General features: G+C 67.5%; 53 protein-coding genes (2 of these 53 only partly in view). 23 read left to right on the plus strand and 30 right to left on the minus strand.

From position 1 onward, the window contains the following. The 4 genes in view from BIZ42_RS00965 to BIZ42_RS19485 are tightly spaced (at most 39 nt apart) and all read left to right on the plus strand, a layout consistent with a single transcriptional unit that may run on beyond the window. A protein-coding gene (locus tag BIZ42_RS00965; protein WP_083279750.1) for a hypothetical protein crosses the window boundary here: on the plus strand, positions 1–135 show its 3' portion. The gene continues 690 nt to the left of window position 1, outside the view; the window shows 135 of its 825 coding nt (coding positions 691–825); its start codon lies off the left edge, out of view; it ends in the stop codon at positions 133–135. A 39-nt stretch (positions 136–174) separates the two neighbouring features. Next, complete coding sequence (locus tag BIZ42_RS00970) at positions 175–1,617, plus strand: DUF1254 domain-containing protein (RefSeq protein ID WP_070425268.1); 1,443 nt, start codon at positions 175–177, stop codon at positions 1,615–1,617. Between the two features lie 26 nt (positions 1,618–1,643). Beyond that, complete coding sequence (locus BIZ42_RS00975) at positions 1,644–2,237, plus strand: YSC84-related protein (RefSeq protein WP_070425269.1); 594 nt, start codon at positions 1,644–1,646, stop codon at positions 2,235–2,237. Between the two features lie 22 nt (positions 2,238–2,259). Continuing rightward, a complete protein-coding gene (locus BIZ42_RS19485; protein ID WP_019184670.1) occupies positions 2,260–2,436 on the plus strand; it encodes a hypothetical protein in 177 nt (58 codons plus the stop codon). A gap of 23 nt (positions 2,437–2,459) precedes the next feature. On the opposite strand, the gene BIZ42_RS00980 is transcribed toward BIZ42_RS19485, so the two are convergent. From BIZ42_RS00980 to BIZ42_RS01030, 11 genes are all read right to left on the minus strand, one after another. Continuing rightward, the gene (locus tag BIZ42_RS00980; protein ID WP_070425270.1) at positions 2,460–4,757 is read right to left on the minus strand and encodes a patatin-like phospholipase family protein; all 2,298 of its coding nucleotides are present in this window, start codon (positions 4,755–4,757) and stop codon (positions 2,460–2,462) included. Next, positions 4,748–5,965 (minus strand): BamA/TamA family outer membrane protein, encoded by a 1,218-nt coding sequence (locus tag BIZ42_RS00985; protein ID WP_070425271.1) that lies wholly within the window; start codon positions 5,963–5,965, stop codon positions 4,748–4,750. Before BIZ42_RS00985 ends, BIZ42_RS00980 begins: the two co-directional genes overlap by 10 nt. A 127-nt stretch (positions 5,966–6,092) precedes the next feature. Beyond that, positions 6,093–6,641: a DUF4136 domain-containing protein gene (locus BIZ42_RS00990; RefSeq protein WP_019184673.1), complete on the minus strand. Its 549-nt coding sequence runs from the start codon at positions 6,639–6,641 to the stop codon at positions 6,093–6,095. A gap of 81 nt (positions 6,642–6,722) precedes the next feature. Next, positions 6,723–7,253, minus strand: a complete 531-nt coding sequence (locus tag BIZ42_RS19840) for a hypothetical protein (protein WP_070425272.1) — start codon at positions 7,251–7,253, stop codon at positions 6,723–6,725. A gap of 1 nt (position 7,254) precedes the next feature. After that, complete coding sequence (locus tag BIZ42_RS01000; RefSeq protein ID WP_070425273.1) at positions 7,255–8,073, minus strand: DUF2092 domain-containing protein; 819 nt, start codon at positions 8,071–8,073, stop codon at positions 7,255–7,257. Positions 8,074–8,125: 52 nt separating this feature from the next. Next, positions 8,126–9,112: a transporter gene (locus tag BIZ42_RS01005; protein ID WP_070425274.1), complete on the minus strand. Its 987-nt coding sequence runs from the start codon at positions 9,110–9,112 to the stop codon at positions 8,126–8,128. Positions 9,113–9,155: 43 nt separating this feature from the next. Beyond that, positions 9,156–9,533, minus strand: a complete 378-nt coding sequence (locus tag BIZ42_RS01010; RefSeq protein ID WP_019184678.1) for a DUF1622 domain-containing protein — start codon at positions 9,531–9,533, stop codon at positions 9,156–9,158. Between the two features lie 42 nt (positions 9,534–9,575). Further along, a complete protein-coding gene (locus BIZ42_RS01015; RefSeq protein ID WP_070425275.1) occupies positions 9,576–10,502 on the minus strand; it encodes a formylglycine-generating enzyme family protein in 927 nt (308 codons plus the stop codon). Further along, positions 10,502–12,100, minus strand: a complete 1,599-nt coding sequence (locus BIZ42_RS01020; protein ID WP_070425276.1) for an arylsulfatase — start codon at positions 12,098–12,100, stop codon at positions 10,502–10,504. Before BIZ42_RS01020 ends, BIZ42_RS01015 begins: the two co-directional genes overlap by 1 nt. A 61-nt stretch (positions 12,101–12,161) precedes the next feature. Further along, positions 12,162–12,671, minus strand: coding sequence for a DUF202 domain-containing protein (locus BIZ42_RS01025; RefSeq protein ID WP_083279752.1), 510 nt, complete (start codon positions 12,669–12,671; stop codon positions 12,162–12,164). Between the two features lie 30 nt (positions 12,672–12,701). After that, a complete protein-coding gene (locus BIZ42_RS01030; protein WP_070425277.1) occupies positions 12,702–13,109 on the minus strand; it encodes a hypothetical protein in 408 nt (135 codons plus the stop codon). Positions 13,110–13,290: 181 nt separating this feature from the next. On the opposite strand from BIZ42_RS01030, the gene BIZ42_RS01035 reads away from it, so the two are divergent. Then, positions 13,291–14,463, plus strand: coding sequence for a hypothetical protein (locus BIZ42_RS01035; RefSeq protein WP_070425278.1), 1,173 nt, complete (start codon positions 13,291–13,293; stop codon positions 14,461–14,463). Positions 14,464–14,476: 13 nt separating this feature from the next. Here the strand turns inward: BIZ42_RS01035 and BIZ42_RS01040 are convergent, their stop codons facing one another. The 3 genes from BIZ42_RS01040 to BIZ42_RS01050 form a co-directional block, all read right to left on the minus strand. Continuing rightward, positions 14,477–14,890 carry a response regulator transcription factor gene (locus BIZ42_RS01040; RefSeq protein WP_070425279.1) on the minus strand — a complete coding sequence of 138 codons (414 nt, stop codon included), beginning with the start codon at positions 14,888–14,890 and terminating at the stop codon, positions 14,477–14,479. A gap of 116 nt (positions 14,891–15,006) precedes the next feature. Further along, positions 15,007–15,657, minus strand: a complete 651-nt coding sequence (locus BIZ42_RS01045) for a response regulator transcription factor (protein ID WP_070425280.1) — start codon at positions 15,655–15,657, stop codon at positions 15,007–15,009. Between the two features lie 216 nt (positions 15,658–15,873). Continuing rightward, positions 15,874–16,845 carry an AraC family transcriptional regulator gene (locus tag BIZ42_RS01050; protein WP_070425281.1) on the minus strand — a complete coding sequence of 324 codons (972 nt, stop codon included), beginning with the start codon at positions 16,843–16,845 and terminating at the stop codon, positions 15,874–15,876. Between the two features lie 258 nt (positions 16,846–17,103). Between BIZ42_RS01050 and BIZ42_RS01055 the strand changes: the two genes are divergently transcribed. From BIZ42_RS01055 to BIZ42_RS01065, 3 genes are all read left to right on the plus strand, one after another. Next, positions 17,104–18,762, plus strand: coding sequence for an ATP-binding protein (locus BIZ42_RS01055; RefSeq protein WP_156785662.1), 1,659 nt, complete (start codon positions 17,104–17,106; stop codon positions 18,760–18,762). Between the two features lie 102 nt (positions 18,763–18,864). After that, positions 18,865–19,743, plus strand: a complete 879-nt coding sequence (locus BIZ42_RS01060) for a phosphatase PAP2 family protein (RefSeq protein ID WP_083279753.1) — start codon at positions 18,865–18,867, stop codon at positions 19,741–19,743. A 198-nt stretch (positions 19,744–19,941) separates the two neighbouring features. Next, a complete protein-coding gene (locus BIZ42_RS01065) occupies positions 19,942–20,520 on the plus strand; it encodes a fasciclin domain-containing protein (protein ID WP_019184689.1) in 579 nt (192 codons plus the stop codon). A gap of 193 nt (positions 20,521–20,713) precedes the next feature. On the opposite strand, the gene BIZ42_RS01070 is transcribed toward BIZ42_RS01065, so the two are convergent. From BIZ42_RS01070 to BIZ42_RS01080, 3 genes are all read right to left on the minus strand, one after another. Then, positions 20,714–21,565, minus strand: a complete 852-nt coding sequence (locus tag BIZ42_RS01070) for an OmpA family protein (RefSeq protein WP_070427405.1) — start codon at positions 21,563–21,565, stop codon at positions 20,714–20,716. A gap of 77 nt (positions 21,566–21,642) precedes the next feature. After that, positions 21,643–26,226, minus strand: coding sequence for a YadA-like family protein (locus BIZ42_RS01075; RefSeq protein WP_070425283.1), 4,584 nt, complete (start codon positions 26,224–26,226; stop codon positions 21,643–21,645). Between the two features lie 212 nt (positions 26,227–26,438). Further along, positions 26,439–27,428: a helix-turn-helix domain-containing protein gene (locus tag BIZ42_RS01080; RefSeq protein ID WP_070425284.1), complete on the minus strand. Its 990-nt coding sequence runs from the start codon at positions 27,426–27,428 to the stop codon at positions 26,439–26,441. Between the two features lie 809 nt (positions 27,429–28,237). On the opposite strand from BIZ42_RS01080, the gene BIZ42_RS01085 reads away from it, so the two are divergent. From BIZ42_RS01085 to BIZ42_RS01150, 14 genes are all read left to right on the plus strand, one after another. Further along, a complete protein-coding gene (locus BIZ42_RS01085) occupies positions 28,238–28,426 on the plus strand; it encodes a Flp family type IVb pilin (protein WP_019184693.1) in 189 nt (62 codons plus the stop codon). Between the two features lie 100 nt (positions 28,427–28,526). Further along, on the plus strand, positions 28,527–29,072 hold the full coding sequence (locus tag BIZ42_RS01090) for an A24 family peptidase (protein ID WP_070425285.1): 546 nt from the start codon (positions 28,527–28,529) through the stop codon (positions 29,070–29,072). After that, positions 29,069–29,557: a pilus assembly protein TadE gene (locus BIZ42_RS01095; protein WP_070425286.1), complete on the plus strand. Its 489-nt coding sequence runs from the start codon at positions 29,069–29,071 to the stop codon at positions 29,555–29,557. Before BIZ42_RS01090 ends, BIZ42_RS01095 begins: the two co-directional genes overlap by 4 nt. Before the next feature lie 19 nt (positions 29,558–29,576). Continuing rightward, a complete protein-coding gene (gene cpaB / locus BIZ42_RS01100; protein WP_070425287.1) occupies positions 29,577–30,614 on the plus strand; it encodes a Flp pilus assembly protein CpaB in 1,038 nt (345 codons plus the stop codon). Positions 30,615–30,633: 19 nt separating this feature from the next. Beyond that, positions 30,634–32,001 carry a type II and III secretion system protein family protein gene (locus BIZ42_RS01105; RefSeq protein ID WP_070425288.1) on the plus strand — a complete coding sequence of 456 codons (1,368 nt, stop codon included), beginning with the start codon at positions 30,634–30,636 and terminating at the stop codon, positions 31,999–32,001. Positions 32,002–32,026: 25 nt separating this feature from the next. After that, entirely contained in the window at positions 32,027–33,304 is a 1,278-nt protein-coding gene (locus BIZ42_RS01110; RefSeq protein ID WP_237393544.1) for a fimbrial protein, read from the plus strand. Continuing rightward, the gene (locus tag BIZ42_RS01115) at positions 33,289–34,641 is read left to right on the plus strand and encodes a CpaF family protein (protein ID WP_070425289.1); all 1,353 of its coding nucleotides are present in this window, start codon (positions 33,289–33,291) and stop codon (positions 34,639–34,641) included. The genes BIZ42_RS01110 and BIZ42_RS01115 overlap by 16 nt, the downstream gene beginning before the upstream one ends. A gap of 2 nt (positions 34,642–34,643) precedes the next feature. Beyond that, the gene (locus BIZ42_RS01120; RefSeq protein WP_070425290.1) at positions 34,644–35,585 is read left to right on the plus strand and encodes a type II secretion system F family protein; all 942 of its coding nucleotides are present in this window, start codon (positions 34,644–34,646) and stop codon (positions 35,583–35,585) included. A gap of 30 nt (positions 35,586–35,615) precedes the next feature. Next, positions 35,616–36,566, plus strand: coding sequence for a type II secretion system F family protein (locus tag BIZ42_RS01125; RefSeq protein WP_070425291.1), 951 nt, complete (start codon positions 35,616–35,618; stop codon positions 36,564–36,566). Between the two features lie 5 nt (positions 36,567–36,571). Then, on the plus strand, positions 36,572–37,480 hold the full coding sequence (locus BIZ42_RS01130; protein WP_070425292.1) for a hypothetical protein: 909 nt from the start codon (positions 36,572–36,574) through the stop codon (positions 37,478–37,480). Continuing rightward, the gene (locus tag BIZ42_RS01135) at positions 37,477–37,935 is read left to right on the plus strand and encodes a DUF3613 domain-containing protein (RefSeq protein ID WP_019185095.1); all 459 of its coding nucleotides are present in this window, start codon (positions 37,477–37,479) and stop codon (positions 37,933–37,935) included. Before BIZ42_RS01130 ends, BIZ42_RS01135 begins: the two co-directional genes overlap by 4 nt. A gap of 4 nt (positions 37,936–37,939) precedes the next feature. Then, positions 37,940–40,111, plus strand: coding sequence for a TadG family pilus assembly protein (locus tag BIZ42_RS01140; RefSeq protein WP_070425293.1), 2,172 nt, complete (start codon positions 37,940–37,942; stop codon positions 40,109–40,111). A 92-nt stretch (positions 40,112–40,203) separates the two neighbouring features. Further along, on the plus strand, positions 40,204–40,923 hold the full coding sequence (locus BIZ42_RS01145) for a DUF2968 domain-containing protein (protein ID WP_070427407.1): 720 nt from the start codon (positions 40,204–40,206) through the stop codon (positions 40,921–40,923). Between the two features lie 120 nt (positions 40,924–41,043). Next, positions 41,044–42,423, plus strand: coding sequence for a serine hydrolase (locus BIZ42_RS01150; RefSeq protein WP_083279754.1), 1,380 nt, complete (start codon positions 41,044–41,046; stop codon positions 42,421–42,423). 17 nt (positions 42,424–42,440) lie between these two features. Here the strand turns inward: BIZ42_RS01150 and BIZ42_RS01155 are convergent, their stop codons facing one another. The 7 genes from BIZ42_RS01155 to BIZ42_RS01185 form a co-directional block, all read right to left on the minus strand. Next, positions 42,441–42,875 carry a hypothetical protein gene (locus BIZ42_RS01155; RefSeq protein ID WP_070425294.1) on the minus strand — a complete coding sequence of 145 codons (435 nt, stop codon included), beginning with the start codon at positions 42,873–42,875 and terminating at the stop codon, positions 42,441–42,443. A 127-nt stretch (positions 42,876–43,002) separates the two neighbouring features. Beyond that, a complete protein-coding gene (locus BIZ42_RS01160; protein ID WP_019185090.1) occupies positions 43,003–43,470 on the minus strand; it encodes a GNAT family N-acetyltransferase in 468 nt (155 codons plus the stop codon). A gap of 106 nt (positions 43,471–43,576) precedes the next feature. Further along, positions 43,577–46,300, minus strand: coding sequence for a TonB-dependent receptor (locus BIZ42_RS01165; protein ID WP_070425295.1), 2,724 nt, complete (start codon positions 46,298–46,300; stop codon positions 43,577–43,579). Between the two features lie 198 nt (positions 46,301–46,498). Then, positions 46,499–47,266: a SapC family protein gene (locus BIZ42_RS01170; RefSeq protein ID WP_019185088.1), complete on the minus strand. Its 768-nt coding sequence runs from the start codon at positions 47,264–47,266 to the stop codon at positions 46,499–46,501. 301 nt (positions 47,267–47,567) lie between these two features. Next, positions 47,568–48,356 (minus strand): CDP-diacylglycerol diphosphatase, encoded by a 789-nt coding sequence (locus tag BIZ42_RS01175; RefSeq protein WP_237393545.1) that lies wholly within the window; start codon positions 48,354–48,356, stop codon positions 47,568–47,570. Between the two features lie 86 nt (positions 48,357–48,442). Next, on the minus strand, positions 48,443–49,072 hold the full coding sequence (locus tag BIZ42_RS01180) for a decarboxylase (protein ID WP_070425296.1): 630 nt from the start codon (positions 49,070–49,072) through the stop codon (positions 48,443–48,445). A gap of 100 nt (positions 49,073–49,172) precedes the next feature. Then, a complete protein-coding gene (locus BIZ42_RS01185; protein WP_070425297.1) occupies positions 49,173–49,667 on the minus strand; it encodes a DUF1543 domain-containing protein in 495 nt (164 codons plus the stop codon). Positions 49,668–49,837: 170 nt separating this feature from the next. Here BIZ42_RS01185 and BIZ42_RS01190 point away from each other — a divergent pair, with 170 nt between their 5' ends. Further along, positions 49,838–50,143, plus strand: a complete 306-nt coding sequence (locus BIZ42_RS01190; RefSeq protein ID WP_019185084.1) for a hypothetical protein — start codon at positions 49,838–49,840, stop codon at positions 50,141–50,143. Positions 50,144–50,269: 126 nt separating this feature from the next. Here the strand turns inward: BIZ42_RS01190 and BIZ42_RS01195 are convergent, their stop codons facing one another. The 6 genes from BIZ42_RS01195 to BIZ42_RS01220 form a co-directional block, all read right to left on the minus strand. After that, entirely contained in the window at positions 50,270–50,863 is a 594-nt protein-coding gene (locus BIZ42_RS01195; RefSeq protein WP_070425298.1) for an SMI1/KNR4 family protein, read from the minus strand. 102 nt (positions 50,864–50,965) lie between these two features. Next, complete coding sequence (dld, locus tag BIZ42_RS01200; RefSeq protein ID WP_070425299.1) at positions 50,966–52,678, minus strand: D-lactate dehydrogenase; 1,713 nt, start codon at positions 52,676–52,678, stop codon at positions 50,966–50,968. Further along, a complete protein-coding gene (gene lldD / locus BIZ42_RS01205) occupies positions 52,675–53,835 on the minus strand; it encodes an FMN-dependent L-lactate dehydrogenase LldD (RefSeq protein ID WP_070425300.1) in 1,161 nt (386 codons plus the stop codon). Before lldD ends, dld begins: the two co-directional genes overlap by 4 nt. Before the next feature lie 3 nt (positions 53,836–53,838). Further along, positions 53,839–54,603: a transcriptional regulator LldR gene (gene lldR, locus BIZ42_RS01210; RefSeq protein WP_070427410.1), complete on the minus strand. Its 765-nt coding sequence runs from the start codon at positions 54,601–54,603 to the stop codon at positions 53,839–53,841. Between the two features lie 67 nt (positions 54,604–54,670). Then, positions 54,671–56,329 (minus strand): L-lactate permease, encoded by a 1,659-nt coding sequence (gene lldP / locus BIZ42_RS01215; protein WP_070425301.1) that lies wholly within the window; start codon positions 56,327–56,329, stop codon positions 54,671–54,673. A gap of 185 nt (positions 56,330–56,514) precedes the next feature. After that, on the minus strand, positions 56,515–56,798 hold the 3' portion of the coding sequence (locus BIZ42_RS01220) for a VOC family protein (protein ID WP_019185079.1). The gene runs 151 nt beyond the window's last position; 284 of the gene's 435 nt are visible here — the last part of the coding sequence; the start codon falls outside the window, past its right edge; the stop codon is at positions 56,515–56,517.

A 56,798-nucleotide genomic window follows, 5' to 3' on the forward strand; every position in this document is an offset into this window, starting at 1 on the left:
ACCGTGTCCAAGGTGCTGCGGCTGGGCCACACGCCGGTGAGCATCGGAGTGGGCGGCTTCTACAACGTTGACCGCCCACAGTACGCCAGCCGCTGGACCGCGCGGATGATGGTGACCCTGGTCTTCCCCGAATGATGCCGACGCGCGCCGCCTGGTGCGCGCACTGAAGAGGACATGATCATGCGACTGCTGCGCACCGCCACCGCCCTGGCGATCGCCGGGGCGATCCTCGCCCTGGTCGCCGCCTGCAGGCCCGCGCCATCGAGCCAGGCCACGACCGCACCGGGTGAGCCGCGCGCGGACGCCGCCGCCGATACGCGCGCGATCGCCCGCGATGCGTATGTGTACGGCGTCCCGATGCTGGGCGAGTACCAGACGATGCACACCTTCAGCATCGACACCGCCAACCCGCAGTACAAGGGGCCGTTCAACACCATCCTCAACATGGCCCGCGTGTTTACCCCGGCCGACACCGCCTTCGTGACGCCCAACTCGGACACGCCCTACTCGTTCGCCGGGCTGGACCTGCGCGCCGAGCCGGTGGTGATCACCGTGCCGAAGATGGAAGCGGAGCGCTACTTCGTGTTCCAGCTGATGGACCTGTACACCTACAACTTCGCCTACATCGGCAGCCGCACGACCGGCAATGAGGGCGGGCACTATCTGATCGCCGGCCCGGACTGGCAGGGCGCCGTTCCCGATGGGATCACCCAGGTGATCCGTTCGGAAACCCAGCTGGTCAGCCTGGTCGGGCGCACGCAGCTGTTCAACCCCGCCGACCTGGACAACGTCAAACGCATCCAGGCCGGGTACAAGGTGCAACCGTTGTCGGCGTACCTGGGCACACCTGCGCCGCCGGCGCCGGCAGCAGTGGACTGGCCCACGCCGTTGTCCGGCAGCGAGGCACGCACCTCGCCGGCCTTCTTCGGCCAACTGGCGTTCCTGCTGCAGTTCGCCCCGCCGCATCCCAGTGAAGTGGACCTGCGCGCGCGCTTTGCCCGGATCGGCATCGTGCCGGGGCAGCCCCTGGACGTGGCGGCGCTGCCGCCGCCGACGCTGCAGGCGTTGAAGGACGGGATGGCCGATGGGCAGCATGACATCGACGCGCGCCGCAGCGCGCTGGGCGGGAAGATGGACACGCTGTTCGGCACCCGCGAATTCCTCAAGAACGATTATGTCGCCCGCGCCACCGGCACCCAGATGGGCATCGGCGCCAACTCGCGCGACGAAGCGCTGTATCCCATCTACGAAAAGGATGCCGACGGCGCCCCGCTGGACGGCAGCCAGCACCGCTACGTGCTGCGCTTCGGCAAGGACGGCCTGCCGCCGGTGAACGCGTTCTGGTCGCTGACCATGTATGACCTGCCTGGCCAGCTGCTGGTGGCCAACCCGATCGACCGCTATCTGATCAATGCCGCGATGCTGCCGCAGCTCAAGAAAGACGCTGATGGTGGCGTCACGCTGTACCTGCAGCACGACTCGCCGGGGCCGGACAAACAGAGCAACTGGCTTCCGGCGCCCGACGGCCCGTTCATGGCCGCGATGCGCTACTACTGGCCCAAGCCTGCGCTGCTGCAGGGCCAGTGGACCTCGCCGCAGATCGAGCGGGTGCAGTGACCGCTGTTCCTTCCGGAGGTGCCGTGATGAAACTCTGCCTACCCGTGTTGGCGCTGGCCCTGGCCAGCGTTCTTGTTGTCGGCTGCAGTTCCAGCGCACCCGCGCGCAGTGATGCGCCGCCATCAACGGAAAAACGCGAGGCGCAGAACCAGGCGCGCACCGCCACCGCCGCCGTGCTGTCGCGGCTGTACGCGGCCCAGCCCGGCGCCCGCCAGGCGGTGGAACAGGCCGCCGGGTATGCGGTGTTCCGCAGCTTCGGGGTCAAGGTGCTGATCGCCGGCGGCGGTGGTGGGCATGGCGTGGCCATCGACAACCGCAGTGGACAGGAAACCTTCATGCGCATGGTCGAGATCCAGGCAGGCCTGGGATTCGGCGCCAAGACCTTCGATCTGGTCTGGGTGTTCAGGACACCCGAGGCATACCAGGACTTCATCACCCGCGGCATCGAGATCGGCGGCCAGGCCACGTTGGCCGCGAAGGTCGACAAGGCCGGTGGCGGCCTCACCGGCGCCGTGCAGGTCTCCGACAACGTGTGGGTCTACCAGATGACCGAGAGCGGCCTGGCCGCGGAACTGACGGTCAAGGGCACACGCTACTACCCCGATAAAGCCCTGAACTGAGCCGACAGGCCAAGGAGCTTCCATGCACGGCCATCCGCTGGTCTGGATCGTCAGTCTGTTCGTGCTGCCGCTGGTGGCCGCGCTCGTGCTGAGCCTGTTCGTCCGCCACCGAGGCCTCAGTGCCAATGCGGTGCTGGCCTGGTTCGTGATCGTGTGCTGGTGCGGCGCGCTCGGGGTGATCCTCTCGCAGGTGTGGTGAGCAGTGCCGGCCGCTGGCCGGCATCACAGTGACTGCCCGAGCTCGATGAACACCACGTTCTCGCCGCCCTCGCGGAACCCCATGCCGAAGATCAACGGGCCGATCCACGAGTCGAAGCCGAGGAACACGCTGCCGTTCCAGATCCCGTCGCTCAAGGACATGTCGCTGCGGCGCTGCCAGGCGTTGCCGTACTCCACCGTGCCACCCACCTGCGCCGAGCGGCCGAGCAGCTTGCCCAGCTCGTAGGTGTAGCCGGCAAAACCGAGGGCGTAGTCCTGCCCGGTCAGTTGGTTGTGCTGGAAGCCGGCCAGCCGCCAGCGCCCGCCGAGCCGGTACAGGTTCTGCACCGGCGCCGTGCCGGAGGATGTCACGTGATAGCGCAGCCCCAGCTGCAGCGCGTGCCGGCCGAACGACCGGGCCGCCACCGCATCCAGATCCAGCTGGCCGAAACGCGCATCGGCGCCCAGGCTGGGACTGGACTGGTACGTGCCGGCATTGACCAGGTAACCATCGCGCGGGAAGTACACACTGTCGATGTCGTCCAGCGTCGCCTGCGCGATCCAGGCGCCCTCCTCGAAGTTCACGCGCGGAATGGCCGGATCACCGACCTCCACCTCGGCGTTGCCGGTATAGCGCTCCACCCCGGCCGACAGCGCAAGCACATTGGACACATTGCGCACCAGCGCCAGCGTGCCGCCGGTACGGCGCACCCGGTAGCGCGCGATCTTGTCACCTTCTTCGTCATACAGATTGAAGCTGCGGGTCTGGAAGCCGCCGCCGGCCTGGAAGGCGTAGCGGTTGTGCAGATCGAAAGGACGGTAGTACTGCCCGGTCAGCCCCGGCTCGCTGCCGATCTGCAGGGCGATGCGCGCCTCGGCACCATAGGGCGACAGCGGCGAGAACAGCAGTCCCGCGCGCAGGTTGCTTTCGTGGTTGCCCTCCAGATCGTTGCTCAGGCTCAACCCGGCCTCCAGGTAGATGGGGCCGTTCGGCTTGGGATAGGCCGACACGAACACACCCGTGCGGCCGTCGCGCTCGCGCACGTCGTAGTTGATGCTGGCCAGGGTACCCATGCCGTAGGCGCGCAGGACACCGGCCTGCATGCCCTTGATGTCCAGCGGCTCGCCGATCTGGACCGGCAGGTAGCTCAGCAGCAGTGCATCGGCGTAGCCGGTGTGGTTCTCCACCTCGACGAACTCGATCCGGTCCGTGCCGACGGGACGTTCGCGCTGCACGCGCTGCGCGGCCAGCTGCCCATACACCTGCGGGCTCTGTGCGAAGGCGCGCAGCGCCGGGGCGGCCTGTTCGGCAGCGAGCTGGCCGATCCGCAACGCTTCGGGCGCCTTGTCGAAATCGCCGGTGGCCACCTTGCCGGTCAGGTCCGGCGAGATCAGCAGGTCCTGCGTGCCCAGGCTGTCCAGCTGGGTCTGGGCGCTGCGGGTGGTCAGGAAGCCGCTCAACTGGCTGATCACATCCACCAGGCTGGCATCGCGATCCAGCGGCTTGAGCGGCGTGCCCACGTCGACCGCGATCACCCGGTCGGCACCCATCGCGCGCACCACGTCGATCGGCACCTGGTTGGACAGTCCACCATCGAGCAGCACGTGCCCGTCGATCACCACCGGCCGGAAGATGCCAGGCAGGGACATGCTGGCGCGCATCGCCATCGGCAGGTTGCCCTCGGACAGCACCACCGGCTGCCCGGTGTTGATATCGGTGGCGACTGCGCGGAACGGGATGGGAAGATCGTCGAAGCGGCCGCTGACCCGGCTGCCGCCGGTGGCACGCTCGAACAGCGCGATCAGCTTCTCGCCCTCGGACACGCCGCCGGCCAGCGCCACCGCCTTGCCCTCGCCGCCCAGCCCGATGCCGATCGGGGCCAACTGTGCGTAGTCGTCTGCCTTGCGCCGCAGGGACCGCTCGCGGCGCGGCAGGGTATCGGTGAACAGGCTCAACCACTCGGTGCTCAGCACCACCTGCTCGATCTGCCCGGGCGTGGAGCCGGAGGCATACAGCGCGCCGACCAGGGCGCCAGCGCTGGTGCCGGCGATGCAGTCCACCGGGATGCGCAGCGCTTCGAGCTGCTTGAGGATGCGCACATGCGCAATGCCGCGCGCGCCACCGCCGCCCAGCGCCAACCCGATGCGCGGGCGGGTATCGCCGGGACCGCGTACGCCGCAGTGGCTGCCCTGGCCGGCCACCACGGCCGACGCGACCGGCTCGGCGGCCTGCAGTGGTGCAGGTGCACCGGCCGCACACGCCCCTGCAAGCAGCAGCGATGCTGCACGCGGAAATGTCTGGGGGTGGCCTATCAACGCCATGCGCTGCCGACCTGGATGTAGAACGTGTCGTCCTCCGGGCCCCACGCATAGTCCACGCCAACGTGCATCCCCAACTGGCGGGCGATCAGATAGCGCACGCCCGCGCCTTTGGAGACCTGGCTGGCGCCGTCGCTGAAACGGTTGTGCCGCCCCCAGGTGCGTCCAGCGCCGACGAACCCGATCAGCGCCCAGCGCTGGGTCATGTTCCAGCGCAGCTCGCTCTCCAGCACCGCCGCGCGCGTGTCCTGGTAACGGGCCGAGCCGATGCCGCGCAGGTCGATGTAGGGCAGCCGGTAAAACGGGATTTCACCGTTGGCCCAGCGCGCATCGGCGCGGCCGCCGAGCACGAAGTACCTGCCCATCGGCCAATAGCCGTAGGCGTGCCCGCGATAACTCTGGAAGGTGGCATCACTGCCGATGCCCGGCAGGTAGACGTTGCCCTCGACCATGCCCAGCCAGCCCCTGGAGGGCGTGAACGGATTGTCGCGGGTGTCGTATTCCAGCGACAGGCCGAGGCCGGAGCTGCGCTTGGACAGCTCGTGCGGCTGGAACCGGTCACTGTCGGAGGCAACATCGAAGCCGATGTCCAGGTCCATGTAGACCCAGGCCAGGCCCAGGTACAGGTCGCGGTCGCCAAGGCGACGGAACCCCTGCTGGAACGACATCAGGCCATCCATGTTGTATTCGATCTTCTGCGCGGGCAGTAGCGTGCCCGGGGTGTAGAAGCCCAGGTTGAACGAGGTCTTGGCCACGCCGCCCCGGTAACGCCAGCGGTCATCGTCGAAATGCAGCGACGCGCCCACGCCGTAGGCTTCACTGCCGTTGGACGTGCGCATCGCCCCGCCGCCATAGATGTCCGGCGTCACCATCTTCGGTGCACCGCCTTCCCCTGGCGAGCCGGAAGCCGCAGGGCGATGGAAGAACGCCAGCGCCACACCGCCCCCGTTGCCGACCGCCGGGTCGGTCACGATGATCGGTACCGGGAGGAAGCCGCGGTGCTCGAGCAGCCAGCGCGACATGTCGAAATGGCCATCTTCGGCGTCACGGAACAACGAAGCCTTCGCGGTCGACGCCGGCGCGGGCACGGGGGTCTGGACCGGAGCCGCAACAGGCTGGGGCGCTGCCTGGGTGCCCTGCTGGGCAACGGCGCTCCAGGGCGCAAGGACGCCCAACAGCACTACCAGGCGTACGGCATGGCCGATCGACACGCGGCACCTCGAGGGATGGGAAGCAGGACGGCCCGTCAGTTCAAGTGCGTGGGCCCGTGCCGGTGGGAGGGGGACAGCCCGGCACGGGCCCGCGCGGTTGAACGCGTTTGCATCTTCGGCGCAGCACTCAGCGTGCGGCGGTCGCACCCGGCGGGAACGCAGCGAACAGTTTGTCCAGCCCTGCTTCCACCGCCGCATTGACCTTGTCCGGCGACGTCGGCACCGTGCCGCTGGCCGTACCGCGCCACACGGCCTGTTTGGTGCGGGCATCGAACATGTCCACCACCAGGGTGCCCACGTCATATGTATGCACCGTGGTCGTGGCGTTGCCCATGGCCATGCCGCCGCCCCAGCCACCGCCGCGCCAGCCCCACCCGCCCATGCCGGTGCCGCTGTAGAAGGTGTCCAGGGTCTGCTTCTGGCTGTTGGCGATGTGCGCGGCCAGCGCGATGTCGCCGTTGGGGGCTTCGCGCAGTCCCTTGGCCTGCAGGCGGGCGTTGATGCCGTCGATGATGCGTTGCTGCACCAGCGGCGAGCTTGCCTCGGGCTTCATCGCCCAGGTGTAGGTCTTGTAGGAGCTGAAGCTGGCCGACGGATCGTAGTCGGTCTTGACGGTCGGGGTGGAGGCGCAGGCGACCAGGGAGGTGGCCAGGACGGCGATGGCAAAAGCTTTCATGACGCGAGTCTCCAGGGGCAGGATGGAAAGACGCGCTGCGTGTGCAGCCGTCCTGTGGGCTGGCAGAACGACGAGGCGCGTTCAGCGCGGCGGGTTGATCACCACGTACTGCACGGTGGTGCCGGCATAGCGCGGCTCGTACCAGACATTGCCGCACTGCTGGTAGGCCATGCCGTTGATCACGGTGGTCACGCAGCTGGGCGGCACCGAGTTGACGATCGAGCCGATCACCGCCGAGGTCACCGCCACACCGGCGGTCACCGCTGCGGCGGTCGCGAATGGATGGTCGTCCCAGTGGTTCCAGTGATCGTCGTGGTAATCCACGTTGACGTTGACGTTGCGATCGACATTCCGGTTGACGTTGCGATTGACGTTGCGGTTTGCATCGATGTTCCGGTTGATGTTGCCGCCACCGCCGCGATTGATGTTGCCGCCCTGCGGGCGCTGCACGGGCCGGTTGATGCTGGCGTGGGCGCTGGCACGTGCACCACCACCATGGAAGCCGCCGCCGCGCTGGGCACTGGCTGGCGCGGATACCGTCAGCAGGAGTACCAGGAGCAGGCCGGCGGCCAGGGAGGACGCCACGAAGAAACGATTGATCACGGTCCGCATGTCAGTTCTCCTGCCCGGCAGCGTCGATCACCACCGCGACCGGGACCAGCTTGATCCGCGCCGCATCGGCCGGTGGCGTGAACTGGAATGCAGTGGCCGCGACCGGCGTGCGGGTATCCCAGCGAAGCTGGGCGCGATACTGCGGCAGCGCCGGATCATCCAGCGAGGTGATCACCAGCTTCCTGGGCAACGAAGTCGCCTTGCTGACCCATAGCTGCCAGTCCACCGCGTCCTGCTTGAACGCGTACTGCTCGATGGCCTCGCCATCGAGGGTGCCGCCGCCGATATGCAGCGCGCCGCGGATGGCGGTCTTCGGGGCTTTGTCGGTGCCCCAGAGGAACATGTCGGCCAGCGGCATGTCGATGCCGTAGCGGCTGGCGGCGTCTTCGACGAGCTCGCCGAGCGTGGCGCTCACGCCATCCACCTGGGCGTAGTACTTCAGGCGTGGGGAGTACAGCGACAGCGACTTGCCGTCGTAGAACAACTGGCGAAGCTGGCGATCGCTGCGCAGTTCCAGGAACAGCTGGTTCGGCGTCCTGACCTTGTAGGTGACCACGCCGTCCAGCTCGACCTTCTGGCCGTCATCCAGGACGATTTCCGTACTGGCCTGGGAGGTCAGCGAGAACTGCTTGAGGGCGCGCAGCGCCGCGCCCATGCGGTCCAGCGCGGCCAGCGCCTCTGGATCGCGTTCAGGGCGGTCGGCCGGCGCAGTCGCCGGTGGGGCAGCCGCGGCGACGCGGGTGGCCGCGGCTGCCGCAGGCGCCAGCGCGGCCAGCAGCAGGCACGCCGACCATGCAACGGGGGGAATGGCAGAGGGCATGACCGTTACTCCACAGGACGGAAGACAGGCAGCCGCGCTTGCGCGGCCGGAATCAGAAGCCACCGCTGATCGAGAGGCTCCAGGGATCGCCCTCGAACCGGTTCTTGACGCTGAATTCGCCGACATAGCGGAAAGAAACATCCAGATGCTCGCCGCCGGACCACTTCCTGCCGTAGGTCAGCACCGGGCCGAGGCCGAACGAGCGCCCCTTGAATCCATCCAGGCGGTCTGCGGTGTCGCCCTTGTCGTCCTGCAGCTGCTGGATCCAGCCGCCGGCCGCGCCGAAGCCCCACCCGCTGGCGGTGCGCTTGACCAGCAGCACGTCCGCACGGGCGACCACGCCGTTCTTGTAGTCGGTGTCGTCGTTGCGGGTGTACCAGTCGGTGGCGCCAAGCACGCTGAATTCCAGCGTGCCCTTCTGGAACAGGTGCGTGTAGCCCACGCTGGGCGAGAACGTCCAGATGTTCATGCCCGGGTTGGCCAACCGGTTGGGGTCGTACTTGGCGGTGGGTGCATACACGTACACGCCGAAGGACAAATGCTCCACCTCGCTGATGTGGTACCCGGCGATCACCGGGGCGAAGTACACATCGAACAGGTTGGACGCGTGATCCTTGGCCTGGAAGCGGTTGCCGAGCGGCCCCGCGAGGTTGGCGGTGACGTCGGCGTCGATGTAGGGCACGGTCAGCATCGAGGCAAAGTTCCAGCGCCCGGCCTTGGTCGGCCAGACATACACGCCGGTGGCGGCAGTCAGGCTGACGTCGGCTTCCAGGCCCAGGGAGATCTGGCCGGCGATCGGTGCCGGGCGGTTGCCGCTGATCTTGCCGTTGTACTGGATGTAGCTCAGCGACCACTGCATGCCCGGCTCGGGCGGGATGACGCCAGCGTAGGAGGTGATCTGCATGCCGGTGATCGAGCGACCCAGCGCGCCTTCAGTGGCTGCGGCGGGAGCGCTGCCCAGCGCCAGCAGTCCGCCCAGACACAGGGCCAGCGGGCCGCGCGGCCGGGACCGGGGCGTGGTGGGTGCAGGGGTGTTCATGGCATCGGCCTCCGGGGCGGAAGGGGAATCGCAGTGCGCGGGATCAGGACGGGTCCGGCGTGGGCCGCGGTGCGTGCTGCCGCTCGCGCACCTCCTCGATGTCGCGCTCCAGGAAATAGTTCAGGAAGGTCCGTATCACGGCGATCGCGGCCAGTTGACCAATCGCATCCCAGTCGGTGTAGATCGAGGATTCGATGATGTCCGCCGCCAGCTGCATGGTCAGCCCGGCCACCAGCCAGCGGCCATACGCCAGCCACACCGCGCGCCGCTCCACGTTGGTCGGGTGGCCGCGCAGCGCCAGCCGCAGCGCCTGCACGAACACCACCGCCGTGGCCAGCGCGATCAGCACCAGTGCCATCGCATCGATGATGACCACGACCGGCTCGGTGACGGCGATCAGCCATGCCTTCAGAGGCGTCATGCGGGATGCTCCGGTATCGCACCTGGCGGTGGCAGAGGCGGCTCATCCCCGCTCCACGCAACGAAAGCCAAGGTGACAGGTGGAGGTGTCGATCGGCTGCGCCATCCGGGCCGCCGGCCGGTAGCGCCGGCAGTAGTTGGGCGCACACAGGTGCGAGCCGCCTTTCATGACCCGGCGCGGGATCGCACTGCGGTCGCGCGGGTCGTGGCTGCCTTCGCGCGCGCCGCCACGGGGGTTGTCGATCGCGCAGCACGGCCTGCTCTGCAGCTGGTCGTGCTGCTGGTACCAGTCGCCGGTCCATTCCCAGACATTGCCGATCATGTCGTACAGGCCGTAGCCGTTGGGCGGAAAGCTGCCCACTGGCGAGGTCCAGCGGTACCCGTCTTCGTCCAGGCTGTGCCACGGGAATTCACCCTGCCAGGTATTGGCCTGATGGCGGCCCCCCGGAACCAGGCTGTCGCCCCAGGCGAACTCGCCGCTCTCCTGTCCGCCGCGCGCGGCGAACTCCCATTCGGCTTCGGTGGGCAGGTCCTTGTCCGCCCAGCGCGCATACGCCAGTGCATCGGCGACATTCACGTGCACCACCGGGTGATCGTCCAGGCCCTGCAGCGACGAGCCCGGGCCACGGGGATGCCGCCAGTCGGCGCCGGCCACGTAATGCCACCAGTTGTGCGTATTGGACAGATCGACCGGGTGCGCAGGCTGCACGAACACCACCGAGGACGGCACCAGCAGCGCCGGGTCCGCGCCTGGGTAATCGGCCGGGTCCGCCGGGCGCTCGGCCGCCGTCACGTAGCCCGTTTCGCGGATGAACCGTGCGAACTCCCGGTTGGTCACCGGGTAGCGGTCGATCCGGAACGGTGCCACCCGCGCCTTGTGCGCCGGCCGTTCTTCGGGATAGTGATCGTTGGATCCCATCACGAAGACGCCGCCGGCGATATCGATCATGGTGTCGGCGACGACGCTCATCATTGATTGCCCGCGCAGGCTTCGCTGAGCTTGGCCAGCGCATCATCGATGGTGAAGGTGTTCGGCTTCTGGACCCGCGGGAAATCCTTGAAGGTGGCCGCGAACCTGTCGGCGATCGCATAGGCCCCGAACAGGATGTAGTCGTGGTGCAGGAACCAGTCGTAGTACGTGTTCGAGGTGATGTCGGCGAACTCGTACGGGTCGGTCCTGAGGTTGTAGACCTTGGGCAGGCGCAACCGGATCAGCGGCTCGGACCAGACCTGCAGCGTGCCCTTGCAGCGCTGCTCCATGAACGAGACTTTCCAGTTGTCGTAGCGGATGGCCATCACATCACCGTCGTCGCTGAAATAGACGAACAGCTTGCGCGGGCTCTCCTTTTCCTTTCCGGTCAGGTAGCCGGTCAGGTTGACCCCGTCGATGTGGTTCTTGTACGTCCGCCCGATCGCCTTGTAGCCCTTCTTGAGTTTCTCGCTGACATCCGGGTCGCCGGCCATCGCCAGGAAGGTCGGCAGCCAGTCGTGATGCTGCACGATCCCGTTGGCAATGGTGCCCGCGGGAATGTGGCCAGGCCAGCGCACCACCATCGGAATGCGGAACGCGCCTTCCCAGTTGGTGTCCTTCTCGCTGCGGAACGGCGTGGTGCCGCCGTCCGGCCAGGAGTTCCGGTGCGGACCGTTGTCGGTGGAGTACATCACGAAGGTGTCCTCGGCGATGCCCAGCTCGTCGAGATAGTCCAGCAGTTCACCGACGTTGCGATCGTGGTCGATCATGGTGTCGTGGTACGGCGACTGCCAGCGCCCGGCCTGGCCGAGGCTTTCCTTCTTGGTGTGGGTGAACAGGTGCATGTGGGTGAAGTTCACCCAGACGAAGAACGGCGTGTCGGCGTCATGCTGGCGCTTGATGAAGTCCTTGGCGGTGGCCGCGAAATCCTCGTCGCAGGTTTCCATCCGCTCCGGCGTCAGCGGCCCGGTGTCTTCGATCTTCTGCTTGCCGATCCTGCCCCAGCGTTCCTGTTCGGTGGCATCGTCCTTGTCTGTCGCCCAGCTGCGGATGACCCCGCGCGGGCCCATGGTTTTCCGGAAGTTCGGGAAGTCCTCCTCCGGGAAGTAGTCGTACATGTCCGGCTCTTCCTCGGCATTGAGGTGGTACAGGTTGCCGTAGAACTCATCGAAACCGTGGTTGGTCGGCAGCATGTGGTTCAGATCGCCGAGGTGGTTCTTGCCGAACTGGCCGGTGGCATAGCCCTGGTTCTTGAGCAGCGCGGCAATGGTCACCAGCTTCTCGTTCATGCCGGTCGGCGCGCCGGGGATGCCGACCTTGGACAGGCCGGTGCGGTACACGCTCTGGCCGGTGATGAACGACGAGCGGCCGGCAGTGCAGGACTGCTCGCCGTAGGAATCGGTGAACAGCGTGCCTTCGTTGGCGATGCGGTCGATATTGGGCGTCCGGTAGCCCATCAGGCCCTGGCTGTAGCAGCTCAGGTTGCTGATGCCGATGTCGTCGCCCCAGATCACCAGGATGTTCGGCCGCTTGCCGTTCTTGCCGGCCTTCGTGGTTGCGGACGCTTTGGGGGATGCTGCCGCTTTTGCTGTTGCCATGACACTCTCCAGGGGGATGCGTGTTGGGTTCCGGCGTCGTGCCGGCATGCGGGAACGGCCGTCAGGCGAATGGCGAGACGTTGAAGGTCATGCTGACGATCGCCAGCAGGCCGAGCAGCCACAGCAGCCCGGCGGTGATCAGAGTGAGGGAGATGGGATAGTGGCTTTCGCCATGGACCAGGCCTTCGCCGATCATGATCCGGCGCTCGGTGCGCAGGCCCTGCATGTAGCGCACGTGATAGACGATGCCCAGGGTCAGCAGCACCAGCCCGAGCCCCACCAGGGCGATGCCGAAGTTGCGCGGCGCATGCGGACGCAGCGCGGTGCCGGTCTCGAGCATGTGCCCGAAGAACTGATAGATGGTGAAGCCGAAGCCGATCAGCGACAGCGCCGTGCGGATGATCGACATCAGCGTACGGTCCGCGCTCATGCGGGTCCGCTGGAACGACATCCCGGTCCGCCGCGAAGACAGCTCGATGGACGCCTCGTCGCTGCCGCCCAGCAGTTCCTTGGCGCGCGTGATGCTCAGGGCACGCTCGCTGAGTCGTTTGGTCGGGTCGGTGTCGTTCATGGAGGGCTCGTGGCGTGTAAGGATCGGGAGTCAGTGACGGCGGCGCAGCCAGTGCGATGCGATGCGGGCGATCGGTCCACGCAGGACCAGGTACGGCAGGAAGCCGAGTACCACCGCGATCACGAACGCTTCCAGCGGGTACTTGAAACCGCCAAACATGCGGAACTGGTAGATCACGTCCATGCCGACACCCAGCAGCAGGATCCGCGTCGTGGCGGTGACGCCCTGCCGCCAGGCGACCTTGCGCTCGCCGGCCGAGCTGTGGGTCAGAAGCCACGCGTAAGGGGTCCTGCCCGCCTTGGCGTCCTTGATGCCGTCGATCAGGGCGGTGATCAGCGCCATCGTCGGCTGCAGGAAGAAGCGGAAGGTCATGGGACCGTCGGCGCGATCGATCATGTCCGTCCAGAAGCGCGTAAGGAAATCGATCACCAGGAGCATGGCGGGATCCTTGGGTCAGGGCTCCAGCTTGGGCGGACGGCGCAGGCCGCACAATCGAGTTAGTACTGCATGCACCACAGTATTTTTACTGCGCCCGCGGCCCACGGTGGCGGCGGTATGCTCCGTGCCAGCGCGCTGCGACGCTGTGCGCCCCCTCCTCCACTGCCCGGTCAGCCATCCGATGCGCAAGGACCAGGACCCCTATTCGCTGATGCGCGGTGGGCTGGTGCACCGGCTGCTGCATGCCAGCGGCGCGCTGCACGGCACCTCGCGGCTGTCGCTGTGGATCGCGCTGGGTATCGTCGTGGTCACGTTCGGGCCGATGCTGCTGTTGGCCGCCCATGCCGGTACGCTGTGGCCCGCGCCGCCGTCGATGTCGCTGCTGGACGACTACGCCACGCTGGCCCGCCTGCTGCTTGCCGTGCCATTGCTGGTGCTCGCCGCGCCCCGATCGGATGCACTGCTGCGCAATGCCCTGCGCCAGCTGACCCACGCCAGCCTGGTCCACCCGCATCACCCGCAATCGCTCGACGCGCTGTTGGCCAGGGTGCGGCGCTGGCGCGACAGTTGGCTGCCCGAAGCGCTGTGCGTGGTGATCGCCTGGGCGCCGCTGCTGTTCGGCAGCGATACGGTAAGCCTGCTTCCCGGCATCGCCGACTGGCGGCTGGACCAGGGCAGCCTGACCGCCGCCGGGCGCTGGTACGAATGGGTCGGCGTGCCGCTGTTCCGCCTGGTGGCACTGCTGTGGCTGTGGCGCTTCGTGCTGTGGACCTGCCTGCTGTGGCGGCTGCCACGCGCCGGCCTGGTGCTGCATGCCGAGCATCCGGACGGCGCGGGCGGGCTGGGTTTCCTGGGCATGGCACAGGAGCGCTTCGCCATTCTTGCGCTGGCCGGCGGCGTGCTGCTGGCCGGCGCCTGCTTCAACCACATGCAGTATCTGGGCGGGAGCCTGTATGGCCTGCGTCATCTGCTGGCCGGGTATGTGATCGGCGCGACCCTGCTGCTGGCCGCGCCGCTGCTGCTGTTGATGCCGATGATGCTGCGCGCCAAACGCCACGCGCTGTACCGCTTCGATGCGCTGGGCAACCGGGCCGCGGCGGTCTTCGATCAGCGCTGGCAGCGCACGGTGCAGGACGCCACCGCCGCCGACACCCTGCTCGACCATGGCGATGCCTCGGCCTTCGCCGATTTCAGTGGCGTCTACAAAGGGCTGAGCAGCATGTCGGTGCTGCCGCTGACACGCTGGAACCTGCTCTGGATCGCGCTGCATGCCATCGTGCCGCTGCTGCCGCTGGTACTGCTGGCCATGTCCGTGGACGAGCTGGCACAGAAGCTGATCGGCATCCTGGTGTGATTCCCGGCCGAACTCAGCGGCCGTCGCGGCGCAGGCCGCGCAGGGAGCGCGAGACGAACCTATCGCCCTTCAGCGCAGCGCCCACCGCCGACACCAGATCGTCCCCTGCGTCGGATTTGAGCACATAGCTGCAGGGTCCCAGCGCCATCGCGCGGGTCACCATCTGCGGATCGGCATGCACGGTGATGAAGACCACGCCCAGTACCGGGCGCTGCAGGCGCAGACGACGGACCGCCTCCAGCCCATCCATCTCGGGCATGGCGATATCGGTCACCACGACATCAGGCAGCATGCTCTGCGCGGCCTGGACCAGCGAAGCCCCGTCCTGCACCAGGCCGATCACCTGGTATTGCTGGGACAGCAGCCCACGAAGCTGGCGCCCCATGGCACACCCGTCTTCGGCCAGCAACACACGAACCGGATTCATCGCACTCGCCCGTTGGACGCCTGTGCCATGGTGCGGGGGGGGTTGCGCGGGCGACAAGGGGAAAACAACCGTGGCCGGGCAAGTAAAACTACTTGCCCGACCACGCCCGCGTGTTCCTAGTGACGGATGAGGCCTTCCTGCTCGGCCTTGCGCACCAGCTCGAGCGTGCCGTGGACGCCCAGCTCCTGCATGATCGCGTACTTGTGCGACTCGATCGTGCGCACCGAGACGCCCAGCTCATAGGCGATCTGCTTGGAACGCAGGCCCCGCGCGACGTACTCCAGGATCCGCAGCTGTTTTTCGGTCAGCACATACTGGCACCGCCCGGCGCACAGGACCGCGCTGGCCGCCAGCGTGGGGGTCACGTAGGTCTGCCCGTCCATGACCCCATTGATGGCCCGCACCAGCTCATCGCCGGCCGAGCTTTTCAGGATGTACCCCTGTGCGCCGGCACGAATCGCCTCGGCCGCCATGCTCGATTCATCGTGCATGGTCAGGAACACGAACGGCGTCCTGCAGCCCTCGCTGCGCACCTGGCGCATCACGTCGATGCCACTGAGCCCGGGCATGCTGATGTCCGACACAACGACATCGGGTGCTTCGCGGTGCAGCGCGTCCAGCAGCTCTTCGCCGGAGGACACCAGTTCGATCGACGCGAAGCACTCCATGAGCAGGCGTTCTATGCCCTGCGCGACCAGCATGTGGTCGTCGGCAACCACGACCTTCCGGAATGGAACCTCCATCAACTGCGCACACGAAATGCCCATTGCATTTTCTCCGTTGACATCAATCTTCCCCTGATTGAACTGCCGGTGCGGCCGCCTCACTGCTGAATCCATAACCGGATCGCGTTGATCACGCGATCAGCTTCCCCCTGCAGCGCGTTGAAAATGCGAGACGCCTTGTGATGGCATCGTGACGCGAACAAGTCTGAATCCGTCATGTTGGGCCATGCAGTGCGGCGTTTGCGCCGGCATCGCGATTCAGCCGCGCAGCGTGTCCTTGGGACATTCCCCGAAGACATGCCGGTACAGGATCGAGAACCGGCCGAGGTGGGAAAACCCGAAGCGCAAGGCGATGTCGGTCACCGTGCCGCGCTCGTCAGCGTGCAGCAGCGCCGTCCGCGCACGATTCAGGCGTGCCAGCTGATGCCAGTGGCAGGGACCGTGCCCGTATGCGTCACGAAACAACCGCTCGATCTGGCGTTCCCCTACCCCCAGCGCCAATGCCAGGGCGCGGCTGTCGAAGGGGCGCTCCAGGTGGGCCTTGAGGTAGTCCTCCGGGCGCCGTACCAGTGCATCGCGATGGCGGGCCGATCCCCAGCCATCCAGCCGCCGGGCCGGGCCCGCATCGCCGGCACTGACCGCCTCCACGAACGCCCCCAGCAACAGCGATGCCTGCGCGGCCATCTGCGCCGGCGTGATCACGCCTTCCCAGGCGGCCGCGGCTTCCAGTGCCTTGAACACCGCATGGCGCACTCCCTCAGCCGCTGGCGGCGGTGCGGGCCGCGTCTGCCAGCCCGTGCGTGGCAACCGCAGTTCCCGCCCGACCCGCAGCACCGCCTCACGCTGCAGGACCTCGCGCGGGATCAGCAGCACTGCCCATTGCCAGCCGCCAGGACTGGGGCGGACGTTGAGCTCGCTGTCTTCGGCAAACACCATGACCTGCCCGACCTCGACCAATCGCCCATTGGCCCACATCGGTCGCTCGCAGGAGATCGCCAGGGCCAGCGCGATCATGCCCTGCGCGAAGCTGCCGCTGGCGAAAATCGGCAGCGTGTACGCGCCGCTGTCCAGGCTGAATTTCGGAAACACCAGCCGCTGCAGGCACGCGCGGAAGTGCCCCGCCGCCAGCAGACGCTGCTCGAAGCGGGTATCGCGCACCACGCCAAGCAGCGCATCGGCGTCGAAGCCGTCGACCACGAAGCGGGTGTAAGGGGCCATCGGTTCGTCCATGCCAGCTCCCTCGGAACACGTCGGAATTCGGATAGCGCGCGAGTGGGCAACCTGCTTACATCGGCGCGATTGTGGGGTGGAAGCGACACATCGACAAGCGGTGATCGCTCAGGGGGCCCACAAGCGTGAAATGCATCACATCGAGGCCGGCGCACGTGTGCCACCGCCGCGCAGCGGTGCCAGCGAGGCCAACGAACCGAAGCCTGTTCACGCCTACCCGAGGTACCCGTGCCAGCGATTGCGAGCGTGAAACAACCCGTGTCCGTGTACCTCGACCCCGGCATCCCACCGGACGATCCCGCTCGCGCCTCGCCCTCCACGCCCCCGTCACGCGATCTTCGCGCATCGCTCACCCAGGTGCTGCCGCTGGCACTGGGTTGCCTGCTGGGGCAGCTGTTGCCGACGCTGGCCCAGATGCCGGGTTTCCGGTTGCATGTCCTCTGGATTCCCGGCCCGCTGCTGCTGGGCTGGTTGCTGTTCACCCCTCGCGCGGCGTGGCGGACCTGTGTGTTGTCGGCCTTGGCCGGTACCGTGCTGGCGTTTGTTCTGGTGCCGTTCGTGGTCTTGCCACGGCTGCTTGCCAGCGCGGCCGAATTCGCCTCGGTGGTTGCCGTGGCGTGGCTGCTGCTGCGCTGGCGGGGCGCCCGGGCACCGCTGGAGGGCTACCGGGAGATCGGCCTGTTCGTGCTGCTGGGTTGCGTGCTGCTGCCGATCGCGTGTGCATGGTGGCAGTCGCTGCTGTTCGCCGGCGGGCCGCAGGGCATGGCGCCGGGTGCACTGCTCACCCTGGTGTTGTGCAGCAGTGTCAGCTATCTGTTGATCGTGCCCCCCATCGTCAATCTGGCGCGCATCGTGCAGCGCCCGGAGCGCCGGCATGGGTGGCAGTGGCAGCCGGTGATCATCGCCATCACCCTGCTCGGCGGGCTCGGCATTGTCTGGGGCGTGAACTGGTCCGATGGCGTGATCACGCCGCTGCTGGTACTGGCACCCATCCCGCTGCTGGTCTGGGCGTTGATCGTGTTCGGCGTTGCCGGTGCCAGCATCGGCATGCTGATCGTGGCGCTGCTCGGCATGCAGCTGAGCATGGAAGGCGTGGGTCCGTTCGCGTACTGGACACCGGACCGCGACCTCATCACCGCACAGGTGTGGACGCTGTGCACCGGGTGCGCACTGTTGTTCCTGGGCGCGTTGTCCGAACAGAAACTCTCCAACCACCTCAACCTGCAGCAGGCCTATCGGCGGTTGGGCGAGCTGACCGGGCGGATGCTGGTGGTGCAGGAGGAAGAGCGCACCCGCATCGCGCGCGACCTGCACGACGACGTCAACCAGTCGCTGGCCGCGATTTCGATCTGCCTGAGCGCGCTGCGCAATCAGATTCCAGAGGCAGAACGCCACGCCGTGGTCGAACTGCAGGAGCAGCTGCTGATCGTCTCCAACGACATCCGATCGATCTCCCATGAGCTGCACCCGAGCATCCTGCGTTTCACCGGCCTGGCCAGCGCACTGGATGCGTTCTGCATCAAGCGCAACGCGCGCGGCGCCCTGCGGGTGCGTTGCCGCATCGAGAATCCTCCGCGTCTCAGCGATGACCACGAACTGAGCCTGTTCCGGATCGTGCAGGAGGCGGTCAACAACGTGGACAAGCATGCGCACGCGGCCAACGCGCATGTCCTGGTCGGCATCCGCGGCGGCCAGATGGTGTTGCAGGTGGACGACGATGGCGTCGGCATGGCGGGCCAGACGGTGCCATCCCCCTCCCCCGGCCTGGGCATGATCAGCATGGAAGAGCGGGCGCGCCTGCTGGGTGGCAGCCTGAAGGTCGGTCCGAGCCCACTCGGTGGTACCCGCATCGAGGTCCGCTTCCCGATGGGTGACGCCGCGCAGGACCTCGCGGCGGCACACGCCGGGCGCCCGTAGAACTACTGGCCGTGCGCGCGTAGAAAGGCGGTTGTGCCTTGCACGGCCGCCGTACACAGTGGCGCGACAGCCCCTGCGGAGAACGACATGCACAGGAAGGCCATGCTCCACCCGCGCCGTCAGGTCGCGTCCTTGTTGATCGTGGCGTCGCTGCTGACCGCCTGCAGCTCGGCGCCGCCGCTGTCCACTGCGCCTGCACCGCCCCCTGCACCCGGCAGCGTCGTCGCGCCCGCGCCCGCGCCGGTGCCGGAACTGCGCCCCGGCGTGCCAGCGGGCTATCTGGGCCGGGCCCTGCCCGACAGCCTTGCCCTGCTGCCGCCGCCCCCGGCCAAGGGCTCGGCCGCCTTCGCGCAGGACCAGGCGATCCACCGCGCGGCGCAACAACTGCGTTCGAGCCCGCGCTATGCCCTGGCAACCACCGATTCGGACCTGCGCTTTCCGCAGGTCGCCAACACCTTCTCCTGCGCACTCGGGGTACCGGTCAGCCAGCAGGCGACGCCGACGCTGTACCTGCTGCTGCAGCGGACCCTGGTGGACGCCGGGCTGGCGACCTATGCGGCCAAGGATCACTACAAGCGGGTGCGGCCGTTCGTCTTCCACAAAGAAGGCACCTGCGCCCCGGCCGACGAGGCTGCGCTGCGCGGCGACGGCTCCTACCCGTCCGGACATACCGCGATCAGCTGGACCTGGGCATTGCTGCTGACCGAGCTCAGCCCGGACCAGGCCGATGCGCTGCTCGCGCGCGGCCGTGCCTTTGGCGAGAACCGGCTGATCTGCAATGCGCACTGGCAGAGCGACGTGCTGGAAGGCCGTGCCATCGCCGCCGGTGCACTGGCCAAGCTGCACGCCAACGCCGACTTCAGCCGCGACATGGCAATGGCCCGCACGGAGATCCAGTCGCTTCGTGGCCACGGTGTGCAGCCCACGGGCTGTGAGGCCGAGAAGGCCGCGCTGGCCATCCGGATACCCGGGGTGCTGTAGGCCCCGACGAGGGCCACGCAGACGCGGCGACCGCAAGCCTTGCCAGCGTCACCTGGCCAGCCGCCTCGCATGGGCTGCACACGCCCGTCACGTAAGGCTTACGCCTGCAAAAAAGATGTCGTGGGACTGCATCCGCCCCGCCACTCCCGCCGTACCTGATGGTGCGTCACACCGGCGCATCCATTTGGGAGTTTGGTCATGAAGATCCAGTTCGCAGGCCTCGTACTGATCGGTTGTCTCGCTGCCACGTCTCCGCTCGTCTTCGCGCAGGCACCGGCCGCGCCCATGGCGGCACACAGCAATCCGATGGTGGGCGGCGCGGCGATGTATGCCAACAAGGACATCATCGACAACGCCGTCAATTCCAAGGACCACACCACCCTGGTGGCAGCGGTCAAAGCGGCAGGCCTGGTGGATACGCTGAAGGGCGCTGGCCCGTTCACCGTGTTCGCACCGACCAACGCGGCATTCTCGGCGCTGCCGAAGGGCACCGTGGAGGGGCTGCTCAAGCCCGAGAAGAAGGCAGACCTGACCCGGATCCTGACGTACCACGTGGTCCCGGGCGCGGTCACCAGCACCGACCTGATGGCCAGGATCAAACAGGGTGGCGGCAAGGCCAGCCTGACCACGGTTGAAGGCGAGGCACTGACGGCCCGCGTGGTCGGCAAGGGCATCACCGTGACCGACAGCAAGGGCCAGGTGGCCCATGTCACCATTGCCGACGTCAAGCAGAGCAATGGGGTGATCCACGTGATCGACAAGGTGCTGATGCCGTAACCGGACAAGGCGGCCGCAGTTCGCCTGCGGCCGCCCCGGGTGGCTGGAAGAGATGACCTGGCGCGGCGTCTTCAGAACGATGACGGGGGAGACATCACGCTGCGCGGACGGCGCGCCAGGTCAAGACGGTCCCTCACCGGCGCATGCGTGCGCCGGCGGGGTATGCGATTCAGCGCGATGCGACCTTGGCTGCTCAGCGTGGTAACGCTTTGCCGGACAGCTCGACGCGCCGGTTGGGCGCCAGGCATACGATCAACGCCTTGCGCTGCGCCTGCGCGCACTGAACGAGTGGATCGGCCTTGCCCCGCCCTTCGGCGATGATCGCGCCCGCCGGCACCCCGCCGGCAATCAGGGCATCGCGCACCGCCTCGGCGCGCCGCTGGGACAACACCAGGTTGTAGCGATCACTGCCGATCCGGTCCGTGTAGCCGATTACCTGGATGGTCTGCACCCGGCTGGCATCGCGGACCTGCTGCAGGAGGGTATCGACGTTGCGACGCCCTTCGGGTGTGAGCATGGCGCTGTCGAAGGCGAACATCGCATCGGCGGCCAGCCGCAGCGGTTCGCTCGGCATCGGCGCAGGCGCAGGTGCCGGCGGTGCCGGCGGACGCGGCGGATCAAGCACGGCCGCACAGGCCTGGGGCTTCCAGTGCGCCGCCTGGGCGATGCCCTTGCCGTCGAAGTCGACCTTGAACTGGCAGGTGAAGTAGTCGCCCCCCGGTGTACTGCGGAAGTTGAACAGGTAGTTCCATTCGTGCACGCCCCACATGCCCTCGCCGAAGTGCGGGGTGCCGAGCAGTGCATAGAGCTGACGTTTGCTCATGCCACGGGCGAACAGGCGCAGGTTGTCGACGTCCACGAACAGACCCTCCTTCAGCGTGGCTTTGCGGGGATCGGGAAAGTTCGTCGGCTCGGCGTCGGCGACGCTGTCCGGTGGCGTGGCGCGTTGCCCGCCGTGGCTGGCGCAGGCGCCCAGCAGCAGCGCTGCCAGGCTCAGGCCCAGCGAGCGCAGCAGCGGCAGTTGGGTAATGGATGTGGGCTGCATGGACATGGTGTTCCCCCTGTGTACGTTGTGTGCGGACCGATGGCCCGGTGCCGGTCGATGACCGGCACCGGACGCGGTCACCACTGGATGCCGGCACCTACCGCGACACCACCATCGCCGCGGCTGTTGGTCGAACCGCTGAACTTGTAGATCCAGCGGCCGCCCTCGGAGACCCCCGAGATGCCCACGGCCACGCCGGATTCACCGTTGAAGCTGCCTGCGGCCAGCGAAGCCATGCTGCGGCCGGCCTCATACGGCTGCGGCAGCGCCGCCACCGCCATCGCCGAGGCCACACCGGCCGAGGCACGGTTGTCGGTCTTCTGCAGATTGCGGTCGAACGAGTCCATGCGCTCGTCGGTATAGGCCTTGGACCAGTCCAGGGTCTGGGCCATGCCGCTGCGCAGCTGGTCCACGTTGACCGCGTCGGTCCCGGCGGTACCGGCGGCGACATTGCGCACCGTGGTCGGTCCGGTGGCGGTGCTGCCCAGGGTCACGCTGTTGAGGTTGGTGGTGCCGTTGACGTTGGAGTCGTAACGGATCGTGCCCTGCTGCGAGGCCTGCAGCTGGCGGACATTGACCGCGTCGGTGGCGTCGCTGCCGTCGGCGACGTTGGCGATCTGGCGCTCCGCCCCGCTGCTGCCCACCGAGACCGTGTTGGCGCGGTTGGCCACCGAGCCGGCACCCAGGGCGACACTGTTGCTGCCCTGCGCACTGGCCCCGTTGCCCAGCGCGGTGGCGTTGTCGCCCGCGGCAGCGGCGCCGGCACCACCGGCCACGGCGTTGTCGCCGGAGGCCGAGGGCGCAGCCAGGTTCTGCGAATTGTTGACCTGGAACATGCCGGAGGTACCGTTGTTGATGTTGTTGATCTGCGTATCCGTGTAGGCCTTGGACTCGTTGATCGCGTAGTTCACGCCGTTCTGCAGCTGGCCGACATTGACCGCGTCGTAGCGCTCGGAACCATCGGCCACATGGGTGACCTTGCGCTCGGCCCCGGTACTGCCGACGGCCACTTCGCCCACCGAACTGCTCGCCCCGGTCTGGCCGTAGGCACCGGTGTACCCCGCCTGTGCCCCCACGCTGGCGACCGAGCCGGCGCCGAGCGCAACGCTGTTGTCCGCACTGGCGCTGGCGCCGTCACCGATGGCCGCACTGCCGCTTCCGGCGGCGCTGGCCAGCGGCCCGATCGCGATGCTGTCGGCACCGCCCGCAGTGGCCGCGCCCTTGGTCGAGTTCACCTGCACGTACTGGCTGTTGCCACCCGGCTGGATCTGGTCGATGCGGGTGTTGAGGTTGGTCAGCGAGGCATCCACCGCCGAGAAGGCCACGGTGACATCGCTGTAATCGTTGGCGATGACACTGCCGTCGGTGGCGATGGAGGAGATGCGGAAGGTCGGTGCCGTCCAGATCCCGGTGTTGCCGTCGAAGTTGGTGGTGCCGCCGAAGTACCCCACCAGCGCATTGTTGGTCTGGAACAGCTGGTTGCCATTGACCGCATCCTGGCTGCCGGCCAGCACGCGACCCTCGGCCAGGTTGGTCAGTGCGACCGCCGCGCCACTGGCGTCGCCGGCCAGGGTGATGGTGTTGGTGGCATTGCCGCTGGCATCGGCGTCGTACTTCACCGCCAGGCGGTCCACGGTGTCGGTCTGGTCGGCGACGTTGGCCAGCGAGGTGCTGACCGCATCGAAGGCACTGCCGACGTTGTCATAGCTGCCGGCGGTGACCTGGCCATCGCTGGCGACGTTGTTGATCGTGTAGGTCGGCGCGCTGACCATGCCGGTGGCGTCCAGCGCCGCCCCACCGCCGAGGTGGGTGGCCACGGCCTGGTTGGCGGCGAACAGCTGGGCCCCGTTGATCGCCTCGCTGCTGCCGGCCGTGACGCTGCCAGCGGCGAGGTTGCTCAGCGTGGTCGCACCGCCGCCGTTCCCCAGCGTGGCGCTGGCGTAGTTCACGCTGCCATCCGGGTTGAGGTCGTAACGCAGCGCGCCCTGTTCGGAGGCTTCCAGCTGGCCCAGATTGACGGCATCGGTGGCCTGGGTACCGGCCGCCACGTTCACCACCTGGCGCTCCGCGCCGGCTGCACCGACGGAGACCGTGTCCGCGCGGTCGGCCACCGCGCCGGCACCCACGGCGATGCTGTTGGCCGCCGTGGCCGAGGCCCCCATACCGACGGCGATGCTGTCCAGGCCGGCAGCGGCGGCCTCTGCACCGGTGGAATTGATTTTCAGGTAGCGGCTGCCGACCCCGTTGCGGATGTCGGTGATCTGCGTGTTGAGATTGACCAGCGAGCCATCGACGGCGGAGAAGGCGTCGCTGGTGTTGTCGTACACGCCCTGGGCCACTGCGCCGTCGCTGGAGATCGTGGAGATCTGGAAGCTCGGTGCGGTCCACGCACCGGTGGCGGGATCGAAGGCGGTGACGCCGCCGAAGTAGTCCACGATCGCACTGTTGGTGTCGAACAGCTGGGCGCCATTGACCGCCTCGGTGCTGGTCGCGTTCACCGCGCCATCGGCGAGGTTGGCAATGGTGCTGGTGCCGGTGCCGGCGCCCAGTGTCACCCGGCGGTAGTTGGCACCGCCTGCACCATCGTCGTCGTAGGTCACCGCCAGCGTGCCGACCGCGTCGATCTGCGAGATCGCGCCCTGCAGCTGGGCGACGTTGACCGCATCGGTGGCGGCACTGCCGGCGGCCACGTTGCTGATCTGGCGCTCGCCACCGGCGAAGCCGACCGAGACTTCACCCGCCGATACCTGCGGCGCGCTCAGCCCGTAGGCACTGTAGCTGGCCTGCGCACCGCGGTTGGCGGCGGAGCGGTAGCCCAACGCAACGCTGTTGGCCTGGGTGGAGGTGGCCTCCGCACCGAGGATGGTCTGGCCGTTGGCCGTGCCCTTCGCGCTGTCGCCGACGACCACCGAGTGGCCCATGCGCGCGGCGTAGTCGGCGGTCGGTACGCCGGTGGGGTCGGTCGGATCGTTGAGCCCGGCGCCCGGGAACGCGATGTTGGCGTCCTGCCGCGGCAGCTCATGGCGTGCGTTGGCGCCGATCACCACTTCCTTGGAGCCATTGGCAAACGCCCCGTCGCCAACCAGCACTTGGTAATCCTGCGCGGCATTGACCGCCCAGCAGTCCACGCTGGCCACCAGCAGGTTGAGGCACTTGTTCGACCATGCCGGCGACCCGTCCGGCAACACCAGGCCGAGCAGGCCATTGGGATCGCCGTTGTTGATGTTGTAGATGTAGCTGTCGGAGGTGACGCCGCCGATCAGGGTCAGGTGCGAGCTGCCCCCGGTGCTGGCGTTGCCCAGCCCATCGAGCAGCGTGCCGACCGGGCTCAGGTTGACCACCGGCAGGCCCAGCACGTTGGTGACCGAGTAGGTCTGCATCACGTTGGCGCTGCTGACCGCCAGGTTGCCATTGCGCACGTAGCCGTCGCCACCCAGCAGACCCTGCGCGGTGGGGCCGACCAGCTGCGATAGCGAGCCCACCAGGCCACCGGTACCGATGATCAGGCCGGCGTTCGGATCGGCCGGGGCCGGTCCCTTCGGGCTGCCCGGCGGCAGCGACGTCGGTGCCGGGAACACGGTACCCAGTATCGGCGTGGTGACCGCGCCGACCGCACCGAGCACGGGCGTCGTGATCGCCCCCACCGTCGTGCCGACGCCATCAAGCAGGCCGCCGACCGCACCACCGACACCGTTCAACAACCCTCCCAGTGCGTTGCCCAGCCCGTTCGGTGCCAGCGCCATCGAACTGGTCTGCACGGCGCTGACGCCGGCATCGACCAGCTTGGGATTGCGATCGGCCGCATCGACCACGTGGCCCAGTGCATCCACGCGCACACCACCGGCGACATTGCTGGCCAGCGACGCCTGCACCGCGTCCGGGGCATCAGGCGTGACCGTGGCCTCGGCGATCAATGCCGCCTTGGCCTGCACCTCGGCGGCGGCAAGGCGCGCCTGGGCAGCCGCATCGACCTTGGTGTCCAGCGCCGCCTTGAGCGGGGCCGGCGCAGCCGCAACGGCCACGTTCGCTGCCGCGTTTGCATCGGCCCTCACGGCCAACCTGCCCTCAGTGGCGGCAGTCAGTCGCGCATCCGCCTTGACCGGCACCTGCACCGCTGCTGCCGACGGTGCCAGCGTGGCCACGGCGTCGACGGCGGCGTGTGCATTCAGTGCTGCTCCGTTGCCGGTGCCGCCTGCAAGACCCAGGTCGGCCAACGCCGCCACCTGTGCGGTTGGCGCGGCGATGCGCCGGGGCAGCTCCGCACTCAACTGTGCGGCGGTCTGCACCTGCAGTGCCGGCCGACCGTGGGCCGCCTGTGCACCCAGGTTGAGGTTGACGTTGGCATCCACGCTCAACAGTGGCGTGGTGCCACGATCACGTGCGGCCGCCGCCAGCGCCACTTCTGCATCGAGCTTCACCGGCAACGGCGCGGTGTACTTGGCGGCCAGTGCCTGCAGGTCGGTGAGTGTCTGGTTCTCGCCTGCCCATGCACTGCCCGTGCACAGCGCCAGCGACAGACCCAGCGAGAGCACCGACATCGGCACCTTCAGGTGCACCATCACCGGTCCGGCGGCCAGGCTGCCGCGAGCGGTGGCGATTTCGGACACGACCACCAGGGCATTCAGCCGGTGGCTCCACACCAATCGAAAGATACGGTTCATCAGGTATTCCCCCGTGTACGGACGCGTTGAACATCACCGGTGCCTGACGGCACGTGGATGTCATTACAGTCGAGGGGTCAAACCGCGAGCACTTCATTCCGGCAGCGCAAGCGTGCGTTCCGGCAAGAAGACGGGGAAAACCGGCAGCGGCATGGACAATTTCGGCAGCTTGCCGAATATGTGCAGGGCAGACGGACGGATCGCGTTTCCGGTCAGGCCGGGCTGCCCATCTGCGCCGGTGCGCGCATCAGCGTATCGCGGGGGAGCTCGCCGAATACCCGGCGATAATTATCGGCAAACCGCGACAGGTCCCATAGCCCGCAACTCAATGCGATCGCCTTGACCGACTTGCGGCTGGCATCGGCCATCGACAGGCCGCGGCATGCCGCGCACAGGCGCAGCATCGAGAGATAACGGTTGGGCGAAGTACCGAACAGGTCTTCGAAGGCATACCGCAACGCGCGCTCGCTGACCCCGGCCGCGTCACAGATTTCATTCATATAGATATAACGACGCAGATTGAGCCGCATGAAATTCTCGGCGCGCTGGGCGATCAGATAATGCGTGCGCCGGCCCCGGCTGCAGGTGGGATGGTCATCGCTGCCGGCGCCCAACAGCGCCTGGATATGGTCGTGCAGCAAGGTGTCCACGGCGTCGGCCGGCAGCGCCGCGCCCTGTCCAAGAAGTGTCTGCTGGACCTCACCGTAGCGTTGCACCAGTCGCGCTGCGTTGCTGCCCGCGCCGGCCTGGAACAGGGACAGGGCCTGGCCCGAGGGCAAGGTGCTGCGCAGGCTCAGCTCGGTCAGCTTGCGCTGCACGCGCTGCATCGGCGCAAGCAGCAACGTCAGGTGGGTGCCGGCGCTGAGCGTGAACTCGCTGATGCCCTCCGGCAGCACGGTCAACGCCATCCCGGCGGCCAGCGGCATGCCATGGCACCAGCTGACGTTCTCATCGGTGGCGTGGATCAAGCCGAGCAGGCACCAGTCCTGGGGCAGCATGAAACGACCGCGGAAATGAAACCCGCTCACCGCGGTGCAGAACAATGCCTCGTCGTGCACCTGCGATTCGATCGCGGCACGCGGGCCGTTGCCATCGAGCAGCACCATCTCCAGATCGCACACGCGCAGCACACCGCTGAGCGAGGCCAGGTCGAATGCCCGCAGCCCGCTGTCGATCTGGTCTTCCGCCACACCATCTACCATGACAGTGATGCCCCCTTTGGCCTGGTTACCCGGTGCCTGCGCCGCATGGCCACCGGGTGCGCACTCCTGCGTTTGCTGCTGCGCATTCTGTTACGGCCAACCCGCCGTGGCGATGCCCGCCAGCCCGCCCAACCCATCGTTCGTGACTGCAGCTAAATCGCTCACTGATCGCAGCTAGATCATTCAGCCGATGCGGCAGCGATTGTCGGCGAAGCTTTCGATGCGCATTTTTGGCAAGTATGCCCGAACTGGACGCCAGGTAAACAGAATCATAATCGCCATCACAAATGTGTCCGGATCCGTTGAAACCCAACGTTCAAGCGCGCTGGGATACTGTCAATTAATTGACATCACGTCGCCCTCACATAATCTCTACCCGCGCTTCACTTTGCCGCCATTACATCAGGCTCATGCACGGCGGTCTTGCAGTGCGAAGTTTCTAAAGTTGAAACCGCACCTGCCGATTTTGTGTATTGGATCCCACGTGATTCGTCGAGCATCGTATTCAGGACGCGCGGCGATACCGACGCGGCGATTGAAAGACAAGGGGAACGCCATGGACAGCAATCTTCGTACGCACTGCCCTCATTGCCGATGCCGCGGTTTGGCGGCAATGACCGCACTGTCCAGCGCGATCCGCCTCCAATGACGTCGCCGGGCTTGGCCCGGTCGATAGCGCAGGCCTGCAAGGGCCGCACCGCGCAGGACGCGCGGTCGGGATGGAGGTCCTGGCGGAGCCAGGCAACACCATCGGTACCAGGGGCTGTATCCGCCCGTTCGGGCTCTGATTGGGAAATGGAGAAACCGTCATGAATGCATCCGTTCGCAAGTTCCTCGTTGAAGAAGATGGCGTGACCGCGCTCGAGTACGGCCTGCTGGCTGCCGTGATCGCGGGCATCCTGGTGGCGGTGGGTAAAGACCAGATCACCGGATTCTTCGAGAATCTGTTCACCAAGCTGGGTGAAGTGGTCGACGACGCAACCGCAGCGGCGGCCTGATCGACTGTCGTTGACTGCCTGCGCTGTCGCCCGGCTCTCCCCGCGGCGACGGCATGGCACGCAAGTGCGTCGTACGATCGATTCGGGGGACATAACGCATATGGAACTCCTTCCCCTGGTGGCATTGCTGCTGGGCGTACAGGTCGCCATCCATGACCTGTACGCCCGACGGGTGTCCAATCGCGGGTTGCTGTTGGCCACGGGCGTGGCGCTGGTCGCGCTGGCGTGGCAGTGGTGGATGGCCGACCGCGGATTTCCGGGCACGCACCTGCTCGGCTTCGTACTGGGATTGCTGTCGCTGCTGCCGTTCTATGCCATCGGCTGGATGGGTGCCGGTGATGTGAAGTATTTCGCCGTGCTCGGCCTGCTGCTTGGCGCGGCTCCATTGCTTCCGATCTGGATCATCGCCAGCCTGCTCGCCGGTGCACATGCCACATGCGTGATCGTCGCGCGGCGCATCGCGCCTGCGTTGTCCCATTCCGGTCCGCGCCCCGAGACGGACAATGCGGTCTCGCGCCGCCTGCAGCCGGTGATCGCGCAGTGGCGGCAGGCGCGCCAGGGCCGGGTCGGCATTCCCTATGCGGCCTACCTGGCCTTCGCCAGTATGTGGTGGGTCCTGCAACAGCCATCCGGAGGTGCCGCATGAGCATCACCGCCGGCCACCTCGGCCGCCCGACGCGCCAACACGGCATCGCGACCCTCGAATTCGCGCTCATGCTGCTGTTCGGCCTGTTGCCGCTGCTGCTGATCACCTATTCGGGCGTGATGATCATGGCCGCGCAGCAGACGCTGTCGGCAGCGTCTGCGGAAGGCGCACGCGCTGCGTTCCGCCATGCCACGCCGACCGAACGCCGTACCGCCGCCTGCGTGGCCGCGCGACGCTCCATGCAGTGGCTGCTCACGTACGCCAGGCAGACGCCCGATTGCGCTGCGGCTGGCGCGCCCCCGATCACCGTCTCCACGCCCGCGCCCTGCGCCGACCTGCCGGCCGCGCAATGCATCCGCGTGGAGGTGAGCTACGACTACCGCGCCCACCCCTTCCTGCCCGGCACGGGGCGCGTGTACGGCTGGGTAATGCCAAGGGCGCTGCGCAGCACCGCGGTCGCCCAACTCGACCTCGGCGGCAACTGATGACCCTCCGGAGAACCGCATGCTCAAGTTGACCCGCATCGCCGCGATCCTGTTGATCGGCCTGGCGGTGATCCTGGCCATTGTCGCCTTCGGCGTGAGCCGCCGCGCCAGCGAGGCGCCGCCGGCCACGCCGGCGACCGCCACTGCTCCCGCTCAACCTGCCACCTGGCCGGTGGTCGAGGCGGCCGGCGCCTTGCCGGCCGGGCGACCGATCACGGCCGAGGACCTGCGCATCGCCGGCCATCCGCAACGCCCGGTGGGCGCCTACACCTCGATCAACGCACTGGTCGGCGCGGTACCGACCCAGGATATCCCGGCCGGCACCCAGATCCAGACCGCGCAGATCGCACAGGGCTTTTCGCTGCGCCTGAATCCCGGCGAGCGCGCACTCGCGGTGCCGGTGGACGAACTGGTGGCTGCAGGCAATCGCATCCAGCCGGGCGATTTCGTCGATGTGTTCCTCAACCTGCGCGCGTCGGGCGGGTTGCGCGACGACGGTGACGCGCAGACACGGCTGCTGTTGTCGCGGCTGCGCGTGCTCAGTTATGGCGCCGATGATCTGCAGAGCGTGGCCAGCGTGCCCGCCGATGGCAGCGCGCCTGCGCCCGCCGACAGCCGCGCACAGGACATCACTGGCGCAAACGCGTCGGCCGGCGCATCACGCAATGGTGGAACCACGCCACCGGCACGCAGCGCGGTGCTGGCGGTGCCGGTCGCCGAGGCGAACCGGCTGCTGCTCGGCGCCCAACAGGGAAAGCTGTTCCTGGCGTTGCGCAACCCGGCCGACATCGCGCTGCCGGACCAGGGCTTGTTCCCGACGCCCGGCCGCGTGCTCAGCCCGCGCCGCGAGCTGTCCGCCGAGGAGCGCCTCGCCCTGCAGCGCCCGGAAAACGATGCCTACGCCGGCATCGACACCGACGCCCTGGCCGGACGCGGGCGCAGTTCCACCGCGGCACTGCCCGTTCCCGGCAGCGCACCGCGGCGCGCGGCACCGCGCCCGGACCGCGGGATTGAAATCATCCGTGGCGACATTTCCTCCCACAGCGGGTCGCGTTAAGCCCATGCCGAGACAGCCCATGACCGAACGCCCCACCCTCACGCGCCGCCTTTGCCACGCCCTGCCACGCTGCCTGCTGGCTGGCGTGCTGATCGGCAGCCCGTTGCTGGCCAGTGCCGACGCAGAGCTGGTACTGCAGACGCGTGAGCAGCGACCGTGGTCGTTGCCGGCCAACCTGGAACGGGTCGCCATCGCCGACCCCAGCGTGGCCGACGTGGTGATGCTGCGTGGCCGCGAGGCACTGCTGGTCGGCAAGGCACCCGGCAACACGACGCTGCTGCTGTGGCGCAACGGCAATCGCGAGCCGGAACGGCTGCAGGTGGAGGTGCGCAGTGCCGTGCAGGGTGCGTTGACCACCCAGGGCGGTGGCACCGGGCTGGTCGTGCAGGACGGCCAGGGCCTGCTGCAGGGCCTGAGCCCTTCGTTGCTGGACCACCAGAACAGTGTCAAGGCCGCGGCGATGGCCGTGGGCAAAGAGGGCCAGCTGGCCGATATCTCCACCATCGCCACGGGTGGCGTGGTCCAGGTCGAGGTGAAGATCGTCGAGTTCAACAAGTCGGTGCTGCGCCAGATCGGCATGAGCTTCGGCAACAAGAACTTCAACCGCAACAACGGCTTCTATTACGGCATCACGCGCCCCGGCGCGACCCTGCCCGGCGTGCTGCCGGCGGGCGAATCGGCGGGGCCCGACGACGTCATCATCACCAACCCGCTGTCGTCGGCCTTCGGGCTGGTGTTCAAATCCCTCACCCATGGCTGGGACGCCAACATCGACCTGCTGCAGAGCAACGGCATGGCCCGCGTCCTGGCCGAACCCACCCTGGTTGCGTTGTCCGGACAGAGCGCCAGCTTCCTGGCCGGCGGTGAGCTGCCGATCCTGGAACCACAGGGGCTGGGCACCACGACGGTCACCTTCAAGCCGTTCGGCATTGGCCTGACCGTCACCCCCACCGTGCTCGGCCCGAACCGCATCGCACTCAAGGTGGCGCCGGAAGCGAGCGACCTGAACTACGCCGCCGGCATCACCTACAACGATGTGCAGGTGCCGTCGATCACCACCCGCCGCGCCGACACCACGGTCGAGCTGGGTGACGGGGAAACCTTCGTGATCGGCGGGCTGGTCAGCAACAACGTCAGCTCCAACGTGGACAAGGTGCCCCTGCTCGGCGATCTGCCGATCATCGGGTCGTTCTTCCGCACCCTCAATTACAAGAAGGAAGAAAAGGAGCTGGTCATCATCGTCACCCCGCGGCTGGTGCAGCCGTTGGCCCAGGGCACCGAGGTGCCGCTGCCGGGCCAGCGCGAGGCATCGCCGAACCTGCCGGTCTGGGGCGCCTGGCTGTTGAGCCCGGCATCGTCGGACCAACTGCCCGGATTCTCGCGCTGAGCCCAATGCCAGGAACCTTCCCGCCATGTCCGCCACCCTGCAGCTGGTCCAACCACGGGATGCTTCAATGAAGCTCGTGCTGTTTGCGCCGGACCGCGAACTGGCCACCCTGCTGTCGGCCTTGTTGCCGTCGCTGGGCACGGTGCAGTGGCTGGACAGCGCAGCGCCGGCCTCGGCGCTGGAACCGCTGCGCGACACCGGCTGCGTGGTGCTGCTGGACTACCGGCACGAGAACGCCGCCTTCTCCGCGGCCCTGACCCGGCAGCTGCAGGCCCAGGCCCCGGAGCTGCCGCTGGTGGCGATCGGCTCCACCCACGCCGATCACATGGACGGCGTGGTCGCTGCGTTGCGCGCCGGCCTGCGCGATCTGCTCGATCTGGACAGCGCACCACAGGACATGGAAGCAGTGCTCCGTCGCGCTGCCGCGCTCGCCGCGCAGGGCCGCAGCAGCGTTGCGGTGGCGCCACCGGCGCGCGCACGCATGGTGCTGCTGCTGGGCGTCCGCCCCGGCGTGGGCAGCAGTACCCTGGCCGCGCATCTGGGCGTCCTCGCCGGCCAGGCCGCGCTGTCCAACCCGTCAGCGGCCGGCGATGCGGCACCGGCCGATGCCGGTACGCTACTGCTGGACCTGGGCCAACCCACCGGCGACCTGTCGCTCTACCTCAACGTCGACCCCACTTTCCATTTCGACGATGCGCTGCGCAATGCCGCACGCATCGATGCCACGCTGGCGCGCACCGCGATGGCCCACCATCCAGCCGGCGTCACCCTGCTCGGCCAGCCACCCGGCATGGAAGGCACCGCATTGCCCGACCCTGGCATGTTGATGCAGCGCCTGCGCAGCGTCTTCCACACCGTCCTGTGCGACCTGGGCGGCGTGCCGCTGCGCCAGTTGCCGGTGTCCCTGCTCAACAGTGCCGACGAACTCTGGCTGATCGCCGATCAGTCCATCGGCACCCTGGTCTCGCTGGACCAGATGCTTCGCCACCTGGCCCAGGTGGGCGCACGCGATGCCCGGCTGCAGCTGATCATCAACCGCCATGACGATGCCAGCGGCCTGAGCCCGGCGCAGATCGCGACACGCTTCGAACTGCCCCTGTTGGCAGTGCTGCCCGATCGGCCCACACTGCGTTCCAGTGCCAGCCATGGCCGCCTGCTGCTGCAGGACGCGCCGCGTGATCCGTATGTGCGTGCCCTTGCCCCGCTGTTGTCGCACCTGGATCCGACGGCCCCCGCGCCGGCCAGGGGCTGGCGGGAACACCTCGCCCTTCGCCTGAGTGGTTCCCCATGGAAGACAAAGTGACTCCGTTTCCGTCCACCACCGCCCGCGCCGAACCCGGTGCCGATGCCGAGCATGGCGTGCAGCCGTTCGAGCAGACCGAGCAGTACCAGAAGGTGCTGATCGCCGCGCACGAGCACCTGCTCAACAGCATCGAGGACGAGCGCATCGATATCGACGCGTGGGCACCGGACACCGTGTCGCGCTACGTGCACGCGCAGACCGCCGGCTTCGTGCACGAGTGGCGGATTCCGATCAACGAGGCCGAGAAGGACATCGTCGCCAATGCACTGGTGAAAGAGCTGACCGGCTTCGGCCCTCTTGACGATCTGCTGCATGACCCGGAGATCGAGGACATCCTGATCAACGGCTACAAGGACATCCACGTCTCCCAGGGCGGCATGCTCAAGCGGGCGCCGCAGCGCTTCAGCGATGACAGCCACCTGCTGCGCATCCTGCGCCGGATCCTGGCCCCGCTCGGCCGCCGCCTGGATGAATCCAACCCGATGGTGGATGCGCGGCTGCCCAACGGCGGGCGCCTCAACGCCATCATCTCGCCGTTGGCCGTGGATGGGCCGATGGTCTCGATCCGGAAGTTCCGCAAGGATCCGTTCACCCCGGACGAGCTGCTGCGCATGGGGACGTTCGATCGGCCGATGCAGGCGCTCCTGCATGCCATGGTGCTGGGCCGCTGCAACATCCTGGTCTCCGGCGGCACCAGCTCGGGCAAGACCTCGCTGCTCAATGCCCTGGCCAACTACATTCCCGCCAACGAGCGCGTGATCACCGTCGAAGACACCGCCGAGCTCTCGCTCAACCACCCGCATGTCGTGCGTCTGGAGAGCCGTATCGGCGGTGCGGACGGCAACGGCGCGATCAGCATCCGCGACCTGGTCCGCAACAGCCTGCGCATGCGCCCGGACCGCATCGTGGTTGGCGAGGTACGTGGCGCCGAAGTGCTGGAAATGCTGCAGGCGATGAACACCGGCCATGACGGCTCGATGGCCACCATCCACGCCAACTCGCCGCGCGATTGCCTGTACCGCATCGAGATGCTGGCGGGTTTTGCCGGGTTCCAGGGCAGCGAAGACAGCCTGCGCCGGCAGATCGCCAGCGCCATCGACTTCATCGTGCAGATCTCGCGGCTGGGCAGCGGCCGTCGCGTGCTGGTCTCGATCACGGAAATCACCGGCGTCACCGACAACATGATCGCCACCCAGGAGATGTTCCGCCACGAGGTGCAGATCGATGGCGACGGCAAGGAGTACGACCGCTGGGTCGGGCTCGGCTTCCAGCCCCATTCGCACAAGCTCGAACCGTTCCGGCGGCAGCTGCGCGAAGCACTGGGCGGAGGCTTCTGAGGATGGCCTTCGTCCTGCTCCTGTGCAGTGCGGCGCTGATACTGGTGGCGCTGGCCGTAGAGCTGTGGGGCGGCGCGGCCGCGCGCGAGCAGCGCCGGCTGTCACTGCAGCACGCCGAACAGCGGCTGGCGCGACCGGACGCCGCCCCGCGCCTGGCCGGCATCAGCGACGCCCCGCCCCCGCCGATGCCGGTCACCAGTGCCCCCGCCGGCCTGCCCTGGGACGCGCTGATGCGGCGCGCCGCGCTTCCCACCGGCTGGCGGGTGCCACTGATGATCATCGCCGCTGCGGCACTGCTGGCCTGGATCGCCAGTGCGCGGCTTGGCACGGTGTGGGCCGCGCCGATCGTACTGGTGCTCAGTGCGCTGGCGGCCTGGTTCTGGGTATCACGGCGGATCACCCGGCTGCAGGCCAAGCTGCTGCGCCAACTGCCGGACTTCCTCGACAATCTGGTGCGCCTGGCCGGCCTCGGCAACAGCCTGCAGATGGCCTTCCAGACCTCGGCCGCGCAGATGCCGATGCCGCTGCGGGGCCTGCTCGACGCCACCGTGTCCTACACCCGCAGCGGCCTGGACCTGGACCGCGCCCTGGCACAGGCCGCCCAGCCCTATCGGCTGGAAGCCCTGAACGTGCTGTCGGTGGTGCTCGGCGTGAGTGTCCGCATCGGCGGCCGCGCCGACCAGATCCTGCAGCGCATGGCCGACTTCATGCGCGACCTGGACCAGGCGCAGCAGGAGCTGATGGCCACCACCTCCGAGACCCGCATGTCGGCCTGGGTGCTCGGCCTGCTGCCGCCGATCAGCGCGGTGCTGATGGCGATCACCAGCCCGGACTTCTTCCAGCCGATCATCCAGGAGCCGCTCGGCCACAAGCTGCTGCTGTGGGCGCTGGGGCTGGAACTGATCGGTGGCTTCCTGCTGTACCGGCTGGCCAAGTCGATATGAGCGCCCGCCCTTCTTCCACCGGGAGTCCGCATGAGCAGTAACGGCTGGTGGATCGCTACGTTGCTGGTCCTCGCCGCCGGCGTGGGCCTGCTCGGGCTGCGCGGCTGGGTGCTGAGCGGGCGCGAGCAACGCCACCAGGACGCCCTGCAGGCCGCCCTGCGGCCGCGCGATGCCGCCGGCGCCCCTGCCCCGGCACAGCAGCCGCCGGTCAGCCTGCGCCAGCGCTGGCTCGCCGCGGTCGCCGCGCTCGGCCAGCGTTTCAATGGTGGCCGCATCGAAGCCGCCCTGCTGGCACCGGAAGACCGGTTGCTGCTCGACCAGGCCGGCTGGAACACAAACGCCGGCACCGCGATCTTCCTTGCCCTTCGGCTGCTGATCGCCGTGGCCACGCTGGTCCTGCTGCTGGCCTTCAACCACAGCACCGGCTTCAGCCGCGCGATGGTGATCTTCGGCGCGCTGGCCTTCGGCATCCTGTTGCCGAAGTTCGCCCTGCGTGCGTGGGCGATGCGCCTGCGCAAGCAGGTCTCGGCGGAATTGCCGCTGCTGATCGACCTGCTGCGCCTGCTGCAGGGCGTCGGCTTCAGCATGGACCAGAGCCTGCAGACCCTGGGCGACAAACTGCGCAACGCGATCCCGGTCCTCGGCCGCGAGATCCACCAGGCCAACATCGCCTACATGCACGGGCGCAGCCGCGAGCAGTCGCTGCGCCGGCTGGGCGAGTCGTTCGACGACGAAGACCTGCGCAGCCTGGTGCAGCTGATCCTGCAGGTCCACGCACATGGTGGAGCGGTGCAGGAGCCGCTGCGCCAGTTCAGCATCCGCCTGCGCGAACAGCGCCGTTCCACCCTCAAGGAGAAGGTCGGCAAGCTCTCGGTAAAGATGACCGTGGTGATGATGTTGACGTTGTTGCCGGCGCTGATGCTGGTGCTGGCCGGCCCGGCCATCATCGCCCTCGCCTCCGCCCTGACCAAACTGGATTGAACGCCATGCACCACGCCGTGCTTTCCCGCCTTTGCCTGCTGCTCGCCGCAACTGCCCTCTGCGCGGCCTGTTCGAACGTGCGCAACGGTTACCGACAGGATCCGATGGCACTGGCCTCGCCCGAGGTGGCCCCGCAGGACGACAAACAGCTTTACCTCGAGCTGATCTCCAAGATGCAGCAGCAGGGCGCGTACTACGCCTCGCTGGCGCACGTGGAGGCGTATCGCCAACGCTATGGCGACAGTCCCCAACTGCGCCTGTTGAATGCCGATGCACTGCGCGAAACCGGCCAGCGCGAGGCGGCACTGGCCATGTACGGCAGCCTGACCAGCGGCCCGCAGGCGGCCGCGGCGTGGCACGGACTCGGCCTGATCGCCGCCCGCGATGGCGACGCGGCACGTGCCGAGCAGGCATTGGCGAAGGCCGTGCAGTTGCAGCCGTTGAACACCGGCTACCTCGGCGATCTGGGCTTCGCCCGGTTGCGCGCCGGCGACTGGACCCGCGCGCAGGAACCGCTGGCCAAGGCCGCCGAACTATCGCCCGGCAGTGCCAAGGCCAACGCCAACCTGGCGGTCTGGGCGCTGCTGCGCGGCCAGAACGACATGGCCGACACCATCATGCGCAACGCGCGCCTGACCGACAGCGCGCAGGCCGAAGTCCGCCGGCTGGCGGACCAGCTGCGCCAGCAGGCGGCCCCGGCGCCGTCGGTGCAGCGTGCACCCGCCAGCGTCGCCACGGCGGCCGCCGCGCACGGTAGCGGCGCCACGGCTGCACCACGCGCCGCTGCCGGGCGCCCGGCGCAGCGCAGGGTCGCCATCGATACCGATCACCGCACGCGTGCCGATGCGCGCCTGGCGCCGTCGATGCTCGAGCGCTTCAGCACGCCCACTCCTGCCAGCGAGACCACGCCATGAACCAGTTGCGTCGCCTGCCCGTTACGTTCCTGCACGTTGGCCTGCCGTGGCTGCTGATGGTGGTGGCGCTGCCCGCGATGGCGCAGCAGGCACCGCTCACCGGGCAGATGCTCGGCGGACAGCAGGCCCCGCCGGTCGCCACTACGACGCTGCCGGCGCCAGAGACCCCGGCACCGGTGCCGACCTACGTCGATCGCGCGCCGGCTTACACCGACGCCGCGCCCGGGCGCTACATGCCTCCCGCACCCGCGCCGCGCAGCGAGATAGGCCAGACCACCCGTGATCTGCTGCGGATGCAGGCCCAGGGAACCCACGCGGGGGCGCGCCTGCCGATCCTGGGTGACCAGGCCGCGGCCAGCTATGCGCGCTACCTCAAGAGCTTCGAGCACGAGATTCCCGAGTTCCTCAAGACCAGTGTGAAAAAGGACGTAGGCGGTTCCAACGACGGAGGTTGATGCCATGCACCAGTCCAGCGTTCGTGCGCCCCGGCCGTTCCGGCGGCGGCTGCGCGGCGGGATGTCGGTCACCATGATGCTGGTCCTGCTCGGTCTGGTCGGGATGCTCGGCCTGGTGGAAGTGGGCTATCTGTACTGGGCCAAGCGCGATGCGCAGAAGGTGGTCGACCTGGCCGCCGTCGCCGGCGCGCAGCGCCTGGACCTGTGCCGCGCGGACCTCAAGGACAACGGGGCTGCCCGCAGCAATGCAGAACGGGACAACGGCTTTTCCGGCGCCCTGGTGATCCACTGCGGCAACTGGAATCCTGCACGCGGCGCGGGGGATCATTTTAGTGTGACGCCCGACGCGGCCAACCCGCTCAATGCGGTCAAAGTGGTCGCCACCCGTTCGGTGGTGCCGTTCTTCGGCCAGAACACGCGCTTGCCCACGATCCGTGCGCAGGCGGTGGCCACGCGTGCGCCGCCGATCGCGGTGTTCTCGGTGGGCTCGCAGTTGCTGCGGGTCAATGGCAATACGCCGCTGGGCAACGTGCTCAACCTGGTGGGCGTCAACCTGGACCGCACCACCCTGCTTGGCTATGACGGCCTGGCCCAGGCGAAGGTCACCCCGGGCGGCCTGCTGCAGGCGCTGGGCATTCCGGTCCAGGCCAACATCGGCATCGCCGAGTTCAACGCCCTGCTGGCCGCCAACCGGGTCTCGCTTGGCCAGCTGCTCGATGCCACGGCCACGGTGCTGACCAACAGCGGCGTCACCCATGTGGATCTGACGGCACTGCGCAATGCGCTCGCGGCAAAGGTCGATCTGAACCAGCTCAACGTGCAGCTCGGCAGCACCGACACCACCGGCGGGTTGTTCGCACGCATCGTCGCGCCAGAAGGCCCCGCTTCGCCAGCGCTGCAGGCCGACATCAGCGCGTTGGACCTGATCACCACCAGCATCAGCATCGCCAGCGGTGGCAACGGCGTGGCGGTCAACAACCTCAACATCCTGGGCCTGGTGCAGACCCGCGCGGCGATCATCGAACCGCCCTCGATCGCGATCGGCGGCGTCGGCACCCGTGCCTACAACGCGCAGGTGCGGCTGAAGATCAACATCGATACCGGCGGGCTGGCGCTGCTCGGGCCCGTGCTGAGCGGGCTGGGGATCCGCCTCAACCTGCCGATCTATGCCGATGTGACCAACGCGATGGGCACACTGGACGCGCTCAACTGCGGCGCGACCCCGCCAACGGCCACGGTGCGGGTGCAGTCCTCGCTGCTGCGCGCCTGCGTCGGCCGCGTGGCTGCCGCCAACGAATTTTCGCAGCGCAATGTGTGCGATGCCGGGCTGCAGAACGAGCAGTTGCTGACCCTGCTGGGCGCACCGCTGGTCACCGACAAGATTTCCCTCAATGCGCTGACCCGCGATGAGAGCGTCACCCTTGCGGCCGGAGAGACCGCCTCTACTTACTTCAACCAGGCCCAGGTCGGCACAGCCATCTCCGGCCTGGTGAGCGAACTGCTGCGCGTGCTGAGCAACGTGGTCACCCCGGGCAAGCAGGGCAGCACCGATGCCGCCACCGCCAATCGTTTGGCGGATCAGTATCTGAAGGCCGCCAATCCGGGCAACGTTTTCTACGACGCCGAGAAGACCATTGCCCTGCTGCGACACGGTGACCCGGCACGCGGCATCGGCGCCCTCGGCGACTGGGACGTCGTGGGCGGCGTACCGCACGCGTGTGGCGCGCTGAATCTTGGCACCTGTTTTGAAACCGGCTCGGTCTGGGACGGCTACAACGCCACCGTTACCGGAAAGGGAATGGGCGGGCTCAGTGGCCTGCTCGGCTCCCTGCTCGGTGGGCTGGTGATCAACCGCTGCAACAGCCTGCTCAGTACCCTGCTCAACTACAACAACTGCGTCAAATCCAATCTGGCCTCTTACCTGCAGACCCGGCCGGGCGGCCTGGAGGACCTCGCCGGCGGAACCGGAGTCACCGACCCGGGCACTGACCAGGTCCGCTGCAGCGGCCTGCTGTGCCTGGCGCTGACCCCGGTGCTGGAAACCCTCAAGCCGCTGCTCAACGGCGTCGGCACCCTGCTCTCGCAGACGCTGGCCCAGGTGCTCGGGCTGGAGCTGGGGCGGACCGACGTGCACATGCAGTCCATCCAGTGCACCCCGGCACAGTTGGTTTATTGACGCTGCGGCAAAGTGCAGGCCCCGCGATTGTGCGTGCTAGACTCCGGCGGGGACTTTACTTCACTGATAATCCACTCGTGGATGGCCTGAATATGCGAGAGAGAAAAGGGGTTGGTTCCATCGTCGCGCACGCGCTGACCGGTGGGATTGTGTTGCTGCTGTCGTTGAGCGTCATTCCGCAGGCCCTGGCCGCGCGCGCACCGCGTGCCGAGCCGCCCGTGGAGACCGCCGTTCGCCCGGCGCCGGTGGTCCGCAATACCGTGGACGAACTGCGCCAGCTGGTCGACTCCAAGCAGCTCACCGAGCTGCGCACCACCTATAACGGCAGTTACGGTGCCAGCCTGCTGTTCAATACCAGCACGCTGAATTACTACGTGGCGCTGTTCCACGAGAAGGACTTCTGGCGCGTGATCAAGACCGATTCGGTCGACAACGCCGAGAAGGTCTACCGCACCTTCGTCGAACAGACCGAACAGCTGGCCCAGGTGTATATCGATACCACCCGCCTGCAGGCCGGCAAGCGCTATACCGAAAACCTGGTCGCCTACAACGAAGAGCGGCTGCGCAGCCTGCAGCAGGAAGCCGATCTCCAGCGCCAGCAGTCGCTGCAGGTCAGCGCCTCGCTGGAACAGGCCAAGCAGCAGGCGGTCAGCCTGAGCACCGACCTGCGCAGCAGCCACAGCGAACTGGACGCGCTCAACCAGCGCATCCAGATGCTGCAGGCCCAGCAGCTGAACCCGGCGCTGTCGCTGCCGTCAGCCGAGTCGGCCACGCCGGCACCGGCGCCGCAGGGCAACCCCGGCACCCCGTAACGGCATCGCGCGCCCTGCCCCGGCAGGGCACGTCACGGACGGCGCCGATGGCGCCGTCTTTCATTCCGGTGCAGTACCCTTGGTGGCACAGACGTCCTGCGCATCAGCAAGGAGTGCCCCATGCCCGTTCCGCGCCTCCACATCGCCCTGACCCGCGTGCGCGCCGCCTTGGCGTCATCCCGCGCCCGGCTGGCCGCGGCCCTGGTCGCGGTGCTCGCCCTGCCGGGCGCCGCCACTGCCGCTCCGGCCTCGCCCACCTCGCCGCCGCTGTCGGCCGAAGCGTCCGATCCCAGGCTGCTCGGCTGGATGCAGGGCGCGCCGCCGCCGGAAGACAAGCGCATCCGTTACACGGATGACGACTATTTCAGTTTCCCCAAGCTGCGCTGGACCGCCTGCCATTTCCGCCAGTTGATGCCCACCGTGGGCGTCAGCCGGGGCCCCGGCGCGGCCCGTGACCTGCCGCGCCGGCTGGATGCCGCGATCGACGCGCTGTCGTTCACGCCCACCGGCACCCACCGTCAGATGACCTGGGCACAGTCACTGGCGGCCAACTACACCGACGGCATCGTGGTGCTGCACGACGGGGTGGTGGTCTACGAGCGCTACAGCGGCTGCCTGGACGAGCACGGCCAGCACGGCGCGATGTCCGTCAGCAAATCGATGACCGGCCTGCTCGGCGAGATGCTGGTCGCCGAGGGGGTGATCGATGAAACCCAGCGCGTCAGCGCGATTGTTCCCGAGCTGAAGGACAGCGCGTTCGGCGATGCCACGGTCAGGCAGGTGCTGGAGATGACCACGGCACTGCGCTACAGCGAAGACTACGCCGACCCCAACGCCGAGGTCTGGGCATTTTCCGCCGCGGGCAGCACCCTGCCCCCGGCCCCCGGCTACACCGGGCCACGCAGCTATTACGATTACCTGCAGACCGTGCAGAAGCAGGGCCGCCACGGCGAGGCCTTCGGCTACAAGACGATCAACACGGACGCGCTGGGCTGGATCATCGCCCGGCGCACGGGGCAGTCGGTTGCACAGCTGCTGCAGTCGCGCATCTGGCAACGCCTGGGCGCCGAGCAGGACGCGTACTACACCGTTGATTCCACCGGCACGCCGTTTGCGGGCGGCGGCTTCAATGCCGGCCTGCGGGATCTGGCCCGTGTCGGCCAACTGCTGCTCGACGACGGCAGGGTCGACGGCCAGCCCATCGTGCCCGCCGCCGCGATCGCCCGTATCCGGGCCGGCGGCAGCAAACAGGCCTTTGCCAAGGCCGGTTACGCGCAGCTGCCGGGCTGGAGCTATCGCGGCATGTGGTGGATCTCCCACAACGACCATGGCGCCTACATGGCGCGCGGCGTGCATGGCCAGGCGCTGTACATCGACCCCACCGCACGGGTGGTGATCGCGCGCTTCGGCTCGCATCCGGTCGCAGCCAACAGCGCCAACGACCCGACCACCCTGCCCGCCTTTGATGCCGTGGCGCGGTATCTGATGGCGCAGCCATGAGCGTGCGTGCCGTCTGACTACCGGCACGCATCGTGCACCAGGTCATCCATTCGCCGGCTGAGCGCCAGGCTCGGCCGGCCGCCCGCTTTCCGGTAGGCCGTCTCGCGCTGGCGTCGCGCGGCGGCGCAACGGACAGGATCGGCATGCACGGAGATGACCGCCCCCCGGATCGCGGGCGTCGGGCGGACACTGCGTCGCGGCGGACGCTTCTGTCGCGCGGGCGCAGCCTCAGCACGCCGCTTGGCCTGGAGTCCCTGCCGCACCGACTCGATATGGATCTCATTGGCCCAGGTATCGACGGGCGGCGGCATCTCGCGGATGCGCTCGGTGCGTCCCTCGCACGGGGTGGACTGATAATGACGCGCGCCGTCGACCAGGCAGGTATGCACCTGTCGCGGCGGCAGATCCACCGCTGTGGCGCTCATCATCAGGGTCAGCCACCACGCAGGCATCGCATCGCTCCGTCCAGATGCGCCCAGCATGTTTCAGCGGCGGATCACCGAGCCGTGACCGGCTGCACAGTGAGCGGGCGATGCGCATGCCCCTGACACGCCATTACTGCCATGCCCTACCCAGGTGCTATGGCCTGGCGCCCACGTGCAGTTCCAGTACTTCGTCACCCAGGGCGTCGATCTCGCCGGTCGGCCGCCAGCCCAGGTAGCGATAGAAGCCATGCGAGCGCACCGCAGGGTCCGCCGCACACCCCAGGATCAGCCGCGAATGCCCGGCCTCGACAAGATCGGCGATGGACATATCCAGCAGCCGCCGACCGATGCCCTGCCCTTCATGGGACGGCAGCATTGCCAGCACCACGATCTCGCCGCCGTCGCGATCGCCGAAGCAGTAGCCGACCATGTGCTCGCCTTCCAGCGCGATATGCCCCGGCAGTACATCGTCACGGATACCGGCCGCCCAGCTGTCTTCGGTGATGCCGAGTCCGGCAAGCTCGGCCGCGGAAAACGCATTTTCGCGGGTGCGCCCACGCAGATCGATGCAGGCAGCGGCATCGCCCGGAACGGCGCGACGGTAATGAATCGGGTGGGTCATGCGTGCTTCCTGCAACCGCCGGAACACTCGGCGGCGCGCAGTATACCGTCGCATGCGCTGTAGACCCAAACGCAGCGGGCCCGGCATTGCCGGGCCCGCGAGGGACTTACAGGAAGCGGTAATCGAACTCCAGCCACAGCTGGCGGCCGTAGGGGTCGTAGTTGCCGACCGGATAGAACGGCCAGCCGCCGCCGTTCTTGTCCGCCGGCGGGCGGCTGTCGCGCAGGTTGTTGACGATCAGGCCGAGCGTGGCGTTGTCGTTGAGCTTGCGATACAGGCTGGCGTTGTAGGTCATGTACGGCGCGATGCGACCACTGCCGTCGGTCTTCGGCAACGAGCCGTAACGCATGCCGTACAGGGTGGCGGTCCAGTCGTTGATCGCCCAGGTCACGCTGCCGTTGACCTTGCTGCGCCACTGGTAGGAATCCAGCGAGTTGCGCTGGTCCTGCACGTCATCGCCGGCGAACTGGCGGTAGCTGTGATCGATCACCAGCGAGTACGCGACGCGGGCGGAGAAACGACCATAGCGGCCCGCGTCCCAGCGCAGGTTCGACTTCAGGTCGATGCCGCGCACGGTTTCGGAGGCGGCGTTGATCGGGTTGATCAGCACGCGCACGACCTGGTTCGGCTGCACTGCCGCGTCGGCCGGGTTGCGGATCACGCGACGCAGCGCGTCCTGGCATTGTGCCGAGCCGATATCGCGTGCGTCGCCACCCACGGTCTGGCCGAGGCGGCAATCGGCTTCATCCTTGAGGATGCGGGTGGCATCCAGGTTGGTGACCTCATCGTCGATGCGGATGTCGTAGTAATCGGCCGTGAAGTCCAGATTGGCCGACGGCGACCACACGAAGCCCAGACCGTAGGACTTGGCGGTTTCCGGCTGCAGCTGCGGATTGGCACCACTGGTGTAGTCGATCGCCAGGCCGCTGAAATCGCAGTCGTCGTACGCCTGGCCGGCACTGCGGCAGCGCCAGTAATCGGTCATGCCGGGGTTGTAGCCGCGCGTTTCGGTGGCGAACACATAGTTCATGTCCGGCGCACGGAAGCTGGTTGCTGCACTCGCGCGCAGCAGCAGCGTATCGAACGGACGGAACTCCAGGCCGGTGCTCCAGGTGGCCTTGCCCAGATGATCACCGGCAGCACGATACTGGTCGTAGCGACCGGCCACGGTCGCGGTCAGGCGCTGCAGCAAGGGCAGCTGCAGCTCCACCCCGGCGGCATAGCGGTCACGCTCGCCACCGGCCGGAATGCCGGCGTTGAGGTTCCAGAACACGCTCTGTCCCAAGGCCGGGTCCGGGCGGTTGCGGTAGCCCTGGCTGCCGGCTTCGACCACGGCCGCCAGCGCTGCACGGCCGCCGGGCAGATCGAACAGCTGGCCGTTGACGCTGACGCTGGCGGTCTGCAGCCACGCAGCGTTGCGGCTCTCGTAGCGGTCCGACAGCCCCTCGTACTCGCCCGGGGTCAGCGGCTGGTACAGGCGCGACGGATCCGGTGCATACACTTCAACGCCATCGCGGGTGCCCAGTTGTGGGCCCAGCAGGTACGCATTGATGCCGACCAGCAGGCCCGGGCGCTGCGTCCTGTTCTCGTAGCGCGAGCGGCTGTAGGCCGCTTCGTAATCCCAGTCCGAGCCGCCGATGCCGCCACGGGCGCCGACGTTGAACGACCACGACTGCTCCAGGAAGCGGTTGGCATTGCGCTGCACGCCGCCGATCTCTTCGGGCGCGAAACGCCGGTACCAGCTTTCCAGCTGACCGCTGTTCTGGTTGTAGAAATAATTGCGCGAAGAGGTCCAGCTCGGTGCGCGGGTGTTGTTGTAGATGCGCGCAGTGCCGATCGCCGCATCGGCGAACAGTTCCTGACGGTCATTCAAGCGCCAGGTCACCGCGCTGTACGCATCAATGTTGCGCTTCTCGGTCTGCACGGTCCAGAACGTGGGCGCGGCTTCATTGCTGCCGCAGTACCAGCCCTGGCGGGGATTCTGCGCGCGGAAGACGCTGCCGCCGTACAACGTGCTGGCGGCATCGCAGCCATCGGCACCGGGATCGATGTAGTTGTTGGTGGAGGCGTTGCGGCGATACGCCACGGCCGTCGCGAGCGGTGCCACGCCGCGCGGATCGTCGGTGAGCGAATCCATGAAGTCGCGCTGCGAACCGTAGATCGCTTTGCGGTTGGCGATCTCCAGGCCGAAGATCGCGTCCCAGTTCTCACCCGAACCGCCACCGACCGCCTGCAGGCGTTGGTTGTCGCCGCCACCCTGTTCGGTGGTGCCGGCGCGGACATTGATCCCGACGCCGTCATAGGTTTTCTTCAGGATGATGTTGACCACGCCGGCGATCGCATCGGAGCCGTACACCGCCGAGGCGCCTCCGGCCAGCACTTCGATCCGGTCGATCAGCGCGCTGGGGATGTTGGCCAGGTTGACCACGTTGACCGAGCCTTCGTAGGCCAGCGGGTAGTCCGACTGCCGGCGGCCGTTGACCAGCACCAGGGTACGGTTGGGGCCGAGGCCGCGCAGGTTGATGGTGTTGGCAGCCGGGGTGAAGGTGTTGCCGAAATCCTCGCCCTGCACGTTGCCGGTGTTCTCGGTCAGCGCGCTGAGTGCCTCGAACGCACTGCGGTAGCCCTGCGCCTCGATCTGTTCCTGGGTGATCACGGTAACCGGGGATGGGCCTTCCACGCTGGCGCGGGGGATGCGCGAGCCGGTGACGGTGACGGCCTCCAGCTGGGTGGGTGCATCGGCCGCGTGGACCAGCGATACCGCACCAAGCAAAGGCAACAACGACACAACCAGGGCCCGCCGACGCAGCGGGCGATACAGCACAGACATGCAGATTTCCGGTAAAGACGTACGTGCCGGCGGGGTCGGGCCCGTGCCGGAGCGTAGTGAGGGAGGGGCCGTGATTCTGCTGAACAGGCGGAGAAGGAGGAAATGACCGCCCGCGATATGCTTATCGATATTTTGCCTAAGCAACGAAAAACGGCGGCCCTGCGGCCGCCGTTTCCGTGACACGCCGTGCGCCCGGACTCAGGCGTCGGCAGGCAGCGCGCTCTGGCGGTTCACCAGCGCGCTGAAACGTGCCAGCGAGCTCAGGTGGTGGTGCACCAGCGCCAGCCAGCCACTGCGGTGCCAGGCCACGACGGTGGCGTCCGGCAACGCGGCGAACTTTTCCACATCCACGACCTGGAAACCGTTGACCGACATCTGCCGGCCGTCAGCGAGGGTGACGTCGATGTTGCGGTCGATCAGCAATTCGTTTTCGATCAGGGCGGCAGTGAAGCGGCGGGTCTGGTCATGCTCGCGGGTGTAATCCCCGCAGAAGCGCATGGCGTTGTCGACGATCTCGGTGGCCTTTCCATCCTGGAACAGCGGCACGCCGTCTTCGCTCTGGCCCTGGTTGACCTGCCTGGCGGCCGAATCCAGCGCGAGCACGTACTCGTCCTGATCACCGGCCTGCATGAACACGAACGGATAGCGGCGCACGTAGGCCGGCACGTAGCTCTGCTCGTCCCACACGCCATCGGTGACGAACAGGTTGCGCTGTGCCAGGCCGACGGCGACCAGCGGCATCGCGTCCTTGCCGGTGAAAATGATCGGGTAATGCTGGGCCAGCGAACCGAATTCGCCGATCACGGCGGGGATCGCGTTGGTTTCCCCGGCAAAATGCGCGGTGTCCGGCACCAGGCGCCAGGCGGCGTGCAGATCCGAGCGCAGCGGAACGGGCGCCTGGTAGAACAGCGGACCGGTGGCCTGGGACGGCGCAGCGGCGGGCGGAGTCGTGGTTTCAGCAGTCATGGATTAAGTCGGATACGTCGCGCCAGTCAGCCCGGGCGCGAAAGCGGGAACCGCATTGAACGGCCACTATAACGTGCCACGTCCGTGGTTTTTATTTCAATCGCGCTGGATTCCCCGCGCCCCGCGATCGTCCGGTGATTCCACGGTAGCCCGGCACTGCCTCTGATCGGCGATACAGGCGTCGTCCGGGAAGCGAGATACACCCCGCCAGGAGCAGGCCGGATCCAACACGGTGCGCAGGTGCGACGTTTTTACCCGGCCATGCGCAAGCCGATGCTGCGCGCCCTGCCCTGGCACCGCCTCACAGCACACCGTCCAGCGGGCCGGCGGCACCGGTCAATACGGCGCAGGCGTGATCCTGCAGCTCCTCACCGCTGGCCTTGTTGCCCGCCGCCAGGTCCAATCGGGTGGCCAGCAACACGAAACCGGGCGCACCGGAGGGGCCGGTCTGCCCGGCGACCACCAGCGACCAGTTGCCGATATCGGCCGGATCGGACAGATGGGCGGCCAGCAGACGCACCGGGTTCGCGGTGAGCTCGGCACCGGGCAACTGGCGGGCGAGATAGGCATGCCCGCGCAACGGCTCCGGCAGCGGCTGCCAGCTGGCGCCGATGACCGGCTGCAGCCGGCGCAGCTGGGCCAGGACATCCGCGCGCAGGCAATCCACGTGGATGTGCAGTTGGTGCTGGGAGCGGCCATGGGGCGAATTCAGGGCCAGGCTGGCCACATCGCGCGGCAGTGCCATCCCGAGTGCCTGCTCGGTGTGGCTGCGCGCCTTCCACGCGGCGGCGAAGTAGTTGGGGGCACCGGCACGCAGCAGCGCCGGGCTTTCAATGCCCGAGATGCGGTCCAACGGCAGCACCAGGAACTGGTAGTGGCCGTGCGAATCCTTGAGCAGCACATCGCGCCGCTGCGCCTGGGCAGACACGGCCAGGCAGCTGCCGCGAGGGGCGGCCTCGCCGGCGCAGTCGCGCTGGATGATGCCCCACAGGGCGTCTGGATTGGCAGGCGGCCTGGCCGGCGGCCGGGGCGGCGTGGCGCAGGCTGCCAACAGCAGCACCGCACAGGGCAAGGACAATCGGGCGATCACGGACAAGCTCGGACAGGAATGCGGGCCCAGCCGGCCGTGCCGATGGGCGGGCGCGATTGTACCGCGCCGCTTCTGTCGCTTCCGTGTCAGTAGGTGCTGTACGGCACCTCGACCACCACCGGTGCGGCCGGTGCCGGCGGCTGCAGGGTGTAGCGGTCCAGCGCGCCATTGTCATCGGCGAAGCGCTGTGACTGCACCTGCAGGCGGTACGTGGTGGTACCGAACTTGACGCCGCTGCCGCCTGCATCCAGCGCGGCACCGGCCGGCAGCAGCAGGCCGCCGAGGTCGCTGTAACCGCCGCCTTCCTGCGAGAAGACATGGTCGACCAGGTCGCCCTCGCGCTTCATCGCAAACACATGCGGGTCGCCGTGGCGGCGGTTGTAGTCCTCGTTGCCGAGCAGATCGGCGATCCACACCCCGGGCAGCCGGTAGCTGGTTTCCAGGGCAATCGCATCGAGACGGTCACTGTCTACCACCAGGCAGCACACCGCCTGCTTGTTTTCGCGGTCCAGGATCGCGAAGCGCTCGCCCCTGGCAACCTCGCGCGGCAGGATCGCAAACGGCTGGTTCCTCAGGACCGGCTCGGCGCCACTGGCCGAATGCAGGTTGCGCCAGCCACCGAACACCGGTGCGTCCGGCTCGGCCGCCACGGCGTTGCCGGCCATCGTCATTCCCAGTGTCACGATCAATGCGGCCGTGATCTTCCTGCTGTGCATGCGCTACTTCCGTTGGTTGACCTGTCGCGGCGACATCGCCGGACCTCACAAGACCGCGACACTATGCGCCAGCAGCGGGCCGGCGGGCAATCGGCGCCGCTCAGCCGATCACGATGTAGTCACTGACCAGGGTGATCCCGCGGTGCTCACCGCGCTCAAGCTGCACGTGGCGGCCACCGACCTGGTCGATGGCGATGCAGTTATCCACCTCCAGCAGGGCATCGGTATGCGGCTTGAACCAGCTGGCATCGCGCAGGGCCTTGGCCTTGCGCTTGGCCGCCTCGGCATCCGTGGCGACCAGCAGCCGGTAATCGTGCGCCTCGCCCAGCGCGCCGGCGGCATACCCGCCGAGATTGAGGAAGTACAGGCGCGGCGCGCCCACGGCCGGGGCCGCGTCGCCGAAGCGCACCCGGTACGCCTCCACCCCATCCACCGCCAGCCAGCCATCGAGATGCAGCCCTTTCCGCTCACCGAACCAGTCCTGGCGCAGCTGCGGGTAGGCCTCTTCAATGGCATCGACGTTGGCGAAGGCCACGTCGTGGACCTCGATCCGGGCGCGGGCATGTCGCCCACCCAGCATGAACACGTGCAGCACCTGCGACTCCCGGCATGGCCGATCTGAGAGGCCGCCAGTGTAGCGCCGGTGGCCGTTGCGCCCCGCCCCAGCAGCCGCGTGGGCTGCGTCCAACGGTCGCGGGGCGCCCACCACGCGCCGGTGCACACCGCAGTGGTATGGTCGGCGCCTGACCCCGCAGGAGCGACCCGATGGCATCCCTTTTCCGTTACCCCCTCGCCGCGATCACGCTCGCCGGCACCCTCTCGCTGGCCGCGTGCGTGAGCACGCCGGGCCCGGAGATCAAGGGTCCAGGCCTGTGCAAGGCCGATGCCCTGGGCTGGGCCATCGGCCAGCCGGCCGACGAGGCGAACATGCGCAAGCTGCTGGTGCAGAGCGGCGCCGGCCTGATCAACCCGATCGGCCCGGCCACGATCACCACCCGTGACCTGCGCCAGGATCGGCTGCGGGTGTTCATCGACAAGGACAACGTGATTACCGCCGTCCGCTGCGAATGAAGCCCCGCGGGTAGAGCCACCCCATGGGTGGCTGTGCCGGCGTATCGCAGGTTTCAGGGCAGCCACCCATGGGGTGGCTCTACCGTGGCCTCACGCCGGTAACGCCGCTCAACGCTGAGCGGCTGCCTATTGGAAGATTGCCGGTAGTGCATATCCGCCATCGGCGCGGTTTGTGAGGCATTCCCCATCCCAGTCCGCTTGCTTCAGCCACTCAATGGCGTGGAGGAAAAAGGGGGAGATGTCGGGCGCGAGCAGGATCTTGGTGTCTTCATCCCTGCCAAAAACGATCATCTGCCCAACGCTACCGCTATGGTCTGGATCAAAATCCAGACCCATGTGATTCCCGCCGGCGTCACGGCTCAACGCAATCCAGTGCGGGTTGGTATACATGGGCTTGACGGCCCCCGGCGGTCGGGACGCCATGTTCCACGCAAATTCCTTGTTGAGCTCGTCCTCCTCAATACTCCGCCATCCATCCCAGGTAGATCGAATGCCTTGAGTGGACAACATCTGCATGCCGAACAGGACGCCAAACGCTGTTTGTCCATCATGGATTCTCAGCATGGCCTTGAGCAGCTCCGGAAGAGCCACTCCCAAATGGTGTTCGAGATCGATAAGCGCCTTCTCGCTGGCACCCGGTTGGAGTCCCATCTCGGTAAGGCAATCCTTCCGCGCGAGGATCGCCTTGATTTCGTTCCATGTTTCAGCCGCCTGATGCATGCGCACTGCCTTTCTCACGTTGGATCATTCCGCAGCCAACGCTAGATCCTTGGGGCTCCGCAGGAAATGCAACAAATACGAATATGGCGCGACATTTTCGCGTCAGTGCATTCCACAGTCGCTCCAATGCCGGGTTCTGGGCGTCTGGCCGATGCCCGGGTTGAACGTATTGCTCGGATCCAGTTGCTGGTAGAACGCCGCCAGGGCCGGCTTGGCCGGGTACAGATGGCCCACGTTGTGTTCGGCCGGATACTCCGCGCCACGCGCGTCCAACAGCGCCCACATCGCGTGCTCGATGGCCAGCGGATCCTCGCCCTTGCGCACGATGTAATCCTGATGGAACACATGGCACAGGAAATGCCCGTAATACAGTTTGCCGGCCAAGCGTGCGTCGAGTTCGGCCGGCAGGTGTTCCACCCACGCGCGGTCATCGCGCCGTAGTGCCACGTCCAGGGCCACGATGTCCTCGACCTCGCGCCGGTGCACCTCGCGATAACGCACGGCCGCGCCGGCCACCGCAAAGCGGTGCAGGAACGCCTTTCGCCCCTCCTCGGCCGTGCACTGGAAGAAGTCGCCCTCGCTGCCAGCGAAGTGAGTGCGCAGGAAGGTTTCGGTGGCGGCGGCATCCACCGCCGACACCTTGAGCAGCAGGTGGTGCTCGTAGCGGTCACGGAACTGGCCCATGCGCGCGGGCAGATGGCGTGGCAGGCAACGCATCGCCCACTGGATCACGCGGTCGGTGACCCCGCGCAGGCCAAGGCTTTCGAACCATCCATCGACGCGGCTTTTCAGCGCGAACGCCGCCGGCACCCTGGCCGTGCCGAAGCGATCGATGAGCAGGAAGGTGTCCTTGCCGTACCGTTCGCCGATGTCGTACGCCTCGCGGTGAAGGTACTCGCCCGAGATCGGCAGGCGCTCGAACGCGGTCAGCAGATGGCGGCGGATCGCGGTCAGATCCTCCATCGCATTGCTGCCGATGTAGAACACCTCGCCGGGCTCGCGCGCAAACGTATCCAGCCGCACCGCGAACACCGCCAGCTTGCCGGCCGAGCCGGAGGCTTCGTAGTGGCGCGAAGGATCGGCGTTGTAGCGGGCGGGCGTGGCTGCATCGACCTGGCGCACCTGCTCGGCATAGCGCGGGTCGGAGGCGGCGCGGTCGTTGCCGTTGTCCACGTCAGCGGGCGCGTAGTCGCCGCGCTGCAGCCGCTCCAGGATCTGCTCGGCGGTATCGCCCAGCGCGATGCCGAGATGATTGACCAGCTGCAGCTTGCCGTTGGCATCGACCTGGGCGAACAACGCCATTTCGGTATAGGCCGGGCCGCGTCGCACCAGCGAGCCGCCGGAGTTGTTGCAGACCCCGCCCAGCACCGAGGCACCGATGCACGACGAGCCGATCACCGAGTGTGGTTCGCGGCCCAGTGGCGCCAGCTCCTTCTCCAGCCGGTCCAGCGTCGCCCCGGGCAGGCAGACCACCTGGCGGCCCTCGTTGATCAGCTGCACACCGGTCAGGCGCAGGGTGTTGAGGATGACCACCGGGCGGTCATAGTCGGCACCATCGGGTGTGGAACCGCCGGTGAGGCCGGTGTTGGCCGCCTGCATGATCACGATCGCGTTGGCTGCCACGATGGCCTGCAGGGCGCGCCACTGTTCCAGCAGCGTGCCCGGGCGGACCACGGCCAGCACCGGGCCATCGCCGAAACGGTAGCCCTTGCGGAAGCGCCGGGTCGGCTTGTCGCCGCACAGCACGTGTGCGTCGCCGACGATCGCGCGCAGCTGCGCCAGCAGCGCTGCCGTGCCCCGGGATGCCGCGTTCATGGTGCGACCGCAAAGCGACGCGTGGCGTCCACCAGCGAATCGCGGCTGATGTCGGCGATGGTCCTGGCGCCGGTGAGCGTCATCGCCACGCGCATTTCCTTGGCCATCAGGTCCAGCAGATTGGCCACGCCGGCCTCGCCCTGCGCGGCGAGCGCATAGACGAAGGCGCGGCCGAGCAGCACGCTGTCGGCGCCGAGCGCGATCATGCGCACTACGTCCAGGCCGTTGCGGATGCCCGAATCGGCCAGGATCTTCAGCTCACCCTTGACTGCATCGGCGATCGCCGGCAACGCCCGCGCGGTGGACAGCACACCGTCCAGCTGGCGACCGCCGTGGTTGGAGACCACGATGCCGTCGGCCCCGAAGCGAACGGCGTCACGCGCATCGTCCGGATCAAGAATGCCCTTGATCACCATCGGTCCGCTCCAGAACTCGCGGATCCACTCCAGGTCTTTCCAGGAAATGGACGGATCGAAGTTGTTGCCCAGCCAGCCGATGTAATCGGCCAGGCCGGTCGGGCTGCCCCGATAGGTGGAGATGTTGCCCAGATCGTGCGGGCGGCCGAACAGGCCCACGTCCCATGCCCAGCGCGGGTGCGTCACCGCCTGCAGCATGCGCCGCGCCGGCGCGTTCGGGCCACTCATGCCCGAGTGCGCATCGCGGTAGCGCGCGCCCGGCGTGGGCATGTCCACCGTGAACACCAGCGTGGTCACGCCAGCCGCCTTGGCCCGCTCCAGCGCATTGCGCATGAAGCCGCGATCCTTGAGGACATACAGCTGGAACCACATCGGCCGATCGATGGCCGGGGCTACTTCCTCGATCGGGCAGACCGACACGGTGGACAGCGTGAACGGAATCCCCCGGCTCGCCGCCGCCCGCGCCGCCTGCACTTCACCGCGGCGCGCATACATGCCGGTCAGCCCGACCGGCGCCAGCGCCACCGGCATCGCCAGGCGCTCACCGAACAGCTCCGTTTCCAGGCTCAGATCGGACATGTTGCGCAGGATGCGCTGGCGCAGCGCGATCTCCGACAGGTCCGCGACGTTCCGCTTCAGGGTGTGCTCGGCATACGCGCCGCCATCGATGTAGTGGAACAGGAACGGCGGCAGGCGGCGTTGTGCCGCTGCGCGGTAATCGGTGGAGGCGGAAATGATCATGGGTCAACCGTGGGAAGAAGGAAGCCGTGACGCACGTGCGCGCCGAGCCTCGTTGTCATCGAGCGTGCGCAGGGAGGTGTGCACGAATTCCAGGTGCGCGTGTGCGGCGGCACGCGCGCGTTCGGGGTCGCCGGAGAGCACGCCATCCATCATCTCGCGGTGCTGGACGGACAGCGGCTCGAAGGTGCGGGCGGAGGTATAGAGCTTCTCGCGGCTCTGCGAGATGTTGGTCTGCAGCAGCTCGAACAGGCCACGCATCACCTGCAGCAGCACCAGGTTGTGCGAGGCCTCGGCGATGGCCAGGTGGAAGGCCGCATCGGCCTGCGCTTCGCCGGCCGGATCGTCCTTGCCATGCGCAGCCATCATGGTGTCGAAGGCCTGGCGGATCTTCGCGCGGTCTTCGTCGGTGGCGCGCAAGGCGGCGTGCCACGCAGTCGCCCCTTCCAGCGCGTGGCGGATTTCCAGCACGTCGAAGCGGTACTCCGGGTCGCCCTGGAACAGCGGCAGGTACGGGATCAACGGCTCATCGATGGCCTGCCGGGCACGGGCCGCCGGTTCGCTCACGTAGGTGCCGCCGCCGACCCGCGCGCTCAGAAGGCCCTGGCTGGCCAGCTGCGCGATCGCCTCGCGCAGCGCCGTGCGCGAGACCCCCAGCTGCACCGCCAGCGGTCGTTCGGCCGGCAGGCGGTCACCCGGCTGCAGGTTCTGCTCACGGATCAGGCTACGCAGCTGCGCGGCCACCTTGTCGGACAGGCGTTCGTTCTTCATGCCGCCATTGTCGCCCGCGTGGCGGGCGATGGGGTCGATGCCGGTGGCCGGACTGCCGCGCATGGGCTCAGGGAATCATCCACGTCAGCCAGTAGGCCTGCACCGTGGTGATGATGCCGACCATCACGGTGAAGATCAGGCTGTGCTTGACCGTGAAGCGGAACAGGTCCGATTCCTTGCCGGCCAGCCCGACCGCCGCGCAGGCAATCGCGATCGACTGCGGCGAGATCATCTTGCCGGTCACCCCGCCGGTGGTGTTGGCCGCGACCAGCAGCACCTCGGACACGCCGATCTGCTGGGCCGTGGTGGCCTGCAGCGCGGAGAACAGCGCATTGGAGGACGTATCCGAGCCGGTCAGGAACACGCCCAGCCAGCCGAGGAACGGCGAGAAGAAGGTGAAGGCCTTGCCGGTATGCGCCAGGGCCAGCGCCAGCGTGGCCGACAGGCCCGAGTAGTTGGCGATGAAGGCAAACGCCAGCACCATGCCGATGGAGTAGATCGGCACCTTGAGCTCCCGGGCGGTTTCGCCGAACGTGCGCAGCGCCGCGGCCGGGCGCATTTTCAGCAGCACGATCGCGATCACCGCGCCCAGCATGATCGCCGTGCCGGTGGCCGAGACCGCATCGAACGTGTAGACCGCCTCGTAGCCGGTCGGGACCGGCACGATCGGCGGCATTTTCAGCACCAGCTGATCCAGCGCCGGTACCGGAATCTTCAGCACCCAGTGCTCCAGCGCCCCCCCGGTGGCGAACAGCGCCTTGAACGGCTTGATGCTCCAGATCGTGACCATCGCGGTCAGGATCAGGAACGGCGACCATGCCTTGACGATCTGGCCGGTGGAATAGCGCGGTGCCTCCAGTGCCTGGGCGGCAGCTTGTGCGCTGGTCTCGGTATCGAAGCGGAAGATGCGCACCGGCGTCCACTTGCGCAGGAACAGGGTCAGGCAGACCAGCGACGTCAGCGAGGCGGTGATGTCCGGCAGCTCCGGGCCAATGAAGTTGGAGGTCAGGTACTGGGCGATCGCGAACGAACCACCGGCCACCAGCACCGCTGGCCAGGTTTCCTTGATGCCGCGCCAGCCGTCCATGATCGCCATGATCCAGAACAGCACGATGACGGTCAGGAACGGCAGCTGGCGCCCGGCCATCTGCCCGATCTCGAATGCATCCAGCCCGGTCACCTGCCCGGCCACGATGATCGGAATGCCCATCGCGCCGAAGGCCACCGGCGCGGTATTGACGATCAGGCACAGGCCGGCGGCATACAGCGGCTTGAAGCCCAGCCCGACCAGCAGCGCAGCGGTGATCGCCACCGGCGCTCCGAAGCCGGCCGCCCCTTCCAGGAACGCGCCAAACGCAAAGCCGACCATCAGCATCTGCAGGCGCTGGTCTTCGGTGACCGACAGGATCGACGCCCGGATGATGTCGAACTGTCCGGTCTTGACCGAGACCTTGTACAGGAACACCGCGCCCAGAATGATCCAGGCGATCGGCCACAAGCCGTAGACGAAGCCATAACCGGCTGCTGCCAGCGCCTGCGGCAGGGGCATCCGATAGAACAGCAGGGCCACCGCCAACGCGATCACCACGGTGATCGTGCCGGCCAGCCATCCCTTCATGCGCAACACGGCCAGGGCGACAAAGAAGAAAGCGATCGGCAGCAGCGCGATCAGGCTGGACAGCCAGAGGTTGCCAGCGGGGTCATACAGTTGTTGCCAGGCCTGCATCGGCGGATCTCATCAAGACGGACAGGGTTCCGCGCGGTCAGCACCGCGCGAGCCGAGAACGTCCAACAGCGATTATTGGTAGTACCAATAACCAGAACGCCTGTTGGAACTGCCCGCATTGAAACGCCAAACGCGAGACGAGCCTATTAGACCATAGGTCTACGTCCGAATATTGGTCCTACCACTCAGCAGCCGCAGTCGTTCGAACGACCCTTGAGTTCCACCGAGTTGCCGTCCGGATCGCGCAGGCGCAGCGAGAGGCCATCGCCCTCGGCACCGTAATTGCGCTCGGCCGGCCCACTGAGCTCTACCTGCAGTCCCTGCAGATGCACGCGCACCTGCTCGGCATCGAACGGTTCCACGCGCAGGCAGACATGCTCGACATTGCGCCCTTCCCGCCCGGGCGCCGCACCGCCCTTGATTCCCAGCGGACCGTCCACGCTGATCAGATCGATCAGCGACTCACCGG

Origin of the sequence: Stenotrophomonas sp. LM091, assembly GCF_001806305.1 — a bacterium.
Lineage (GTDB): Bacteria > Pseudomonadota > Gammaproteobacteria > Xanthomonadales > Xanthomonadaceae > Stenotrophomonas > Stenotrophomonas bentonitica_A.

Excerpts from the sequence above, each read along its gene's own strand:
- BIZ42_RS00970 (WP_070425268.1), top strand. The coding sequence starts at position 175 with ATGATCATGCGACTGCTGCGCACCGCCACCGCCCTGGCGATCGCCGGG.
- BIZ42_RS00975 (WP_070425269.1), top strand. The coding sequence starts at position 1,644 with ATGAAACTCTGCCTACCCGTGTTGGCGCTGGCCCTGGCCAGCGTTCTT.
- BIZ42_RS19485 (WP_019184670.1), top strand. The coding sequence starts at position 2,260 with ATGCACGGCCATCCGCTGGTCTGGATCGTCAGTCTGTTCGTGCTGCCG.
- BIZ42_RS00980 (WP_070425270.1), bottom strand. The coding sequence starts at position 4,757 with ATGGCGTTGATAGGCCACCCCCAGACATTTCCGCGTGCAGCATCGCTG.
- BIZ42_RS00990 (WP_019184673.1), bottom strand. The coding sequence starts at position 6,641 with ATGAAAGCTTTTGCCATCGCCGTCCTGGCCACCTCCCTGGTCGCCTGC.
- BIZ42_RS19840 (WP_070425272.1), bottom strand. The coding sequence starts at position 7,253 with ATGCGGACCGTGATCAATCGTTTCTTCGTGGCGTCCTCCCTGGCCGCC.
- BIZ42_RS01000 (WP_070425273.1), bottom strand. The coding sequence starts at position 8,073 with ATGCCCTCTGCCATTCCCCCCGTTGCATGGTCGGCGTGCCTGCTGCTG.
- BIZ42_RS01005 (WP_070425274.1), bottom strand. The coding sequence starts at position 9,112 with ATGAACACCCCTGCACCCACCACGCCCCGGTCCCGGCCGCGCGGCCCG.
- BIZ42_RS01010 (WP_019184678.1), bottom strand. The coding sequence starts at position 9,533 with ATGACGCCTCTGAAGGCATGGCTGATCGCCGTCACCGAGCCGGTCGTG.
- BIZ42_RS01015 (WP_070425275.1), bottom strand. The coding sequence starts at position 10,502 with ATGAGCGTCGTCGCCGACACCATGATCGATATCGCCGGCGGCGTCTTC.
- BIZ42_RS01020 (WP_070425276.1), bottom strand. The coding sequence starts at position 12,100 with ATGGCAACAGCAAAAGCGGCAGCATCCCCCAAAGCGTCCGCAACCACG.
- BIZ42_RS01025 (WP_083279752.1), bottom strand. The coding sequence starts at position 12,671 with ATGAACGACACCGACCCGACCAAACGACTCAGCGAGCGTGCCCTGAGC.
- BIZ42_RS01030 (WP_070425277.1), bottom strand. The coding sequence starts at position 13,109 with ATGCTCCTGGTGATCGATTTCCTTACGCGCTTCTGGACGGACATGATC.
- BIZ42_RS01035 (WP_070425278.1), top strand. The coding sequence starts at position 13,291 with ATGCGCAAGGACCAGGACCCCTATTCGCTGATGCGCGGTGGGCTGGTG.
- BIZ42_RS01040 (WP_070425279.1), bottom strand. The coding sequence starts at position 14,890 with ATGAATCCGGTTCGTGTGTTGCTGGCCGAAGACGGGTGTGCCATGGGG.
- BIZ42_RS01045 (WP_070425280.1), bottom strand. The coding sequence starts at position 15,657 with ATGGGCATTTCGTGTGCGCAGTTGATGGAGGTTCCATTCCGGAAGGTC.
- BIZ42_RS01050 (WP_070425281.1), bottom strand. The coding sequence starts at position 16,845 with ATGGACGAACCGATGGCCCCTTACACCCGCTTCGTGGTCGACGGCTTC.
- BIZ42_RS01060 (WP_083279753.1), top strand. The coding sequence starts at position 18,865 with ATGCTCCACCCGCGCCGTCAGGTCGCGTCCTTGTTGATCGTGGCGTCG.
- BIZ42_RS01065 (WP_019184689.1), top strand. The coding sequence starts at position 19,942 with ATGAAGATCCAGTTCGCAGGCCTCGTACTGATCGGTTGTCTCGCTGCC.
- BIZ42_RS01070 (WP_070427405.1), bottom strand. The coding sequence starts at position 21,565 with ATGCAGCCCACATCCATTACCCAACTGCCGCTGCTGCGCTCGCTGGGC.
- BIZ42_RS01075 (WP_070425283.1), bottom strand. The coding sequence starts at position 26,226 with ATGAACCGTATCTTTCGATTGGTGTGGAGCCACCGGCTGAATGCCCTG.
- BIZ42_RS01080 (WP_070425284.1), bottom strand. The coding sequence starts at position 27,428 with ATGGTAGATGGTGTGGCGGAAGACCAGATCGACAGCGGGCTGCGGGCA.
- BIZ42_RS01085 (WP_019184693.1), top strand. The coding sequence starts at position 28,238 with ATGAATGCATCCGTTCGCAAGTTCCTCGTTGAAGAAGATGGCGTGACC.
- BIZ42_RS01090 (WP_070425285.1), top strand. The coding sequence starts at position 28,527 with ATGGAACTCCTTCCCCTGGTGGCATTGCTGCTGGGCGTACAGGTCGCC.
- BIZ42_RS01095 (WP_070425286.1), top strand. The coding sequence starts at position 29,069 with ATGAGCATCACCGCCGGCCACCTCGGCCGCCCGACGCGCCAACACGGC.
- cpaB (WP_070425287.1), top strand. The coding sequence starts at position 29,577 with ATGCTCAAGTTGACCCGCATCGCCGCGATCCTGTTGATCGGCCTGGCG.
- BIZ42_RS01105 (WP_070425288.1), top strand. The coding sequence starts at position 30,634 with ATGACCGAACGCCCCACCCTCACGCGCCGCCTTTGCCACGCCCTGCCA.
- BIZ42_RS01110 (WP_237393544.1), top strand. The coding sequence starts at position 32,027 with ATGTCCGCCACCCTGCAGCTGGTCCAACCACGGGATGCTTCAATGAAG.
- BIZ42_RS01115 (WP_070425289.1), top strand. The coding sequence starts at position 33,289 with ATGGAAGACAAAGTGACTCCGTTTCCGTCCACCACCGCCCGCGCCGAA.
- BIZ42_RS01120 (WP_070425290.1), top strand. The coding sequence starts at position 34,644 with ATGGCCTTCGTCCTGCTCCTGTGCAGTGCGGCGCTGATACTGGTGGCG.
- BIZ42_RS01125 (WP_070425291.1), top strand. The coding sequence starts at position 35,616 with ATGAGCAGTAACGGCTGGTGGATCGCTACGTTGCTGGTCCTCGCCGCC.
- BIZ42_RS01130 (WP_070425292.1), top strand. The coding sequence starts at position 36,572 with ATGCACCACGCCGTGCTTTCCCGCCTTTGCCTGCTGCTCGCCGCAACT.
- BIZ42_RS01135 (WP_019185095.1), top strand. The coding sequence starts at position 37,477 with ATGAACCAGTTGCGTCGCCTGCCCGTTACGTTCCTGCACGTTGGCCTG.
- BIZ42_RS01140 (WP_070425293.1), top strand. The coding sequence starts at position 37,940 with ATGCACCAGTCCAGCGTTCGTGCGCCCCGGCCGTTCCGGCGGCGGCTG.
- BIZ42_RS01145 (WP_070427407.1), top strand. The coding sequence starts at position 40,204 with ATGCGAGAGAGAAAAGGGGTTGGTTCCATCGTCGCGCACGCGCTGACC.
- BIZ42_RS01150 (WP_083279754.1), top strand. The coding sequence starts at position 41,044 with ATGCCCGTTCCGCGCCTCCACATCGCCCTGACCCGCGTGCGCGCCGCC.
- BIZ42_RS01155 (WP_070425294.1), bottom strand. The coding sequence starts at position 42,875 with ATGCCTGCGTGGTGGCTGACCCTGATGATGAGCGCCACAGCGGTGGAT.
- BIZ42_RS01160 (WP_019185090.1), bottom strand. The coding sequence starts at position 43,470 with ATGACCCACCCGATTCATTACCGTCGCGCCGTTCCGGGCGATGCCGCT.
- BIZ42_RS01165 (WP_070425295.1), bottom strand. The coding sequence starts at position 46,300 with ATGTCTGTGCTGTATCGCCCGCTGCGTCGGCGGGCCCTGGTTGTGTCG.
- BIZ42_RS01170 (WP_019185088.1), bottom strand. The coding sequence starts at position 47,266 with ATGACTGCTGAAACCACGACTCCGCCCGCCGCTGCGCCGTCCCAGGCC.
- BIZ42_RS01180 (WP_070425296.1), bottom strand. The coding sequence starts at position 49,072 with ATGCACAGCAGGAAGATCACGGCCGCATTGATCGTGACACTGGGAATG.
- BIZ42_RS01190 (WP_019185084.1), top strand. The coding sequence starts at position 49,838 with ATGGCATCCCTTTTCCGTTACCCCCTCGCCGCGATCACGCTCGCCGGC.
- BIZ42_RS01195 (WP_070425298.1), bottom strand. The coding sequence starts at position 50,863 with ATGCATCAGGCGGCTGAAACATGGAACGAAATCAAGGCGATCCTCGCG.
- dld (WP_070425299.1), bottom strand. The coding sequence starts at position 52,678 with ATGAACGCGGCATCCCGGGGCACGGCAGCGCTGCTGGCGCAGCTGCGC.
- lldD (WP_070425300.1), bottom strand. The coding sequence starts at position 53,835 with ATGATCATTTCCGCCTCCACCGATTACCGCGCAGCGGCACAACGCCGC.
- lldR (WP_070427410.1), bottom strand. The coding sequence starts at position 54,603 with ATGAAGAACGAACGCCTGTCCGACAAGGTGGCCGCGCAGCTGCGTAGC.
- lldP (WP_070425301.1), bottom strand. The coding sequence starts at position 56,329 with ATGCAGGCCTGGCAACAACTGTATGACCCCGCTGGCAACCTCTGGCTG.